The 57,671-nt window shown below is 71.1% G+C and carries 44 protein-coding genes, 2 tRNA genes and 3 pseudogenes (1 of these 49 running past the window's edge); 13 read left to right on the forward strand and 36 right to left on the reverse strand.

Annotated elements, in window-relative coordinates:
* The 5 genes from obgE to RWE79_RS13905 form a co-directional block, all read right to left on the reverse strand.
* Nucleotides 1–1,414: the 5' portion of a GTPase ObgE gene (gene obgE, locus RWE79_RS13885; RefSeq protein WP_475940382.1), read on the reverse strand. The gene continues 29 nt to the left of window position 1, outside the view; only the first 1,414 of its 1,443 coding nucleotides appear in the window; it begins with the start codon at nt 1,412–1,414; the stop codon falls past the left edge of the window.
* A gap of 132 nt (nt 1,415–1,546) precedes the next feature.
* On the reverse strand, nt 1,547–1,804 hold the full coding sequence (gene rpmA / locus RWE79_RS13890) for a 50S ribosomal protein L27 (protein WP_127354698.1): 258 nt from the start codon (nt 1,802–1,804) through the stop codon (nt 1,547–1,549).
* A 14-nt stretch (nt 1,805–1,818) separates the two neighbouring features.
* Entirely contained in the window at nt 1,819–2,139 is a 321-nt protein-coding gene (gene rplU, locus RWE79_RS13895) for a 50S ribosomal protein L21 (protein ID WP_475940383.1), read from the reverse strand.
* 268 nt (nt 2,140–2,407) lie between these two features.
* Nucleotides 2,408–6,406: an Rne/Rng family ribonuclease gene (locus RWE79_RS13900; RefSeq protein ID WP_475940384.1), complete on the reverse strand. Its 3,999-nt coding sequence runs from the start codon at nt 6,404–6,406 to the stop codon at nt 2,408–2,410.
* Nucleotides 6,407–6,550: 144 nt separating this feature from the next.
* Nucleotides 6,551–7,324, reverse strand: coding sequence for a TIGR03936 family radical SAM-associated protein (locus RWE79_RS13905; RefSeq protein WP_475945795.1), 774 nt, complete (start codon nt 7,322–7,324; stop codon nt 6,551–6,553).
* A gap of 289 nt (nt 7,325–7,613) precedes the next feature.
* Here RWE79_RS13905 and RWE79_RS13910 point away from each other — a divergent pair.
* Nucleotides 7,614–8,075: pseudogene (locus RWE79_RS13910) on the forward strand (regulator); the annotation flags it as partial.
* Between the two features lie 92 nt (nt 8,076–8,167).
* Nucleotides 8,168–8,428 (forward strand): annotated as a pseudogene (locus RWE79_RS13915) (tetratricopeptide repeat protein); the annotation flags it as partial.
* Between the two features lie 130 nt (nt 8,429–8,558).
* Here the strand turns inward: RWE79_RS13915 and RWE79_RS13920 are convergent.
* From RWE79_RS13920 to RWE79_RS13985, 14 genes are all read right to left on the reverse strand, one after another.
* Nucleotides 8,559–9,269, reverse strand: coding sequence for a hypothetical protein (locus tag RWE79_RS13920; RefSeq protein WP_475940385.1), 711 nt, complete (start codon nt 9,267–9,269; stop codon nt 8,559–8,561).
* A gap of 9 nt (nt 9,270–9,278) precedes the next feature.
* The gene (locus RWE79_RS13925) at nt 9,279–9,815 is read right to left on the reverse strand and encodes a GNAT family N-acetyltransferase (protein WP_475940386.1); all 537 of its coding nucleotides are present in this window, start codon (nt 9,813–9,815) and stop codon (nt 9,279–9,281) included.
* 199 nt (nt 9,816–10,014) lie between these two features.
* Nucleotides 10,015–10,602, reverse strand: coding sequence for a GNAT family N-acetyltransferase (locus tag RWE79_RS13930; protein ID WP_475945797.1), 588 nt, complete (start codon nt 10,600–10,602; stop codon nt 10,015–10,017).
* A 454-nt stretch (nt 10,603–11,056) separates the two neighbouring features.
* Nucleotides 11,057–12,982 carry a TIGR03960 family B12-binding radical SAM protein gene (locus RWE79_RS13935; protein WP_475940387.1) on the reverse strand — a complete coding sequence of 642 codons (1,926 nt, stop codon included), beginning with the start codon at nt 12,980–12,982 and terminating at the stop codon, nt 11,057–11,059.
* A 65-nt stretch (nt 12,983–13,047) separates the two neighbouring features.
* Nucleotides 13,048–14,589 (reverse strand): CYTH and CHAD domain-containing protein, encoded by a 1,542-nt coding sequence (locus tag RWE79_RS13940; protein ID WP_475940388.1) that lies wholly within the window; start codon nt 14,587–14,589, stop codon nt 13,048–13,050.
* A 61-nt stretch (nt 14,590–14,650) separates the two neighbouring features.
* On the reverse strand, nt 14,651–15,856 hold the full coding sequence (gene rodA / locus RWE79_RS13945; protein ID WP_475940389.1) for a rod shape-determining protein RodA: 1,206 nt from the start codon (nt 15,854–15,856) through the stop codon (nt 14,651–14,653).
* Nucleotides 15,856–18,075: a penicillin-binding protein 2 gene (gene mrdA / locus RWE79_RS13950; RefSeq protein WP_475940390.1), complete on the reverse strand. Its 2,220-nt coding sequence runs from the start codon at nt 18,073–18,075 to the stop codon at nt 15,856–15,858. The genes rodA and mrdA overlap by 1 nt, the downstream gene beginning before the upstream one ends.
* The gene (mreD, locus tag RWE79_RS13955) at nt 18,072–18,710 is read right to left on the reverse strand and encodes a rod shape-determining protein MreD (RefSeq protein ID WP_475940391.1); all 639 of its coding nucleotides are present in this window, start codon (nt 18,708–18,710) and stop codon (nt 18,072–18,074) included. The genes mrdA and mreD overlap by 4 nt, the downstream gene beginning before the upstream one ends.
* A gap of 117 nt (nt 18,711–18,827) precedes the next feature.
* Nucleotides 18,828–19,775 (reverse strand): rod shape-determining protein MreC, encoded by a 948-nt coding sequence (mreC, locus tag RWE79_RS13960; protein WP_475940392.1) that lies wholly within the window; start codon nt 19,773–19,775, stop codon nt 18,828–18,830.
* Between the two features lie 121 nt (nt 19,776–19,896).
* A complete protein-coding gene (locus RWE79_RS13965; RefSeq protein ID WP_475945799.1) occupies nt 19,897–20,916 on the reverse strand; it encodes a rod shape-determining protein in 1,020 nt (339 codons plus the stop codon).
* A 277-nt stretch (nt 20,917–21,193) separates the two neighbouring features.
* Complete coding sequence (ndk, locus tag RWE79_RS13970; protein ID WP_475940393.1) at nt 21,194–21,607, reverse strand: nucleoside-diphosphate kinase; 414 nt, start codon at nt 21,605–21,607, stop codon at nt 21,194–21,196.
* Nucleotides 21,608–21,669: 62 nt separating this feature from the next.
* Nucleotides 21,670–22,005 carry a DUF4233 domain-containing protein gene (locus RWE79_RS13975; protein WP_475940394.1) on the reverse strand — a complete coding sequence of 112 codons (336 nt, stop codon included), beginning with the start codon at nt 22,003–22,005 and terminating at the stop codon, nt 21,670–21,672.
* Nucleotides 22,006–22,018: 13 nt separating this feature from the next.
* Nucleotides 22,019–23,503 (reverse strand): bifunctional tetrahydrofolate synthase/dihydrofolate synthase, encoded by a 1,485-nt coding sequence (folC, locus tag RWE79_RS13980; RefSeq protein ID WP_475945801.1) that lies wholly within the window; start codon nt 23,501–23,503, stop codon nt 22,019–22,021.
* A gap of 139 nt (nt 23,504–23,642) precedes the next feature.
* Entirely contained in the window at nt 23,643–26,264 is a 2,622-nt protein-coding gene (locus RWE79_RS13985; protein WP_475940395.1) for a valine--tRNA ligase, read from the reverse strand.
* A 115-nt stretch (nt 26,265–26,379) separates the two neighbouring features.
* Between RWE79_RS13985 and RWE79_RS13990 the strand changes: the two genes are divergently transcribed.
* Nucleotides 26,380–27,303, forward strand: coding sequence for a hypothetical protein (locus tag RWE79_RS13990; RefSeq protein WP_475940396.1), 924 nt, complete (start codon nt 26,380–26,382; stop codon nt 27,301–27,303).
* A 92-nt stretch (nt 27,304–27,395) separates the two neighbouring features.
* Entirely contained in the window at nt 27,396–28,223 is an 828-nt protein-coding gene (locus RWE79_RS13995) for a hypothetical protein (RefSeq protein ID WP_475940397.1), read from the forward strand.
* A gap of 94 nt (nt 28,224–28,317) precedes the next feature.
* Here the strand turns inward: RWE79_RS13995 and clpX are convergent, their stop codons facing one another.
* The 5 genes from clpX to RWE79_RS14020 form a co-directional block, all read right to left on the reverse strand.
* Nucleotides 28,318–29,604, reverse strand: coding sequence for an ATP-dependent Clp protease ATP-binding subunit ClpX (gene clpX / locus RWE79_RS14000; RefSeq protein ID WP_475940398.1), 1,287 nt, complete (start codon nt 29,602–29,604; stop codon nt 28,318–28,320).
* A 160-nt stretch (nt 29,605–29,764) separates the two neighbouring features.
* The gene (locus RWE79_RS14005; RefSeq protein ID WP_475945803.1) at nt 29,765–30,388 is read right to left on the reverse strand and encodes an ATP-dependent Clp protease proteolytic subunit; all 624 of its coding nucleotides are present in this window, start codon (nt 30,386–30,388) and stop codon (nt 29,765–29,767) included.
* A 95-nt stretch (nt 30,389–30,483) separates the two neighbouring features.
* Nucleotides 30,484–31,098 carry an ATP-dependent Clp protease proteolytic subunit gene (locus RWE79_RS14010; protein ID WP_475940399.1) on the reverse strand — a complete coding sequence of 205 codons (615 nt, stop codon included), beginning with the start codon at nt 31,096–31,098 and terminating at the stop codon, nt 30,484–30,486.
* Nucleotides 31,099–31,347: 249 nt separating this feature from the next.
* Nucleotides 31,348–32,769 (reverse strand): trigger factor, encoded by a 1,422-nt coding sequence (gene tig / locus RWE79_RS14015; protein ID WP_475940400.1) that lies wholly within the window; start codon nt 32,767–32,769, stop codon nt 31,348–31,350.
* Between the two features lie 137 nt (nt 32,770–32,906).
* Nucleotides 32,907–32,983: transfer RNA gene (locus RWE79_RS14020), tRNA-Pro, on the reverse strand.
* Nucleotides 32,984–33,095: 112 nt separating this feature from the next.
* On the opposite strand from RWE79_RS14020, the gene RWE79_RS14025 reads away from it, so the two are divergent.
* Nucleotides 33,096–33,166 (forward strand) — tRNA-Gly (locus tag RWE79_RS14025).
* Nucleotides 33,167–33,262: 96 nt separating this feature from the next.
* Here RWE79_RS14025 and RWE79_RS14030 read toward each other — a convergent pair.
* Entirely contained in the window at nt 33,263–34,171 is a 909-nt protein-coding gene (locus tag RWE79_RS14030) for a glutaminase (protein ID WP_475940401.1), read from the reverse strand.
* A gap of 45 nt (nt 34,172–34,216) precedes the next feature.
* On the opposite strand from RWE79_RS14030, the gene RWE79_RS14035 reads away from it, so the two are divergent.
* Nucleotides 34,217–34,582: an arsenate reductase family protein gene (locus RWE79_RS14035; RefSeq protein ID WP_475940402.1), complete on the forward strand. Its 366-nt coding sequence runs from the start codon at nt 34,217–34,219 to the stop codon at nt 34,580–34,582.
* On the opposite strand, the gene RWE79_RS14040 is transcribed toward RWE79_RS14035, so the two are convergent.
* Nucleotides 34,579–35,031 carry an Lrp/AsnC family transcriptional regulator gene (locus tag RWE79_RS14040; RefSeq protein ID WP_475940403.1) on the reverse strand — a complete coding sequence of 151 codons (453 nt, stop codon included), beginning with the start codon at nt 35,029–35,031 and terminating at the stop codon, nt 34,579–34,581. The genes RWE79_RS14035 and RWE79_RS14040 overlap by 4 nt on opposite strands.
* Before the next feature lie 82 nt (nt 35,032–35,113).
* Between RWE79_RS14040 and RWE79_RS14045 the strand changes: the two genes are divergently transcribed.
* On the forward strand, nt 35,114–36,184 hold the full coding sequence (locus RWE79_RS14045; RefSeq protein ID WP_475940404.1) for an asparaginase: 1,071 nt from the start codon (nt 35,114–35,116) through the stop codon (nt 36,182–36,184).
* Between the two features lie 7 nt (nt 36,185–36,191).
* On the opposite strand, the gene RWE79_RS14050 is transcribed toward RWE79_RS14045, so the two are convergent.
* Nucleotides 36,192–36,386 carry a hypothetical protein gene (locus tag RWE79_RS14050; RefSeq protein ID WP_475940405.1) on the reverse strand — a complete coding sequence of 65 codons (195 nt, stop codon included), beginning with the start codon at nt 36,384–36,386 and terminating at the stop codon, nt 36,192–36,194.
* A gap of 377 nt (nt 36,387–36,763) precedes the next feature.
* Here RWE79_RS14050 and RWE79_RS14055 point away from each other — a divergent pair.
* Nucleotides 36,764–37,863: pseudogene (locus RWE79_RS14055) on the forward strand (acyltransferase family protein); the annotation flags it as partial.
* Nucleotides 37,864–38,086: 223 nt separating this feature from the next.
* On the opposite strand, the gene RWE79_RS14060 reads toward RWE79_RS14055, so the two are convergent.
* The gene (locus RWE79_RS14060; RefSeq protein WP_475940406.1) at nt 38,087–39,229 is read right to left on the reverse strand and encodes a SpoIIE family protein phosphatase; all 1,143 of its coding nucleotides are present in this window, start codon (nt 39,227–39,229) and stop codon (nt 38,087–38,089) included.
* Between the two features lie 106 nt (nt 39,230–39,335).
* Here RWE79_RS14060 and RWE79_RS14065 point away from each other — a divergent pair, with 106 nt between their 5' ends.
* Entirely contained in the window at nt 39,336–40,562 is a 1,227-nt protein-coding gene (locus RWE79_RS14065; protein WP_475940407.1) for a GNAT family N-acetyltransferase, read from the forward strand.
* Nucleotides 40,563–40,636: 74 nt separating this feature from the next.
* Here RWE79_RS14065 and RWE79_RS14070 read toward each other — a convergent pair whose 3' ends face one another.
* Both RWE79_RS14070 and RWE79_RS14075 read right to left on the reverse strand, forming a co-directional pair.
* Nucleotides 40,637–41,449: an Fpg/Nei family DNA glycosylase gene (locus tag RWE79_RS14070; RefSeq protein ID WP_475940408.1), complete on the reverse strand. Its 813-nt coding sequence runs from the start codon at nt 41,447–41,449 to the stop codon at nt 40,637–40,639.
* 80 nt (nt 41,450–41,529) lie between these two features.
* Complete coding sequence (locus RWE79_RS14075; RefSeq protein ID WP_475940409.1) at nt 41,530–42,018, reverse strand: ribose-5-phosphate isomerase; 489 nt, start codon at nt 42,016–42,018, stop codon at nt 41,530–41,532.
* A gap of 118 nt (nt 42,019–42,136) precedes the next feature.
* Between RWE79_RS14075 and RWE79_RS14080 the strand changes: the two genes are divergently transcribed.
* The gene (locus tag RWE79_RS14080; RefSeq protein WP_475940410.1) at nt 42,137–43,585 is read left to right on the forward strand and encodes an amino acid permease; all 1,449 of its coding nucleotides are present in this window, start codon (nt 42,137–42,139) and stop codon (nt 43,583–43,585) included.
* Here RWE79_RS14080 and RWE79_RS14085 read toward each other — a convergent pair.
* Nucleotides 43,549–45,081 carry a serine/threonine-protein kinase gene (locus RWE79_RS14085; RefSeq protein ID WP_475940411.1) on the reverse strand — a complete coding sequence of 511 codons (1,533 nt, stop codon included), beginning with the start codon at nt 45,079–45,081 and terminating at the stop codon, nt 43,549–43,551. The two genes, RWE79_RS14080 and RWE79_RS14085, sit on opposite strands and share 37 nt — an antisense overlap.
* Before the next feature lie 208 nt (nt 45,082–45,289).
* Between RWE79_RS14085 and RWE79_RS14090 the strand changes: the two genes are divergently transcribed.
* Complete coding sequence (locus RWE79_RS14090) at nt 45,290–46,024, forward strand: hypothetical protein (RefSeq protein WP_475940412.1); 735 nt, start codon at nt 45,290–45,292, stop codon at nt 46,022–46,024.
* Nucleotides 46,025–46,075: 51 nt separating this feature from the next.
* On the opposite strand, the gene RWE79_RS14095 is transcribed toward RWE79_RS14090, so the two are convergent.
* The 3 genes from RWE79_RS14095 to RWE79_RS14105 form a co-directional block, all read right to left on the reverse strand.
* Nucleotides 46,076–46,657, reverse strand: coding sequence for a biotin transporter BioY (locus RWE79_RS14095; protein ID WP_475940413.1), 582 nt, complete (start codon nt 46,655–46,657; stop codon nt 46,076–46,078).
* Between the two features lie 141 nt (nt 46,658–46,798).
* Complete coding sequence (locus RWE79_RS14100; RefSeq protein ID WP_475940414.1) at nt 46,799–47,242, reverse strand: GtrA domain-containing protein; 444 nt, start codon at nt 47,240–47,242, stop codon at nt 46,799–46,801.
* 111 nt (nt 47,243–47,353) lie between these two features.
* Entirely contained in the window at nt 47,354–48,001 is a 648-nt protein-coding gene (locus RWE79_RS14105; RefSeq protein ID WP_475940415.1) for a DsbA family oxidoreductase, read from the reverse strand.
* 125 nt (nt 48,002–48,126) lie between these two features.
* On the opposite strand from RWE79_RS14105, the gene pepN reads away from it, so the two are divergent.
* Nucleotides 48,127–50,763, forward strand: a complete 2,637-nt coding sequence (gene pepN, locus RWE79_RS14110) for an aminopeptidase N (RefSeq protein ID WP_475940416.1) — start codon at nt 48,127–48,129, stop codon at nt 50,761–50,763.
* 78 nt (nt 50,764–50,841) lie between these two features.
* On the opposite strand, the gene RWE79_RS14115 is transcribed toward pepN, so the two are convergent.
* Complete coding sequence (locus RWE79_RS14115; RefSeq protein WP_475940417.1) at nt 50,842–54,165, reverse strand: S8 family serine peptidase; 3,324 nt, start codon at nt 54,163–54,165, stop codon at nt 50,842–50,844.
* 436 nt (nt 54,166–54,601) lie between these two features.
* On the opposite strand from RWE79_RS14115, the gene RWE79_RS14120 reads away from it, so the two are divergent.
* Nucleotides 54,602–56,317 (forward strand): TIGR03767 family metallophosphoesterase, encoded by a 1,716-nt coding sequence (locus tag RWE79_RS14120; RefSeq protein WP_475940418.1) that lies wholly within the window; start codon nt 54,602–54,604, stop codon nt 56,315–56,317.
* Between the two features lie 66 nt (nt 56,318–56,383).
* On the opposite strand, the gene RWE79_RS14125 is transcribed toward RWE79_RS14120, so the two are convergent.
* Nucleotides 56,384–57,376, reverse strand: coding sequence for a hypothetical protein (locus RWE79_RS14125; protein WP_475940419.1), 993 nt, complete (start codon nt 57,374–57,376; stop codon nt 56,384–56,386).
* Between the last annotated feature and the right edge of the window lie 295 nt (nt 57,377–57,671).

The following is a 57,671-nucleotide window of genomic DNA, read 5'->3' on the forward strand; positions in this document are numbered from 1 at the left end:
ACTCCTCCGACGGATCGGTCCGCTCGGCGTCACGGTCACGGCGGCGCTGCGCGGCGGGCCGCGGCTCGTCGAACCGGTGGTCCTCGCCGCGGCGGCCGAGCATCTCGGCGCCGGCGGCGAGGGTGGGCTCCCAGTCGAAGACGACGGCGTTCTCGCCGGGGCCGATGGCGACGGGGTCGCCGGCCTTGGCGCCGGCCTTGGCGAGGCGCTCCTCGACACCGAGGCGGTTGAGGCGGTCGGCGAGGTAGCCGACGGCCTCGTCGTTGGAGAAGTCGGTCTGGCGGACCCAGCGTTCGGGCTTCTCGCCGCTGACGCGGAAGACGCCGTCCTCCTCGGTGATGGTGAAGCCGGCGTCGTCGACGGCCTTGGGCCGGATGACGATGCGGGTGGCCTCCTCGACCGGCTTGGCCGCGCGCGCGTCGGCGACGACCTTGGCGAGGGCGAAGGAGAGCTCCTTGAGGCCGTGGTGGGAGACGGCGGAGACCTCGAAGACCTGGTAGCCGCGGCCCTCCAGCTCGGGGCGGATGATGTCGGCGAGGTCCTGGCCGTCGGGGATGTCGACCTTGTTCAGGACGACGATCCGCGGCCGCTTCTCCAACCCGCCGCCGTAGGCGCGCAGTTCGGCCTCGATGACGTCGAGGTCGGTCACCGGGTCGCGGTCGGACTCCAGGGTGGCGGTGTCCAGGACGTGGACGAGCACCTCGCAGCGCTCGACGTGCCGCAGGAACTCCAGGCCGAGGCCCTTGCCCTGGCTGGCGCCCGGGATGAGGCCGGGGACGTCGGCGATGGTGTAGACGGTGCCGCCGGCGGTGACCACGCCCAGGTTGGGGACCAGGGTGGTGAAGGGGTAGTCCGCGATCTTCGGCTTCGCGGCCGACAGCACCGAGATCAGCGAGGACTTGCCGGCGCTGGGGTACCCGACCAGCGCCACGTCGGCGACGGTCTTGAGCTCCAGGACGATGTCGCGGGCCTCACCGGGCACGCCGAGCAGCGCGAAGCCGGGGGCCTTGCGGCGGGCGGAGGACAGCGCCGCGTTGCCCAGGCCGCCGCGGCCGCCCTGGCCGGCGATGAAGGTGGTGCCCTGGCCGACCAGGTCGGCCAGTACGGTGCCGTCGGCGTCCAGTACGACGGTGCCGTCCGGGACAGGCAGGATCAGGTCCGTACCGTCCTTGCCGGAGCGGTTGCCGCCCTCGCCGGGCTTGCCGTTGGTGGCCTTGCGGTGCGGGCTGTGGTGGTAGTCGAGCAGCGTGGTGACCTCCTGGTCGACGACCAGGATCACATCGCCGCCACGGCCGCCGTTGCCGCCGTCCGGGCCGCCGAGCGGCTTGAACTTCTCCCGGTGAACGGAGGCGCAGCCGTGGCCCCCGTTACCCGCGCCGACGTGCAGTTCGACGCGGTCCACGAAGGTGGTCATGGCAGGGGTTCCTCCAGATACATACGGGATTGTTCTCTTGCTAACGCGCCGAGGGCGGACCTGCTTCCCCAAACGGAGAAACAGGGTCCGCCCTCGGTACGTGCGTTACGTCGCAGTGGCTGAGGTAATTGCTTACTCAGCGACCGGAACGATGTTCACGACCCTGCGACCACGGCTGGTGCCGAACTGGACCGCGCCGGCGGCCAGGGCGAACAGCGTGTCGTCCTTGCCACGGCCGACGCTGGCGCCGGGGTGGAAGTGGGTGCCGCGCTGGCGGACGATGATTTCACCGGCGTTGACGACCTGGCCGCCGAAACGCTTCACGCCGAGAAACTGGGCGTTGGAGTCGCGACCGTTCCGGGTGGACGATGCGCCCTTCTTGTGTGCCATCTCTCCTCAGTCCCTTACTTCGCAGCCGTGGGGATACCGGTGATCTTGATCGCCGTGTACTGCTGACGGTGACCCTGACGACGGCGGTAGCCGGTCTTGTTCTTGTACCGAAGGATGTCGATCTTCTGGCCCTTGTGGTGGTCCACGATCTCGGCCTCGACCTTGATCCCGGCCAGGACCCACGGGTCGCTGGTGACCGCTTCGCCGTCGACAACGAGCAAGGTCGAGAGCTCGACCGCGTCGCCCACCTTGCCGGTGGGAATCTTGTCAACCTCGACGACATCGCCGACGGCCACCTTGTGCTGGCGACCGCCGCTGCGCACGATTGCGTACACGCGGAACTCACTCTCTAGCTCGATTCGGTACCCCTGATGCCAGCCGTCCCACAGGGTGCACGGGGGGCCTCTCCCGGCCCGAAGCCGGGAGGGATTTGCTCAGGAGTGGGCGCAGAAACGCCGAAGGTCAAGCTTACGGGTCCCCTCCGGCCCGGGTCAAACCGGGCCGGACCCGGGCCGGTCCGCGACCTGTCCCGGGGGTGCCCCGGCACGCCCGGGGGCCGGTCACCAGGCGGTGACCGGCCCCCGGGGTGCGGAGCGGTGTGACTCAGGCCTCGGCCGAGACCCCCGGCGCGGGGCTCTGCTCGGCGGTGGCCGTCTTCTTGGCCGTCGTCTTCTTGGCGGTGGTCTTCTTGGCCACCGTCTTCTTCGCGGCGGCCTTCTTCGCCGGGGCCTTCTTGGCGGCGGCCTTGCGCGGGGCCCGCTTCTTGGGCTCCGCGACGACCTCGGGCTCGGGCTCGGGCTCCGCGACCGTCTGCGCGTCCGCGACCGCGTCCGCGACCGTCTCGGCGGCGGCCTCGGCCTCGGCGGCCGGGACCACCACGACCCCGGCCTCGGCACCCGTGGGGGCGCCCGCAGGTGCGGTGGCCTTACGGGTGGCACGGCGCCGTACGGGGGCCGGGCTGGGCTCGGGGGCGGGCGCCGCCTCGGGCTCGGGCTCCGCCACGGCGGCGGGCTCGGCGGCCGGCGCGGGGACCACGACGACCTCCGCCTCGGCGGCGGCAGGCGCGCCGGCCGGAGTGGTCACCTTGCGGGTGGCACGGCGGCGCGCACGGGGCGCGGGCGCCGGCTCCGCGACCGGCTCGGCCACGGCGTCGGCGACCGGCTCGGGCACCGCGACGGCCACGGGCTCCGGCTCGGCGATGACGATCTCGGCAGCGGCCTCGGCCGCCGGCTCGGGCGAGCTCACCGGTGCGGTGGCCCGCCGCGAGGCGCGCCGGCGGGTGCGGCCGCGGGACGCGGCCGCCTCGGCCTCGGCCGGGCTGCCGAACCACTCCTCGTCGCCGCCGACGGTGGGCACCAGCTCCGCCTCGGTGACCGCGGCCGGCTCCAGCTCGGGGATCTCGTCGGCCTCGTCGGCGTCCAGGGGCTCCAGGGGCTCCAGTGCCTCCAGAGCCTCGGACTCCGCCTCGGTGCCGCGTCCGCGCCGCTTGCGCTTACCGCCACCGCCGATGACCGTCGCCTGGTCCATGTGGACGATGACGCCGCGCCCGTTGCAGTGCACGCAGGTCTCGGAGAACGACTCCAGCAGCCCCTGGCCGACCCGCTTGCGGGTCATCTGGACCAGGCCCAGCGAGGTGACCTCGGCCACCTGGTGCTTCGTACGGTCCCGGCCCAGGCACTCCAGCAGTCGCCGCATGACGAGATCCCGGTTGGACTCCAGGACCATGTCGATGAAGTCGATGACGACGATGCCGCCCAGGTCGCGCAGCCGCAGCTGGCGCACGATCTCCTCGGCCGCCTCCAGGTTGTTCCTGGTGACGGTCTCCTCCAGGTTTCCACCCTGGCCGGTGAACTTGCCGGTGTTGACGTCGACGACGATCATCGCCTCGGTCTTGTCGATCACCAGCGAACCGCCGCTGGGCAGCCAGACCTTGCGGTCCAGCGCCTTGAGCAGCTGCTCGTCGATCCGGTACGTGGCGAAGACGTCGACCTCCGACGTCCAGCGCTGGAGACGGTCGGTCAGGTCGGGCGCGACGTGCGAGACATATCCGTGGATGGTGTTCCACGCGGTCTCGCCGCTGACGATGACCTTGCCGAAGTCCTCGTTGAAGATGTCGCGGACGACCCGGACGGTCATGTCCGGCTCGCCGTACAGCAGCGCCGGGGCGTTGCCGGTCTTGGCCTTCTTCTGGATGTCCTCCCACTGCGCCTGCAGCCGCTCGACATCACGGGCCAGCTCGTCCTCGCTCGCGCCCTCGGCGGCCGTGCGCACGATGACGCCGGCGTCCTCGGGAACGATCTTCTTGAGGATGGTCTTCAGCCGGGCCCGCTCGGTGTCGGGCAGCTTGCGGCTGATGCCGGTCATCGAGCCCTCGGGCACGTAGACCAGGTAGCGGCCGGGCAGCGAGACCTGGCTGGTGAGCCGGGCGCCCTTGTGGCCGATCGGGTCCTTGGTGACCTGCACCAGGACCGGCTGGCCGGACTTCAGCGCGGACTCGATCCGGCGCGGGCCGTGGCCCATGCCGAGCGCCTCGAAGTTGACCTCACCGGCGTACAGGACCGCGTTGCGGCCCTTGCCGATGTCGACGAAGGCGGCCTCCATGGACGGCAGCACGTTCTGGACCTTGCCCAGGTAGACGTTGCCGACGTAGCTGCTGGCCTGCTCCTTGTTGACGTAGTGCTCGACGAGGACGTTGTCCTCCAGCACGCCGATCTGGGTGCGGTCGCCGTTCTCGCGGACCACCATCACCCGGTCGACGGCCTCACGGCGGGCCAGGAACTCGGCCTCGGTGATGATCGGCACCCGGCGGCGGCCCTGCTCGCGGCCCTCGCGGCGGCGCTGCTTCTTGGCCTCCATGCGGGTGGAGCCCTTGATGGACGTCACCTCGTCGAAGCCGGTGCCCGGCTCGGCCTTGGGGCGCGGCTCGCGCACCTTGACGACCGTACGCTCCGGGTCGTCGACGCCGGTGCCGTCCTCGGCGGGGCCCTCGCCGCTGCGGCGGCGACGGCGACGGCGACGGCGGCTGCTCGCCGAGCCGTGCTCGGCGTCGGCGCCGTCGTCCTCGGACTCGTCGTGCTCCTCGCCGGCGTCCTCGGACGCCTCGGCGTCCTCGTCCTCGGAGGCCTCCAGCTCGTCACCCTCCGGGGCCTCGCCACGGCGGCGGCGACGGCCACCACGGCGACGGCGACGGGACGGGCGGTCATCGTCGTCGTGCTGCTCGTGGTCGTGCTCGTGGTCGCCCTCGGCCTCCGCCGACTCGTCGGCGGCCTCCACCGCGTCGGGCACGGTCTCGGTCACGGCCTCGGTCACCGGGGCCGGGCCCGCCGGGGCCGACGCGCCACGGCGCCTGCGGCGGCGACGCGGGCCACCGGTCTCGAACTCCTCGTCCTCGCGGGCCTCGGGCTCCTCGCGCTCCTCGGCCTCCACCGCGGCGGGGGCGGGCGGGGCCACGACTGCGGCCGGGGCCTCAGGGGCCTGGAACACCGGCGGCTGGAAGACCGCCACCGGCGGCCGTACGACCCGGCGGCGGCCACGGCCGGAAGGCGCCGCAGCCTCCTCCGCCACGGCCGGCTCGGGCTGCGCGGCCTGTGCCGGCTGCGGGGCCTGTGCCGGCTGTGCGGCCCGGGGGGCCTCTTCGCTCGCGGCGACCTCGACGGTCACCGACGCGGCGGGCACGCCGAAGGCCTCGGCGACGGCCTCCACGGCCTTCGCCCGCGCCTCCTCGACCGTGGCGCCGTAGCCACGGATCTCGAACGCGTTCTCCACCTCGACGGCCCAGCCGTCACCGTCACGCACCGCCTTCGCCGGGTACGTCACCGGCTCCACTGCGGCAGCGGCCCGCTTACGGGTGCGCCTCGCGGGAGCCGCGACGGGAGCGGCGGCGGGCGCGGCAGCGGCAGCCGGAGCCGGCTCCTCGGCCGGGGCGGCAGCGGCGGCCGGGGCCGCGGCGGGAGCCGCGGGCTCGTCGTCCTTGGGGGCCAGCGCGCCGGGCTTCAGGCGCCGCGAGCCGGCGTCCTCGGACAGGAAGGACGCGGTCGGGGCGGCCGCCCGCTTCCGGCTGCGCTTGGCCGGGGCGGTCTTCTTGGCCGGCGCGGGCGCGGACTCCGCCCGCGGCTCCTGCAACGCCTTCGCGGGTGCGTCGGCGGCAGCGGCAGCGGCCTCCGGGACCTCGGGCGTGGCGGCGGCGGGAGCGGGCGCCGCGGCCTTGCGGGTGGCACGACGCCGCTTGGGCGCGGCGGGGGCCTCGGCGGCCTGCGCGGCAGGCTCGGCAGGCTCGGCAGGCTCGGCAGGCTCGGCAGGCTCGGCGGAGGGTGCCGGGGCGGCCGCCGCCGCTTCCGGCGCGGCCTCGGCCGGAGCCGCGGCCTTACGGGTGGCACGGCGGCGCTTCGGCGGCTCCACGGACTCCGCGGCCGCCGCTACGGGCTCCGGGGTGGCCGGTATGGCCGGAGCGGCGGCGCCGCTCTCCTCGGGCGCGGCCGCGGTCGCGGCCGGCGGACCGGCCGGCCGTGAGGCCGCGCGGCGACGGCGGCGCGGGGCAGCCGTCGGTTCGCTGTCGGTGGTGCCGTTCTGCGGCGCCTCGTTGGGCTCGTTCAGTTCGAGCATGCGGGCATATCTCCCGTCGTGCTCCCGGGCGCAAGCGCCACACGGGAGCTGTCGTGTAGCTCGTCGGCGCCGCCCTGACGGGCCGACGAAAGTCTCGTCAGTTGAGTGAGCGCGCTGGTCGCGCGCGTCACGTCGACGACAGTCCTACGCGGAATCCTCCGGCACCGTCACTGCGTCGCGATCAGGCGCGAGCGGATCGGTCACCGTGCCGGTCTCCTCGTCGAGCGGCCCCTGCGCCAGCCTGGTCACCGCTACGGGGACCGGCGGCGCGAGGTCGGCCGTCACACGGAGGCCGGACAGGACGTCGTCGGGTCGCACGGCAGGTGTCAAATGCCGAACAACCAGCCGCAGTATCGCACAAGCACCGGCCACTGGCCTATCGGCACCCTGTTCGACTGTGTCCCCGCCGGCCGTGACGACCTGCGGATCCACCACTTCGAGCCGGATCACGGCGCCGCGCGCGTCAAACACGCGGACACCGTTCTTCGTCATCCGCTCGACCTCGACGGCATCGGCGGCGAGGAACGCGGCGGCCGCCTTCTCGGCCTCCGCCGGCTCCACTCCCTCCAGCCTCAGCTCCCATACGGAAGCCTGCAACCGCTCGGCGAGCCCCGAGGTCCGGGCCTCCACCGCGTCGGTCACGTCCAGGCCGGCCGGCAACGACTCGTCCAGCAGCGCCCGGAGCTTCTCCGGATCGCGCGCCTCACTGAGCGCGATCTCCAGGAACTCCGCCTCACTGCCCACGCCGGTGGGTGCGGCGTTGGCGTACGACACCCTCGGGTGCGGCGTGAAGCCGGCCGAGTAGGCCATCGGCACCTCTGCGCGGCGCAGGGCCCGCTCAAAGGCACGCTGGAAGTCGCGGTGGCTGGTGAACCGGAGGCGGCCTCGCTTGGTGTAACGCAACCGAATGCGCTGCACCACAGGCGCGGGCGGTGGGCCTTCGGGCTGTCGCTTGCCCAGTGTCGTTCAGTCCTTTGAATGTGCGTGGGCCCCGCGTGGGGCTGTCGTGTCGGGTTCCAGGTTACTCGTCCGCGCCGTACCCGGGCGCGGCGGCGGCACCGGCGGCTCCGGCGGGCAGTGCCCGCGACGGCGGGCCCGCGGTCGCTCCGCACCGGCGGCCCGCCGGCACCACCCCCGTTCTGACTGTACGTCAGGTGCGAACCACCCACCGGGCTGGCCGACTTGGGCCAGCATGGCGCGGGCCCGGATGCTGGACCGCCACTACTTCCGGCAGGCCGAAGCGGCCGACCGCCAGCTGCGGTGGCTGGCGGGCATACCGGTGCCGGAGAGGTTCGAGGACCGGGCGGAGGCGCTGGCGTGGCCGGACGCGGAACGGGCCGGTCCGGTGGCCGCCGCCCAGTGGTCCGGCGACGACCGGCACGCCGTCGTCGCCGTGGATCTGGCGCTGCGGCCGGCCGAGTACCTGGACTGGCGGCGGCACTACGACGACCTGATCGCCGTGTGCCGCAGCGCGCGGACGGCCGCCCGCCGGTTCGGCGACCGGGTGGGCGAGGCCTGTGCGTGGACCAGCACGGGGGCCGCCCTGCGGGAGGTCGGCCGCGGGGCCGAGGCGATCGAGGCCCACACCCGGGCCCGTGACCTGTTCCGGGCCGTGGGCAGGCGCGGCAGCGAGGCGATGACGTGGAACAACCTCGGCCTGGCGCTGCGGGCCACCGGCGCGTTCGGCGAGGCCGCCGACGCCCATGTCCACGCCCGGGAGCTGTTCGAGCACACCGGCGACGTCAACGGCGAGGCCACCGCGTGGACCACCTGGGCACCGCCCTGCTGGAGGCGGGCCGCGCGGAGGAGATCATCGGCGCCCACACCCGGGCCCGGGACCTGTTCCAGGCCGTGGGCAACCGCGTGCGGGAGGCCAGGACGTGGAACAACCTCGGCATCGCCCTCCAGCACGCGGGCCGCGGAGCGGAGGCGGTCCAGGCACACCACGAGGCACTGGAGCTGTTCGCGCGGTTCGACGGGAGCTACGAGACGGGCCGGGTCCTGTACCGCCTCGCCCACGCCTACCGGATCTGCGGGGACCCGGACGCCGCCCGCGCCGCGCATCTCATGGCAGCCGAAGCCTTCGCCCTCGCGGGGGCCGTCGAGGAGGCCGCCGCATCCCTCGCGGCGGCCGGCGAGCCGCCGGAGCAGGTCAGCGGTCGGCACCCGTCGATCCGAACAGCGCCCGCCGCACATCGGCCCGCACCGCCCGCAGCGTCCTGCGCACCGGCCACCACAGCTCTCGCCGTACGAAGCGGCCCACCGGGCGCAGCAGTTCCCGCCACACCCAGCTCACCGGGGCCCCCACGAACACCCAGCCGAGCCACCGCAGGGCCCGGCCGACCGCCCGCGACACATACCCGGCGACCCGCCACGCGTATCCCAGAACGGCGGCCACCGCGCGGACGACGGGCCCGAGCACGTACCGCCACAGCGCCGTGAGCGGCGCGACGACCAGCACCTGCAGCGCCCAGGCCACGGCCCGGCCCACCGGCACGAGAACGTACCGCCACAGCAGGACCGCCAGCGGCGCCAGCACGGTGCGGCCGAGCCAGAGCAGCGCCGCCCCGACGGCCCGGCCCACCGGGGCCAGCACATACCGCCACAGCAGCGTGAGCGGCACCAGGACCAGCCAGTTCACCAGCCACGCCAGCGGCAGCACCAGCAGATACCGCACCAGCCATTCCAGCGCGGGGGCGAACACCCGGCGCCAGAGCCACCGCACCGGCGGTGTGACCAGGTCCCAGAGCATCCGGACCGGCAGTACGACGATCACGGCCACGATCCGTATGGGCAGCCGCACCGCCGCGACCAGGCAGCCGTCGCTCTCCCCGTACCTCTGGTCGTGCCCCCGTTCGCTCATGGCCGCACGCTACTCGACGGCCGTGGGCACCCAGAAGCGCAGTTTGACGTCCATCCGGTCCGCGAAGACACCGCCGCAGGCCTCGATGACCTTGCGGGAGGCGAGGTTGGTGGTGTCACAGGTGATGAGGGCGGGGTCGAGCCCCAGCGAGTTCGCGTACGGCAGCGCGGCGCGCAGCATCGCCGTGGCGTGGCCCGCGCGACGGTCGGTGGGACGGATGTCGTAGCCGATGTGGCCGATGAACTGACCCCATGGCGGAGTGAGTTGGTGGCGTATGGCGAGCCGGCCGAGGTAGTGGTCGCCGTCGACGTACCAGTAGGTGGTGCACAGGGCGATCGGGTCGGGGGTGAGGGTGCGGGCCCGGGACACGTACTCGGCGAAGACCGCGGGGTCGTGCCAGCGGTGGCCGTACTCGCGGATCGCGACCCCGATGGACGAGATCTCGCCGGGCGCACCGCGTCCCTCGGCACGGAACTCCTCCATCGCGGCGACGTAGGAGGCGTGGACGCGGACATCGGGGGCTATGAGTTCCGGCACGGACACCATTCCAGCACATCGCGCCCGGCCCGGAACCGGGCGGCGTGCGAGGGGAGTCGCGACCGCGGCGGCGTGACCGGCCGGGACGGGCGGGGCGGGCGGGGCGGGCGGGGCGGGCGGGGCGGGCGGGGCGGGCGGGGCGGGCGGGGCGGGCGGGGCGGGCGGGGCGGGCGGGGCGGGCGGGGCGGGCGGGGCGGGCGGGGCGGCACTACCCGCGCTGCCCGGGCTGCCGGCTCTCCGGCGAGGAGCCTGCCTCCATGTCCTTCGTCAACGCCCATCGCTCGTGATCGCGCCAGACCCCGCCGATCCTCACGAACCCGGGCGAGAGTCCCTCGCGCCGGAAGCCGAGTCTTCGCACCAGTTTGATCGAGGCGATGTTCTCCGGCTGGATATCGGCTTCCACGCGGTGCAGATCCAGTGAGTCGAACGCGTGACGAACCGCGAGCGCGAGACCTTCGGACATGAATCCCTGCCCGGCGAACGGCTGGAACACGGCATATCCCAGAACGCCCCGCTGATAGGGTCCGCGCACGATTTCATTGATGTTCAGTATTCCGGCCAGATCACCGCCGTCCTCCAGACAGAGCACCATACAGACGGCGTTGACGTGATCCGATCTCGCGAGATACGCCGAGAAAGCCGCAGGGGTACGCGGCAACACGACCCAGGGGCTGTGGGACTCGAAGCTGGACCGCGCCAACTCAAGGAACCGCTGCTCGTCGGCCGGACCAATCGCCCGCAGACTGACGCGTGACTTCGGTCCCGACCTGCGGTTCAATGGCCGAACCAATCTCATCAGCCCCCGGGACGGCGTCAGTTCCGACCGGTAACCTTTCCGCCCGGGAAAGAGGTTGTCAACAGGGCCGCGGAGAACAGCGCGGGTGTAGGCCGAGTTCCGCAGCACCGAATTCAACCCGGGCACCGGGGATGACGATTTCCCGCGTTTCCCGCGAACGCCTGCCGGACCACCGGGCGCCGCCGCGCTGATTGATCACCGTCAGCGGCAGCAACTTCTGGCCCGTCGGGCCGATCCGCATGTGGGTGTCCATTCAGGCGCCCGTACAGACCCCGGTTCCTCTCAGGTGCTGCCAGCGGGCGGTGCACCTGGCCCACGGCCTGTACTGATGACAGCCCACATGTCCCGGAGAAGGTTGACCTCGGATGTTCCCGACCGACACAACGCGAAGGGCGCCCAGGCCGTGACTGCCTGGGCGCCCTCGGTGCCTGCTCCGCCCACCGGGCGGGCCGCGCTACTTGACCACCGTCAGCGGCAGCAGCTTCTGGCCCGTCGGGCCGATCTGAATGTGGGTGTCCATCTGCGGGCACACGCCGCAGTCGAAGCACGGCGTCCAGCGGCAGTCCTCGACCTCGCTCTCGTCGAGCGCGTCCTGCCAGTCCTCCCAGAGCCAGTCCTTGTCCAGGCCGGAGTCCAGGTGGTCCCAGGGCAGGACCTCCTCGTAGGTGCGCTCGCGGGTGGTGTACCAGGCGAGGTCGACGCCCTGGCCGGGCAGCGCCTTGTGCACGGACCGCATCCAGCGGTCGTACGAGAAGTGCTCGCGCCAGCCGTCGAACCGGCCGCCGTCCTCGTAGACGGCGCGGATGACCGCGCCGACCCGCCGGTCGCCGCGCGAGAGCAGGCCCTCGATGATGCCGGGCTTGCCGTCGTGGTAGCGGTAGCCGATGTTGCGGCTGTACTTGCGGTCGCTGCGGATGGCGTCGCGCAGCTTCTCCAGGCGGGCGTCGGTCTCCTCGACACCGAGCTGCGGGGACCACTGGAAGGGGGTGTGCGGCTTGGGCACGAAGCCGCCGATCGACACCGTGCAGCGGATGTCGTTCTGGCCGGTGACCTCGCGGCCCTTCTGGATGACCTTCTTGGCCATCTCGGCGATCTGGAGGATGTCCTCGTCGGTCTCGGTGGGCAGGCCGGCCATGAAGTAGAGCTTCACCTGACGCCAGCCGTTGCCGTACGCGGTGGCGACGGTCCGGATCAGGTCGTCCTCCGAGACCATCTTGTTGATGACCTTGCGGATACGCTCGCTGCCGCCCTCGGGGGCGAAGGTCAGGCCGGACCTGCGGCCGTTGCGGGTCAGCTCGTTGGCCAGGTCGATGTTGAAGGCGTCGACGCGGGTCGACGGCAGCGACAGACCGATCTTGTCCTCGGTGTAACGGTCGGCCAGGCCCTTGGCGACCTCCGCGATCTCGCTGTGGTCGGCCGAGGACAGCGAGAGCAGGCCGACCTCCTCGAAGCCGGTCGCCTTCAGGCCCTTGTCCACCATCTCGCCGATGCCGGTGATGCTTCGCTCCCGTACGGGGCGCGTGATCATGCCGGCCTGGCAGAAGCGGCAGCCGCGGGTGCAGCCGCGGAAGATCTCCACGGACATCCGCTCGTGGACGGTCTCGGCGAGCGGCACCAGCGGCTGCTTGGGGTACGGCCACTCGTCGAGGTCCATCACGGTGTGCTTGGAGACCCGCCACGGCACGCCGGAGCGGTTGGGCACGACGCGGGCGATCCGGCCGTCCGGCAGGTACTCGACGTCGTAGAACTTCGGGACGTACACCCCGCCGGTGCGGGCCAGCCGGAAGAGCACCTCGTCGCGGCCGCCGGGGCGGCCCTCGGCCTTCCAGGCCCGGACGACCTCGGTGATGTCCAGGACGGCCTGCTCGCCGTCACCGATGACCGCGGCGTCCAGGAAGTCCGCGATCGGCTCCGGGTTGAACGCGGCATGGCCGCCGGCCAGCACGATCGGGTCGTCCAGCGTGCGGTCCTTCGCCTCCAGCGGGATGCCGGCCAGGTCGAGGGCGGTGAGCATGTTGGTGTAGCCGAGCTCGGTGGAGAAGCTCAGGCCGAAGACGTCGAAGGCCTTCACCGGGCGGTGGGCGTCCACCGTGAACTGCGGCACGCCGTGCTCGCGCATCAGCGCTTCCAGGTCCGGCCACACGCTGTAGGTGCGCTCGGCGAGCACGCCCTCGCGCTCGTTCAGCACCTCGTAGAGGATCATGACGCCCTGGTTGGGCAGCCCGACCTCGTAGGCGTCCGGGTACATCAGCGCCCAGCGCACGTCGCAGCTGTCCCACTCCTTGACGGTGGAGTTCAGCTCTCCGCCCACGTACTGAATGGGCTTCTGGACGTGCGGGAGAAGCGCTTCCAGGCGAGGGAAGACCGACTCGACAGGCATCAGAGGAGGTGTCTTTCGTCAGCGGCAGGGATTGACCATCCAGCGTAACGCGTCCACGCGGGCGATCACGCCGCGAGCCTGCCACGGTCCGACTTCCGCCAGACCTCGGGGAGCCGGGCCTCGGCCTCCAGCGCGAGGTCGCGCTCGCGCCGCGCGAGGGCGCCGAGGGCGGCGAGCTCCTGCTCGGCGGCGGCCTCGGCGCGTGCCTGCCCGGCGAGACGGTCGAGGGCCTCATGGGCGATGACGCTGTCCTGGTGCTCGCCCAGGAGTTGCTGGACGTGCTTCATGCGCCTGGTGTGCTTGACGGCGGGCTTGCCCAGCACCGGCCGGGCCGCCTCGCTGCTGTAGCGGGCGCGTTTGGCGGCCTTGCGGGCCTCGTGGAGGGCGAGGTCGCGCTCGTGGCCCGTGTCGAGGCCGAGGGCGTGATCGATGTCGCGGCGCAGCCGGCGGTGGTCACGGCGGACCGCCCTGGTGACGGCCTCGTGGGCGGGAGCGCCCGCGGCCTCCAGCAGCGGCGGGTCGGCGAGGAGCGCGTCGAGGGTGTCGAGGAGCGCGAAGTAGCGGGCGCCGTCCAACTCGCGCAGCAAGGTGGCGCGCGCGTCGGTGTGCGAGGGCCCGGAGCCCCCGCTCAACCGGGCGCGTACGGTCTCGGTGGCCTGCCCGGGGGGAAGCTCGGTGAGGCGCTGTACGAGCCGCTCGGCCAGGACCTCGCGGTCGCGTTCGGCGCCGAGGACCGCGGCGAGCCACTTCAGCTCGTCCCCGACGGGGTCGGTGACGGTACGGTCCAGTTCGCGCCGGAAGGACTTCAGGGCGCTGCGCAGGCGCCGGGTGGAGACGCGCATCTGGTGGACGGAGTCCTCCTCGTCGCGGCGCACGGCGGGGTCGTGGCCGGCGATGGCGCGTACCTGTTCGTGGAGATACGCCAGCACCGCGTCGCCGGCCGTGACCGGGGCGGCCGGCGGTTCGGCGGGCCGCGGCACGGCGGCCAGCCGGCCTCCCAGGGCCCGGGCGAGCTTGGAGGCGGAGGCGGAGCGGTGGATTCCGGCGGCCGCCAGCCGTTCCTCCACCGCGTCGAGCAGGTCGGTCCGGCCGGCGCCCATCAGCTCGACCTCGGTCTCGGTCCAGGTGACGTCCGGGGGCACCTCACGGGAGCCGGCCCGGGGGTGTCCGGCGGTGACACGGTCGTGGGCGATCTCGGCGAGCGGTTCCCCGTCCTCGTCGAGCAGATGGATCCGCCGCCGGGTGGTGCGCAGGCGTACCACCGGCTCCAGGGGACGTCCCCGGGTGTGGACGGCCACCTCGGCCGCCAGCTGCCGGGGGATGTGCCGGTCGTCCTGGCCCAGCGGGGCGTGCACCTCGGTGCGGGTGTCGGCCGCGGCGGTGGGGAGTTTGAGGTGCCAGCCGGCGTCGTCGCCGCCGGTGCGGCGGCGCAGGGTGGTGCGGTGGACGGCGAGCCGCAGGTCGGTGGTGTCGAAGTAGACGGCGTCCAGCTCGGCCGGGCCCAGGTCGCGGATCGCCGCCACCCCCGGCAGACCGCTCAGGTCGGGCTCGGTACTCTCCGTGACGGCTTCGTACTTGCGCTCGGTCTCCGGCATACGGTTCCCCATACAGGGAACGTAATCGGGGCCTTGGCCCACCGCAACGGGCCCGCCGGCCGCGGCCGGGCGTTCACGCAGACATGGGGCGCTGCATGCGCACGGCCTGCAGCAGCCCGACCGCGACCCACACGGCGAACATCGACGATCCGCCGTACGAGACAAAGGGCAGCGGCAGACCCGCGACCGGCATGATGCCCAGCGTCATGCCGATGTTCTCGAACGCCTGGAAGGAGAACCAGGCCACTATCCCGGCGGCGATGACCGTGCCGTACAGGTCGGTGGCGTCGCGGGCGATCCGGCAGGCGCGCCAGAGCACCACGCCCAGCAGGACGAGGATGAGGATGGCGCCGGCGAAGCCCAGCTCCTCCCCGGCCACGGTGAAGACGAAGTCGGTCTGCTGCTCGGGCACGAACTGGCCGGTGGTCTGGCTGCCGTGGAACAGGCCCTTGCCGAGCAGTCCGCCGGAACCGATCGCGATCCGCGCCTGGTTGGTGTTGTAGCCGACGCCGGCGGGGTCGAGCGCGGGGTTGGCGAAGGCGGCGAAGCGGTCGATCTGGTACTGGTCGAGAACGCCCAGCTGCCAGATGAGCACGGCGCCCGCCGTCCCGGTGCCGATCAGCCCCAGGACCCAGCGGTTGGAGGCGCCGGAGGCCAGCAGCACGCCCAGCACGATGACGGCCATGACCATCACGGAGCCCAGGTCGGGCATCAGCATGACGATGGCCATCGGGGCGATGGCGAAGCCCAGGGCCTGGGCGACGGTCCGGTGGTCGGGGTGCAGGCGGTCGCCGGCGTCCACCCGTGCGGCCAGCACCATCGCCATGCTCAGGATGATGGTCAGTTTGGTGAACTCCGACGGCTGGAGCGAGAAGCCGCCGCCGAGCACGATCCAGGCGTGCGCGCCGTTGACCGTGGAGCCCAGCGGCGTCAGCACCAGCAGCACCAAGACGACGGAGATGCCGTAGAGCACCGGCACCGCGCCGCGCAGCCTGCGGTGGCCCAGCACGATGGTGGCGGTCGCCAGGCAGAGGCCGATACCGGTGTTCATCAGGTGCCGCAGCAGGAAGTAGTACTGGTCGCCGTGGGTCAGTTCGGTGCGGTTGCGGGTCGCGGAGTACACCAGGGCGGTGCCGATCAGCGACAGGGCGACGGCGGCGGCCAGCAGCGGCCAGTCCAGCCGGCGCACCACCGAGTCACGGGCCAGCAGCCTGCCGACGGTGCCGCGCTGGGGGGTGAAGCGGCGGGTGCTGTAGCTGTGCGCGGAGGCGCCGGTCATCACCAGTACCTCCGTCCGAGCAGGTACTTCTCACTGCGGTCGGGGCTCAGCGCGGCCAGCGCCACGGTCCCGCCGCCGCCCGAGGGCACCCACGGGATGTCGTAGGACGCCTTCTGGGCCCGGCTGCCCTGTGCCGCCGTCACCGTGCCGTCGCCGTTGATCTTCGGCAGCCTGGTGACGGGGTGCGGCAGCAGCGCCTTCTTGTTGTCGATGGAGCCGTCCTTCTGGACGCCGTACATCGCCTCGTAGATCTTGCGCACGGCCGGGCCCGAACCGCCGGAGCCGGTACCGCCCTGGGAGATCGTCATGATGACCGCGTAGTCCTTGGAGTACGTGGTGAACCAGGAGGTGGTCTGCTTGCCGGCGACCTCGGCGGTACCGGTCTTGGCGTGCAGGGTGATCTTGTCCTGCGGCCAGCCGCCGAAGCGCCAGGCGGCGGTACCGCTGGTGACCACGCCCGCGAGCGCCTGGTTGATGTACTTCAGGGTCTTCTTGCTGTCCGGCGCCCGGCCGGTGACCTTCGGCTTGATCCGGGTGACCGTCCTGCCGTCGGCGCTGATCACGGCCTTGCCGATGCTGGGCTGGTAGAGGGTGCCGCCGTTGGCGATCGCGGAGTACACCCGGGCCATCTGGATCGGGGTGACGAGGGTGTCGCCCTGGCCGATGGCGTAGTTGACCGAGTCACCGGCACGCATCACATAGCCGTCGGTGCAGTTCTCGCGGGCGATCTCGCTGGCGTAGTCGTGCTTGTCGCTCTTGGCGACCTTGCACCAGTAGACCTTGTTGGCCTCGTAGTACGCCCGCTTCCACTGGCGGTCGGGGATCCGGCCCTCGACCTCGCCGGGCAGGTCGATGCCGGTCCGGGAGCCGAGACCGAACGCCTTGGCGGTCTTGTAGAACCAGTCCTTGGTGTGCTTCTTCGGCTTGGTGCCGCCGTCCTTGAGCCACTGGTCGTAGGACAGGCCGTAGAAGACCGTGTCGCAGGAGATCTCCAGGGCGTGGGCCAGGGTGATGGAGCCGGCGCTCTCGCCCTCGAAGTTCTTGAAGAGCCGGCCGCCGATGGTCATCGAGGACGGACAGGCGTAGCGGCCGTCGATGGAGTAGCCGGCGTTGACCGCGGCGGAGGTGGAGATCGGCTTGAAGGTGGAGCCGGGGGCGGACTGACCCTGTATGGCCCGGTTGAGCAACGGGTAGTTGGAGGACTTGCTCGTGAGCCTCTTGTAGTCCTTGGCGGAGATGCCGCCCACCCAGGCGTTGTTGTCGTACGTGGGCGCGCTGGCCATCGCGACGACCTGGCCGGTGTGCACGTCCATCACCACGACGGCACCGGAGTCCGCCTTGTAGTAGCTGCTGGTGACCTTGTCATAGGTCTTGCGGGCGTCCTTGATCGCCTGGGCGAGTTCCTTCTCGGCGACCGCCTGGACCCTGGAGTCGATGCTGGTGACCAGATTGCCGCCGGCCTGCGACTTGGTCTCGCCGGCCTTGCCGATGATCCGGCCGAGGTTGTCCACCTCGTAGCGGGTGACGCCGGCCGTGCCGCGCAGCTCGCTGTCGTACGTCTTCTCCAGGCCGGACCGGCCCACGGAGTCGGAGCGCAGCAGCGTCTTGCCCTTCTTCTCCGCGGTGGCGATCTCGTCGTCGGTGACGGGCGAGAGATAGCCGAGGACCTGGGCGGCCTTGGCGCCGCTGGGCGAGGAGTAGCGGCGTACGGCGGTGGGCTCGGCGGTGATGCCGGGGAAGTCCTCGCGGCGCTCCATGATCTGGAGGGCCTGCTGGGTGGTCGCCTCGTCGGTGATCGGGATCGGCTGGTAGGGCGATCCGTTCCAGCACGGCTTGGGCGTCTTGGAGTCGCAGAGCCGGACCTTGCTGCGGACGTCCTCGGTCTTCATGCCCAGGACGTCGGCGAGCCGGGTGAGGACGGCCTTGCCGTCGTCCTTCTGCTTCAGCAGGTCGGTACGGCTGGCGGAGACCACGAGGCGGGTCTCGTTGTCGGCGAGCGGCACGCCCTTGTCGTCCAGTATCGAGCCGCGCACGGCGGGGGTGACGACCTCCTGGACGTTGTTGCTGTTCGCCTGCTCGGTGTACTCGTCACCGTTGCGGATCTGGAGGTACCACAGGCGTCCGCCGAGGGTGAGGAGCAGCGACAGCACGATCATCTGGAGGATGACCAGCCGGATGGTGATCCGGGGCGTACGGCCCGTCTCGGGGATGTTGCTCACAGCCGGCGACCGCCCTTCGCGACTCCGGTGACCCGGCCGGCCCGGCCCAGCAGACCGGCGCGCTGGCCGCCGATACGGCTGGTGGTTCGCGAACCGCCGAAGCCGCCGAACCCGCCGGAGGCGTCCTCGGCCAGGGGATCGTTGTCGAGTCTGCGGGCCAGCGCCATGATCCAGGGAACGGTGAAGGGCGCGAGGAGCAGGTCGTACAGGGCCGCGGTGAACAGCAGTTGGCCGAGGCCGACGTGCTGGGCGGCGGTGTCGCCGACCAGGGCGCCGACGCAGGCGTAGAGCAGCGTGGAGCCGATCGCGGCGGCCACGACCACGAGCATGGGGCCGGCGGCGGTGCGCAACTGGCCGCTGTCGGGGCGGGCCAGGCCGGCGAGGTAGCCGATGATGCACAGCACCAGGGCGTAGCGGCCGGCCGCGTGGTCGGCGGGCGGGGCGAGGTCGGCGAGCAGACCGGCCCCGAAGCCGACGAGGGCGCCGCCCACGTGCCCGTAGGTGAGGGCGAGGCCGACGACGGTCAGCAGCAGCAGGTCCGGGACGGCGCCGGGTAGTTGGAGCCGGGCCAGGACGCACACCTGGACGACCAGGGCCACGACGACGAGTCCGGCGGACAGGAACACACGCCTCATGCGATCTCCCCTCCCGTGCGTACCGCGGACGCCGGGTGTACGGCTCGGCCGGTCGCGGTGTGGTCGGTGCGGGCGCTGTGGTCGGCGCGGTGCTGCACATGCGGCGAACGCATCGGGTCAGTTCCCCCCTGCCGGGCTGGAGCCCGCGGAACCGGTCGGTTCGGTGCTGGGCGTGACGGTGACCGTGACGGTCGGCGCCGGAGTGGGCTTGGCGGGGAGCACCGAGTCGCGCGGGTCCTTGCGCGGCGCCTGTACGACGACCCCGACGATGTCGAGCTTGCTGAAGCCCACGAACGGCCTGACCTCGATGGTCTTGGTGAGGTTGCCCGAGGACGGGTTGACCTTGGTGACGGTGCCGACCGGGACGCCCGGCACGAACGGCTTGTCGGCCTGCGAGCCGAAGGTGACCAGCCGGTCGCCCTTCCGGACGTCGGCCTTGCCGTTGAGCAGCGAGACCCGCATCGCGCGGCCGCCCTGGCCGGTGGCGAAGCCCAGCTCGGAGGTCTTCTCCAGCCGGGTGCCGACGGTGAAGTCCGGGTCGCAGGCGAGCAGCACGGTCGAGGTGGACGGGCCGACGGTGGTGACCCGGCCGACCAGGCCGTCGCCGTTGAGGACGGTCATGTCGCGCTCGATGCCGTCGCCGCTGCCGGCGTCGATGGTGACGGTCCAGGAAAAGCCCTGCGCGGCCCCTATGGCGATCACCTGGGCGCCCTTGACTCGGTACTGGCCGGACGCCGCCGTCTTCAGCAGCCTGTCGAGCTCCTTGGCCCGGGCCCGGGTGGTGTCCTTGCTGCCCAGTTCCTGCTTGAGCTGGGCGTTCTCCCGCTCCAGCTCGCCGATCTTGTCGCTGTTGGATCCGGAGTGCCGCACCGCCGCTATGGCGTTGCCCACCGGGTTGACGGCCGCGGCGACCCCGTTCTCGACCGGACCGAAGACGGTGGCCGCCGCCGAGCGGGCGCCGTCCAGCGGCGACGACTCGCCGCCTCGGATGTCCACGGTGATCAGCGCGAACGCGATCGCCACCAGCAGCACCAGCAGCAGCCGGCTCTCTCGTGTGTCCCTCACGGGGGCGAGTCCGTGCCTTCCTCGTCGGTTTGCGCGTGTGTGTGCCGGGGGTACAACGATCCGGCGTACGGACCGGCAGTCACCCGTCACCCGTACGAGGGATCTTACGAAGGCATTCGCGTCATCTGCGCGGTGAGGCGTCCAGCACCTGCTGGAGCGCCTCGAACTCCTCGACGCACTTGCCCGCGCCGAGCGCGACGGAGTTCAGCGGGTCCTCGGCGATGTGGATCGGCATGCCGGTCTCGTGGCGCAGCCGCTCGTCCAGACCGCGCAGCAGGGCGCCGCCGCCGGCCAGCACGATGCCGCGGTCCATGATGTCGCCGGACAGCTCGGGCGGGCACTTGTCGAGCGTGGTCTTCACCGCGTCGACGATGGCGTTGACCGGCTCCTCGATGGCCTTGCGGACCTCGGTGGCGGAGATCACCACCGTCTTGGGCAGTCCGGAGACGAGGTCGCGGCCGCGGATCTCGGTGTGCTCGTCCTTCTTCAGGTCGAACGCGGAGCCGATGGTCAGCTTGATGGACTCGGCGGTGCGCTCACCGAGGAGGAGCGAGTACTCCTTCTTGATGTGCTGGATGATCGCGTTGTCCAGCTCGTCGCCGGCCACCCTGATCGACTGGGCGGTGACGATCCCGCCGAGTGAGATCACCGCGACCTCGGTCGTGCCGCCGCCGATGTCGACCACCATGTTGCCGGTGGCCTCGTGCACCGGGAGTCCGGCGCCGATCGCGGCGGCCATCGGCTCCTCGATGATGTGCACCGTGCGGGCACCGGCCTGGGTCGCCGCCTCGATCACGGCGCGGCGCTCGACGCCGGTGATACCGGAGGGAACACAGACCACCACGCGCGGGCGGGCCAGATAGCGGCGCTTGTGGATGGTCACGATGAAGTGGCGCAGCATGCGTTCGGTGATCTCGAAGTCCGCGATCACGCCGTCCTTGAGAGGGCGGACCGCGACAATGTTGCCGGGGGTCCGGCCGATCATCTTCTTCGCCTCGGCGCCGACCGCGAGAATGCCGCCGGTGTTGGTGTTGATGGCGACCACGGATGGCTCGTTGAGAACGATCCCGCGACCCCTGACGTACACCAGCGTGTTGGCGGTCCCGAGGTCGACAGCCATGTCACGGCCGATGAACGACATGTTGTTCGCCATGAGGATACGTCTGGCCTTCCCGAGCTGGAGCGGTGTGGGGTGGGAGGTTGGAGCGGCGGGTTCCATCGTAGTCGCGCCCGCCGGGACACGGGTTTCCGGGTACCGCCGCCATTGTCATCAGAACACACAGCGCACCCCAGTAATGGTGACGCCGTGTCGGCGGAATTGGTTCCCGGTTGACCGCCGCATATGCAGGTGGGCGGCCGAAAAATATTTCCGGCCGCCCGTTGCGCTGATCGAGCGTCAGGAGTGGATCAGAAGTGGATCAGGCCTGGCCGGGGTGGAAGATCTTGATCTCGCGCTCGGCGGACTCCTCGGAGTCCGAGGCGTGGATCAGGTTCTCCCGCACGATCGTGCCGAAGTCGCCGCGGATGGAGCCCGGCGCCGCCGCGATCGGGTCGGTGGGGCCCGCCAGGGCCCGTACGCCCTCGATGACGCGCTCGCCCTCGACGACGGCGACCACGACCGGGCCGGAGAGCATGAAGTCCACCAGCGGCTCGTAGAACGGCTTGCCGACGTGCTCGGCGTAGTGCGACTCCAGGGTGGCCCGGTCCAGGGTGCGCAGCTCCAGCGCGGTGACACTCCAGCCGTCCTTGCGCTCGATACGGCCGATGATCTCGCCGATCAGGCCACGGCGGACGGCGTCCGGCTTGAGGATGACGAGGCTGCGCTGGGACACGGATCTGCTCCTAGATGCTGGGTGCAAGGTACGACGACATTACAAGGCGTGTCGCGGCCCGCTCAGGCGGCCTGTACCGCATGCCTGGCCTTGGCCTCGTCGATCCTGCGGCCGTAGTGGACCGAGGCCCACCACAGGGCGGCGAAGACCGCCCCCAGGAAGAACATCGTCGGCAGGACGAAGCCGCTCGCGACCAGGCCGGCCTGCAGCACCCAGCCGCCCGCCAGACCGCCCGGCCGGGTGAGCACCCCGCACAGCAGCACGCACAGCACCATCGCCACGCCGCTCACCGTCCACACGGTGGCGGCCGTCAGGCCGGGCTGCTTCATCGCGACGAGACCGGCGAAGCCGATCACGAAGAACTCACCGATCAGAGTGCTCGCGCACAGCGTCCGCATTGCTTTCCACCGCTCACTTCCGGCCCAGCAGCAGCCGGGCCTCTCCCACCGTGATCACCGAGCCGGTGACCAGTACGCCGGCCCCGGAGAACTGGCCCTCTTCCTCCGCGAGCGTGATCGCCGCCTCCAGCGCGTCGTCGAGCCGGGGCTCGACCTGCACCCGGTCGTCGCCGAAGACCTCGACCGCGATCGCCGCCAGCTCGTCCACGTCCATGGCGCGGAAGGTCGAGTTCTGCGTCACCACGACCTCGGAGAACACCGGCTCGAACGCCTCCAGCAGCCCGCGGACGTCCTTGTCACCGCTCGCCCCGACGACACCCACCAGATGGGTGAACCCGAAGGACTCCGCGACCGCCGACGCCGACGCCCGCGCGCCCGCCGGGTTGTGCGCCGCGTCCAGCACGACGGTCGGGCTGCGCCGTACGACCTCCAGCCGGCCCGGCGAGGTGACGTTGGCGAAGGCCGAACGGACCGTGTCGATGTCCAGGGTCCGGGCGTGCGAGGTGCCGATGCCGAAGAAGGCCTCGACGGCCGCCAGCGCCACCGCCGCGTTGTGGGCCTGGTGCTCGCCGTGCAGCGGCAGGAACACCTGCTCGTACTCGCCGCCCAGCCCACGCAGTGTCAGCATCTGCCCGCCGACCGCCACCTCGCGGTGCGCGATCCCGAACTCCATGCCCTCGCGGGCCACCGTGGCGTCCACCTCGACGGCCTTGCGCAGCAGCACCTGCGCCGCGTCCACGGGCTGCTGGGCCAGGACGACGGTGGCGTCCTTCTTGATGATCCCGGCCTTCTCCTGGGCGATCTCGGCCGGCGTCCCGCCGAGGCGGTCGGTGTGGTCCAGCGAGATCGGCATCACCACGGCCACCGAGCCGTCCACCACGTTGGTGGCGTCCCAGCTGCCGCCCATGCCGACCTCGACCACGGCCACATCCACCGGCGCGTCGGCGAACGCGGCATAGGCCATGCCCGTCAGCACCTCGAAGAACGACATCCGGTGCTGCTGCGCGGCGTCCACCATCTCGACGTACGGCTTGATGTCGCCGTAGGTCTCGATGAACTTCTCCGCCGCGATCGGCGCGCCGTCCAGGCTGATCCGCTCGGTGACGGACTGCACATGCGGGCTGGTGTACCGCCCGGTGCGCAGGTCGAAGGCGAGCAGCAGCTGCTCGATCATGCGGGCGGTGCTGGTCTTGCCGTTGGTGCCGGTGATGTGGATCGCCGGATACGAACGCTGCGGCTCGCCCAGGATGTCCGTCAGCGCCGTCATCCGGTCGAGTGACGGCTCAAGTTTCGTCTCGCCCCAGCGGTCGGCCAGCTCGGCCTCGACCGCGCGCAGGGCCTTGTCCAGTCCGGGGTCCTTGGGACGGGTCGGCACCCCGTCGTCCTGCGATGCGGTGCCGCCCGCACGGAGGGTGCGGCTGCCCGCCTCGATCACGGCCAGGTCCGCTTCGCGGTCGGGCGTCACGCCGTCGTCGTCGGTGGACAGGGCGTCGAGCAGGGAATCGTCATCCTCGGGGCGCGTACTCACGGTGCCCAGTCTACGGAGCCGCGCGCCGCGCGGTGCGCACGGCCTTCGGCCGCGCCTTGCCCCCGGTCGCCGGACGGGCCGGATTCCCGGCCCGCCCGGCGATTCGAGGTCAGGCCTGCGGCAGCGAGGCCAGCTGGGCGGTGATGCGGGCGATGTCGGCCTCGGCGGCGGCCAGGCGGGCACGGATCTTGCCGACGACCGGCTCGGGCGCCTTCGCCAGGAACGCCTCGTTGCCGAGCTTGGCGTTGGCCTGGGCCTTCTCCTTCTCGGCGGCGGCGAGGTCCTTGGCGAGGCGCTTGCGCTCCGCCGCGACATCGATCGTGCCGGACAGGTCGAGGGCGACCGTCGCGCCGGCCACCGGCAGGGTGGCGGTGGCGGTGAAGGTCTCCCCCTCCGGCTGGAGTCGGAGGATCTGGCGGACCGCCGGCTCGTGCGCGTCCAGACCGGTGCCGGCCAGGTCGAGGCGGGCCGGGACCTTCTGGCCGGGCTGGAGGCCCTGGTCGGCGCGGAAGCGGCGGACCTCGGTGATCAGGGACTGGACGGCGCCGATCTCGGCCTCGGCGGCCGGGTCACGGAAGCCGGAGTCGCCCGGCCAGGCGGCGACGACCACGGTCTCGCGACCGGTGAGCGTCGTCCACAGCGTCTCGGTGACGAACGGCACGACCGGGTGCAGCAGCCGCAGCAGCACGTCGAGCACCTCGCCCAGCACCCGCCCGGAGACCTCCGCCGGGCGGCCGCCGGCGATGAAGGTGGTCTTGGACAGCTCGACGTACCAGTCGAAGACCTCGTCCCACGCGAAGTGGAACAGGGCGTCGCTGAGCTTCGCGAACTGGTAGTCGTCGTAGAGCGCGTCGGCCTCGGCGACGGTGGCGTTGAGCCGGGACAGGATCCAGCGGTCGGCCGCCGACATCTCCTCGGCCGCCGGCAGGGCGCCTTCCACGGTCGCGCCGTTCATCAGCGCGAAGCGGGTCGCGTTCCAGATCTTGTTGGTGAAGTTACGGGAGCCCTGGACCCAGTCCTCGCCGATCGGCACGTCCGTGCCGGGGTTGGCGCCCCGCGCGAGCGTGAAACGCAGCGCGTCCGACCCGTACTTGTCCATCCAGTCCAGCGGGTCGACGACGTTGCCGAAGGACTTGGACATCTTCTTGCCGCGCTCGTCGCGCACCAGGCCGGTGAGGGCGATGGTGTGGAAGGGGGCGACCCCGTCCATCGCGTACAGGCCGAACATCATCATCCGGGCGACCCAGAAGAAGATGATGTCGTGGCCGGTCACCAGCACGTCGGTGGCGTAGAACTTCTCCAGGTCCGGGGTCCGCTCCGGCCAGCCGAGGGTCGAGAACGGCCACAGGCCGGAGGAGAACCAGGTGTCCAGGACGTCGGAGTCCTGCGTCCAGCCCTCGCCCGACGGCGGCTGCTCGTCGGGGCCGACGCAGACGACCTCACCGTCGGGGCCGTACCAGACGGGGATCCGGTGACCCCACCACAGCTGGCGCGAGATGCACCAGTCGTGCATGTTGTCGACCCACTGGAAGTAGCGGCCGGACATCTCCTGCGGGTGGATCCTCGTGCGCCCGTCGCGCACCGCGTCACCGGCGGCCTTCGCCAGCGGCTCGACCTTGACCCACCACTGCAGGGACAGCCGGGGCTCGATGATCGTCCTGCAGCGCGAGCAGTGGCCCACGGCATGGACGTACGGGCGCTTCTCGGCGACGATCCGGCCCTGCGAGCGCAGCGCGCCGACCACGGCGTCCCGGGCCTCCAGCCGGTCCAGGTCCTGGAACGGGCCGTGGACGGTGATGCGCGCGTGCTCGTCCATGATCGTCAGCGACGGCAGGTTGTGCCGCTGGCCGATCTCGAAGTCGTTGGGGTCGTGGGCCGGCGTCACCTTGACCGCGCCGGTGCCGAACTCCGGGTCCACGTGCTCGTCGGCGACGATCGGGATCCGGCGGCCGGTGAGCGGCAACTCGATCTCGGTGCCGACCAGATGGCGGTAGCGCTCGTCGTCGGGGTGGACGGCGACGGCGGTGTCGCCGAGCATCGTCTCGGCCCGGGTGGTGGCCACGACGATGGAGTTCTCGCCCTCGCCGTACCGGATGGAGACCAGTTCGCCGTCGCGGTCCTCGTGCTCGACCTCGATGTCGGAGATGGCCGTCAGACAGCGCGGGCACCAGTTGATGATGCGCTCGGCGCGGTAGATCAGCCCGTCGTCGTACAGCTTCTTGAAGATCGTCTGGACGGAGCGCGACAGCCCCTCGTCCATGGTGAAGCGCTCACGCGACCAGTCCACGCCGTCGCCGAGCCGGCGCATCTGGCCGAGGATCCTGCCGCCGTACTCCTCCTTCCACTGCCACACGCGGTCGACGAAGGCCTCGCGTCCCAGGTCGTGCCGGGACTTGCCCTCCTCGGCGAGCTGCTGCTCCACCTTGTTCTGGGTGGCGATGCCCGCGTGGTCCATGCCGGGCAGCCACAGCGCCTCGAAGCCCTGCATCCGCTTGCGGCGCGTGAGGGCGTCCATCAGCGTGTGCTGGAAGGCGTGGCCCAGGTGGAGGCTGCCCGTGACGTTCGGCGGCGGAATGACGATGGTGTACGGCTTCTTGTCGCTCTTCGCGTCGGCCTCGAAGTAACCGCGCTCCACCCAGCGCTCGTACAGCTGCCCCTCTACCTCGGCCGGCGCGTACTGGGTCGGCAGTTCGGTGGGGGTGGCTGCGGGCTGCTGAGGGTTCTCGGTCACAACGGTCAGTCTACGGGCGCACCGCGCCGCGTTACGAATCCGTTCCCGCCCCGCGGCGGGGGCGGGAACGGGGATCCGGGAGGATGACGCATCACACAGCGAGGGGAATCCGACGATGAGCTTCAACCAGCCTCCGCCACCGCCCGGTTACGGCTACGGCGGCCAGCCCGGTCCGTACGGGCAGCCGCAGCCGTATCCGCCGCAGCAGCAGCCGTATCCGCCGCAGCCCAACCCGTACGCGCAGCCGCAGCCACAGCAGCCACAGCCACAGCCCAATCCGTATGCGCAGCCGCAGCCGCAGTCGCCGCAGCCGCAGCCACAGCAGCCGTACGGCTACGGATACCCGCCGCCGCCCCCGCCACCGGCGGCGAAGGGCCGGGGGCGGACGGTCGGCATCGTGATCGGCGTGGTGGTGGCCGTGGCGGTGATCGGCGGTGGCGTCCTCGCCCTCACGGGCGGCGGGAGCAGCGGCGGCGACAGCGCCGACGACGGAAAGAAGTACAAGCTGACGACACCGGCGACGGTCGCCGGGACCTTCAAGCGCGACGGCGCGGGCCGGAACGACAGCGACCTGGACGCCGACGACAAGAAGGACCTCGACAAGGTCCCCGGTATCACCGACCCGCACCCGGTACAGGCCGACTACGAGGGCGGCAACAAGGCCGCGCTCCAGTTCACCGGCGTGTACGGCACGGTGGCGCAGCCGGAACAGGCCGTCGACGCGCTGTTCCTGGTCATCGCCGAGTCCATCAAGAGCGACGACGACAAGGCCGAGGCCATCGGCAGCCCCGGGACGGTTACCCCGGAGGGCCTGGACGGCGGGGCCGTGATGAAGTGCCAGGTCTTCAAGACCACCGTCGACTCCTCCGGCAGCAGCACCGCGATCAACATCCCGGTCTGCATATGGGGGGACACCAGCACGGTCGGCATGGTGCTGGACCTCGACCCGGTGGCCGCCGTCACCGGCAGCACCTCCACCGACGCGGCGGCGCTGCTGACCGCGAAGGTGCGCGGCGACACCCGCGTCGCGATCGGTTAGCACCGCGACCGGGGCACGGCCCCGACGTAAGGGCGGGTCAAGCGATCCGCGAGGATGTCTGTGAGACAGCTGTATCACGAGGGGAATCTCGCATGAGCTACAACCAGCCGCCGCCGCAGCCCGGTTACGGTGGCCAGCCCGGTCCGTACGGCCAGCCCGGTCACCCCCAGCAGCCCGCGCAGCCCGCACCGGGCTACGGCTACCCGCCCCAGCAGCCGGGCGGCTACCCGCAGCAGGCGCCGTACGGACAGCAGCCGCCCTACGGACAGCAGCCCCCGTACGGCCAGCAGCCCGCCCCCGGCGGCTGGGGTGCCCCTCCCCCGCCCCCGTCGGGCGGCGGCAAGGGCAAGGTCATCGGCATCGTCATCGGCGTGGTGGCCGTCCTGGGCATCGTCGGCGGCGGCATCGCCGTCCTGGTGAACAGCGGCGGCGGCAGCGGCGGCGACTACAAACTGACGACCCCGGCCACCGTGCTCGGCGGCACGTACTCCAAGGACGACAGCAAATCGCTCCCCGCCACCCAGTCCGGCAGCGACGAGTACATCAGCGGCGGGAAGTCCGTCACCTCCGTCTACAAGAGCGATGACGCCCAGCTGTCGTTCGGCGGTGCCTACGGCTCCATAGACGACCCCGAGGCCACCGCCGACAAGATGCTCTCGTCGGCCCTGTCGGACACTAGCGCGACCAAGCAGACGCCGTCCGGCCTGGACAGCGGCATCACCCTGAAGTGCGGCGAGAAGGACTACGGCGTCTTCAAGTCCCCGTTCTGCGTCTGGGCGGACAGCAGCACGACCGGCCTGCTGATGTACACGCCCAGTACGGAGGCGGCGGCCTCCGGCAAGATCCCGGACTCCCCGTCGGTCTCCGACTTCGCCGACACCACCGCGAAGTTCCTCGGCGAGGTGCGCGTCGCGAACTGAGCCGCCCGCCCCGGCCCGTCGCAGCACGAAGGGGGCGCCCGGAGATTTCCGGGCGCCCCCTTTCGCGTGCGCGCTGCGTGCTGCTCGCTGCGCGCTATGCGCTCTTCTGCTCGCCCTTGCCGACGATGCGCGGCTCGCGCGGCACCAGGGTCGGGTTGACGTTGGAGTGGACGACGTCCTCGGTGATGACGACCCGGGCGACGTCCTTGCGCGAGGGCACCTCGTACATCACGGACATCAGCACCTCCTCCATGATGGCCCGCAGCCCGCGCGCGCCGGTCTGGCGGAGGATCGCCTGGTCGGCGATGGCCTCAAGCGCGGCACGCTCGAACTCCAGCTCCACGCCGTCGAGTTCGAAGAGCCGCTCGTACTGCTTGACGAGCGCGTTGCGCGGCTCGATGAGGATCTGCAGCAGCGCCTCGCGGTCCAGGTTGTGGACGCTGGTGATGACCGGGAGGCGGCCGATGAACTCGGGGATCATGCCGAACTTGACCAGATCCTCGGGCATGACCTCCTGGAACTGGTCGGAGGCCTGGATCTCGCGCTTGGAGCGGATGGTGGCTCCGAAGCCGATGCCCTTGGCGCCGGCCCGCGACTCGATGATCTTCTCCAGGCCGGCGAAGGCGCCGCCGACGATGAAGAGGACATTGGTCGTGTCGATCTGGATGAACTCCTGGTGGGGGTGCTTGCGCCCGCCCTGCGGGGGCACCGACGCGGTGGTGCCCTCCAGGATCTTCAGCAGGGCCTGCTGCACGCCCTCGCCGGAGACATCCCGGGTGATCGAAGGATTTTCACTCTTCCGGGCGACCTTGTCGATCTCATCGATGTAGATGATCCCGGTCTCGGCCTTCTTGACGTCGTAGTCGGCCGCCTGGATCAGCTTCAGCAGGATGTTCTCGACGTCCTCGCCGACATACCCCGCCTCGGTCAGGGCGGTGGCGTCCGCGATGGCGAAGGGCACGTTCAGCATCCGGGCCAGGGTCTGGGCCAGCAGGGTCTTGCCGGAGCCGGTGGGGCCCAGCAGCAGGATGTTGGACTTGGCCAGTTCGATGGCGTCGTCGTGACCCCGCCCGCCGCTGTTCTCGCCGGCCTGGACGCGCTTGTAGTGGTTGTAGACCGCGACGGAGAGCGCCTTCTTCGCCGGCTCCTGGCCGACGACGTAGCTCTCCAGGAACTCGTAGATCTCGCGCGGCTTGGGAAGGTCTTCCCAGCGCACTTCGGAGGACTCCGCGAGCTCCTCCTCGATGATCTCGTTGCAGAGGTCGATGCACTCGTCGCAGATGTACACACCGGGCCCTGCGATGAGCTTCTTCACCTGCTTCTGGCTCTTTCCGCAGAATGAGCACTTCAGCAGGTCGCCGCCGTCACCGATGCGTGCCACGAGGTGTTTCCCCTTCGCCTGGGTCCCGTCGGCTACGACGAGTCCTGGTGCTTGCCTATCGACGGTACCTTGCCGGGACCCCGGTACGGGCCCCCCTTGCGGTGACTGGGTGGTGACCTGCACTACCCCAGCCACCGCGGAAGGGGTCCCCGCGCCTGCCTCAGACCGCTGCGGAGGACGTCTTGCGGGTCGAGACGATCTGGTCGATCAGCCCGTAGGTCAGGGCTTCCTCGGCCGTCAGGATCTTGTCGCGCTCGATGTCGTCGCGGATCTGCTCGATCGGCGTGCTGGAGTGCTTGGCCAGCATCTCCTCCAGCTGAGCCCGCATCCGCAGGATCTCGTTCGCGGCGATCTCCAGGTCGGAGACCTGGCCGCGGCCGGTCTCGCTGTACGGCTGGTGGATCAGGATACGGGCGTTCGGCAGCGCCATGCGCTTGCCGGGGGTGCCCGCCGCGAGCAGGATCGCGGCGGCGGAGGCCGCCTGGCCCATGCAGACCGTCTGGATGTCCGGCTTCACGAACTGCATGGTGTCGTAGATGGCCGTCAGCGCGGTGAAGGAGCCGCCGGGGCTGTTGATGTAGACCGAGATGTCACGGTCGGGGTCCATCGACTCCAGGCACAGCAGCTGCGCCATGACGTCGTTGGCGGACGCGTCGTCGATCTGCACGCCGAGGAAGATCACCCGCTCCTCGAAGAGCTTGGCGTACGGGTCGTACTCGCGGACGCCCTGCGAGGTGCGCTCCACGAAACGTGGAACGACATAGCGGGCCTCGGCCGGCGTCATACGGTCGTAGAGACTGCCGCCGGGGATGTGGTTGGGGTTCACGTTCACCGTCCTGGAAATGGGCTGTGGGCTGGGTGGCGGGTATGGGGCCGGTCTCAGGCCCCGGTGCCGCCGCCGCCCGGCACGTTGGCGGCGTGCGTGATGACGTCGTCGATCAGGCCGTACTGCTTGGCCGCCTCGGTGGAGAACCAGCGGTCGCGGTCCGAGTCGCGGGTGATCGCCTCGACGGACTGGCCGGAGTGCTGTGCGATCAGCTCGGCCATCCGCTTCTTCGTACGCAGCAGCTGCTCCGCGTGGATCTTGATGTCCGAGGCCGAACCGGCGAGGCCGGCCGACGGCTGGTGCATCAGGATGTCGGTGTTCGGCAGCGCGAAGCGCTTGCCGGGAGCGCCGGCGGTCAGCAGGAACTGGCCCATCGAAGCGGCGAGGCCCATGGCGATGGTGACTACCTGGTTCGGGATGAACTGCATGGTGTCGTAGATCGCCATGCCGGCCGTCACGGAACCGCCGGGGCTGTTGATGTAGAGGTAGATGTCCTTGTCCGGGTCGGCGGCAAGGAGGAGGAGCTGTGCGGTGATCTTGTTGGCGATATCGTCGTCGACCGCCTGGCCGAGAAAGATGATCCGCTCGTTGAGCAGTCGGTTGTAGACCTGGTCGCCGAGGCCACCGAAGGTCGGCTCGCCGGCGGCGGAAGGCATCGGAAGCGTCACGTATCCACCTGCTCGTTGTCGGACGGCCCTCAGCCGTCACAGGGACTTCTCGCGGTCCGAGTGCCATGGGGTACTTCTGCGTGTCGGCACTCTTCCCTACTACTTACGGACCCTAACGCGCAGGTCGGGCCCAGCAATCCCCTACGCGGAACTGTTCGCTGTCAGCGCAGGGTGTGCGGCGAACGCGACGGGCCCGGACGCACTTGCGGCGTCCGGGCCCGTCGTCACGTACTGGTGCGGGCGGCCAGATCAGGCCTTGTCCTCGGAGGACTCGGCGGACTCGGCGGACTCGTCCGCTGCGGCCTCGGCGTCGCCCTCGGAGAGCTCGGCGGCCTCGACCGTCTCGGCGGTCTCGTCCTCCTCGTCCTCCAGGTCGACGACCTCGCCGTTGGTGTCGACGACCTTGGCGGCCTCGACGACCACGGCCAGAGCCTTGCCGCGGGCGACCTCACCGACGAGCAGCGGCACCTGGCCGCCCTCGACGACGGCCTGGGCGAACTGGTCGGGGCTCATGCCGGAGGAGGCGGCGCGGCGCATGAGGTGCTCGGTGAGCTCCTCCTGGTTGACCGACAGCTTCTCCTTCGACACCAGCTCGTCGAGGACGAACTGGGTCCTGATGCCCTTCTTCGCCTGCTCCTCGACCTCGGCGTCGTACTCCTCGCGGGTCTTGCCCTCACGCTCCAGGTAGCTCTCCCAGGTCAGGCCGAGGGCCTCGAACTGGTGGTGCTCCAGGTTGTGCGTGCGGGTCTCGATCTCGTCCTTGAGGAGCTTCTCCGGCAGCGGAACCTCCACGAGCTCCAGGAGGGCGTCGAGCACCTTCTCCTGGGCCTGGGTGGCCTGGTCGTACTGCTTGATCCGCTTCAGGCGCTTGACGCTGTCCGCGCGCAGCTCCTCCAGCGTGTCGAACTCGCTGGCCAGCTGAGCGAAGTCGTCGTCCAGCTCGGGCAGTTCGCGGGCCTGCACGGCGGTGACGTCCACCTTGACCGAGGCCTCACGGCCGGCCGCGGAGCCGCCCTTGAGCTCGGAGGCGAAGGTGGCGGTGCCACCGGCCTCCAGGCCGGTCACGGCCTCGTCGATGCCGTCGAGGAGCTGGCCCGAGCCGATGGTGTAGCTGACGCCCTTGGCGATGCCGTCCTCCAGCACCTCACCGTCGACCGAGGCCTCCAGGTCAATGACGACGACGTCGCCCTCGGCGGCGGCGCGCTCGACCGGCGTGGTCGAGGCGAAACGCTCACGCAGCTGCTCCAGCGACGTGTCGACGTCCTCGTCCGACACCTCGATGGCGTCGACGGTGACCTCGACACCGGAGTAGTCCGGGATCTCGATCGTCGGGCGGATGTCCACCTCGGCGGTGAACTTGAGCTCGTCACCGTCGTTGAACTCGGTGATGTCGACATCAGGCTGACCGAGGACATTCAGCTCGCCCTCGTTGACCGCCTCCGTGTAGAACTTCGGCAGCGCGTCGTTGATGGCCTCTTCGAGGACCGCGCCACGGCCGAACCGCTGGTCGATGACGCGCGCAGGGATCTTGCCCTTGCGGAAGCCCGGCACCGTGACCTGCTGGTTGATCTTCTTGTACGCCGCGTCGAGGCTGGGCTTGAGCTCCTCGAAGGGCACCTCGACAGTGAGTCGAACCCGGGTCGGGTTCAGAGTCTCGACGGCGCTCTTCACGGTTGGGTCTCCTTGGGGGCTTTACGTTGATGGGGGCTGCCCGTCGATGGTCGATGGATCCGAACCGGGCGGCCGACGACCCATCCTACCGGTACCACAAACAAGCGGATCCGGTCCGTTGCCAGGACCGGGACTGATGGTCGGGGTGGCCGGATTCGAACCGACGACCTTCCGCTCCCAAAGCGGACGCGCTACCAAGCTGCGCCACACCCCGTCAGTGCGACACGTAGAGTACATGGCCCCGCACGCGCCGGCTGCCATATATCCGCGGCGCGGGGAACCTGGTCCATCAGCTACGATCTGATGTGCCAGAATGACAGGCCGTTGCGGGCGTAGCTCAATGGTAGAGCCCTAGTCTTCCAAACTAGCTACGCGGGTTCGATTCCCGTCGCCCGCTCTGCATGACGAAGGCCCAGGTCAGGGAGTCAATCCCACGACCTGGGCCTTTGTCGTTCCCGGGGCGCGGCGCGGCGCCGGGCGGGCGGGTCACGGGCTAGAACACGGACCATCCCGTCGCCGTCGTGAAGGCGTCCAGGGCCGCGACGGCGGCCACCGAGTTGCCGGCCTGGTCGAGGCCGGGGCTCCAGGCGCAGAGGGCGCCCTTGCCGGGGAGGATGGCGAGGATGGCGCCGCCGACGCCGGATTTGCCGGGCAGCCCCACCCGGTAGGCGAATTCGCCGGCCGCGTCGTAGGTGCCGCAGGTGAGGAGGATGGCGTTGACGCGCTTGGCGTTGCTGGGGGTGAGGAGGCGCGAGGCGTCGGCGCGGAGGCCGTGGCGGGCGAGGAAGGTCCCGGCGAGGGCGAGGTCACGGCAGCTCGCGGTGAGGGCGCAGTGGTCGTAGTAGTGGTGCAGGACGGTGTCGACGGGGTTGTGGAGGTTGCCGTAGCTGGCGATGAAGTGGGCCAGGGCGGCGTTGCGGTGGCCGTGGAGCGCTTCGGACGCGGCGACGGTGGGGTCGGCGCCGAGGCCGGGGTTGCCGGATTCGGCGCGGAGGAAGTCGCGGACGGCGCCGGAGGCGTCACCGGTGAGGGTCTGGAGGCGGTCGGTGACGACGATGGCCCCGGCGTTGATGAAGGGGTTGCGGGGGATGCCGTGTTCGGCCTCCAACTGGAGGAGCGAGTTGAAGGGGTTGCCCGACGGCTCGCGGCCGACGCGCTTCCAGACGTCGTCGGTGCGGGCGAGTACGAGGCAGAGCGTGAAGAGCTTGGAGATGCTCTGGACGGAGAAGGGCTGCTCCCAGTCGCCCACCCCGTGAACGCCGCCGTCCACGGTGGCCAGGGCCATGCCGAAGGCGGAGGGATCGGTCCCGGCGAGGGCCGGTATGTAGTCGGCGACCCGCCCCGCGCCGATGACCGGGCGGGCCGCTTCCATTGCCTCGTGCAGCGCTGCTTCGAAGTCCACGAGGGCCATTGTCACTCCTGGACGCACGGCTTTTAGGGTGCGGCTATGGAGATCTGGGTCAATCCCGCCTGCTCGAAGTGCCGGAGCGCCGTGAAGCTGCTGGACGAGGAGGGCGCCGAGTACACCGTGCGGCGCTATCTGGAGGATCCGCCGAGTGCCGAGGAGCTGCGGGTGGTGCTGGGGCGGCTGGGGCTGGAGCCGTGGGACATCGTGCGGACGCAGGAGCCGCAGGCGAAGGCGCTGGGGGTGGCGGACTGGGCGCGGGAGCCGGCCGGGCGTGACGGCTGGATCGAGGCGTTGGCCGCTCACCCCGGGCTGATCCAGCGGCCGATCATCACCGCGGATGACGGATCGGCCGTCGTCGGGCGCACCGACGAGGCCGTACGCGACGCGCTGCGGCGGGACGGTTAGCCGACCGGGACGCCTTCCGGGGACTTGATGCGCTTCATGATCATCTGCGAGTTGACGTCGCTGACGCCGGGGAGCGCGATGAGGTGGTCGGTCCAGAACCGCTCGTACGCGTCACTGTCGGCGACGGCGATGCGCAGCAGGGAGCCGGGCGCGCCGTAGAGGCGGTAGGCCTCGACGATGTCGGGGATGGCGCGGACCTGGGACTCGAAGGCGGCGACGGCGTCGCGGTCCCGGTGGACCTCGACGGAGGCGAAGACCTCGAAGCCGCGGCCGAGGGCGGTGGGGTCGACGACGGCCCGGTACGAGCGGATGACGCCGTCGTCCTCCAGTTGACGCACCCGGCGCAGGCAGGGTGAGGGGGTGAGGCCGACCCGGGCGGCGAGTTCCTGGTTGGTGAGCCGGCCGTCAGCCTGAAGTTCACGCAAGATACTTCTGTCAATGGCGTCCATTGCAGCAGTATTAACCAGCACCACCGGGTCTACGCGCTTAGATTGGCAGCACATGGCGCTCGATTCCACATATCCTTGCTGTATGAGCGAGGAGGGACACGTGAAGCGCGTCGTCGTGATAGGGACCGGCGGGACGATAGCCAGCCGCTGGCAGGGCACCGGCTACGCTGCGGAGGCCGCCGGCGGCGAGGTGATGGCGGCGACGGCGATCCCGGAGGGCGTCGAGGTGAGCGTGCGGGATCTGTTCACGGTGAACAGCTCGCGGCTGACCACGGCCCACCAGCTGGAGCTGCTGCGCACGGTCCACGAGGTGCTGGCGGACCCGGCGGTGGACGGCGTGGTGGTGACGCACGGCACGGACACCATGGAGGAGTCGGCGTTCCTGCTGGACCTGCACCATGACGACCGCCGGCCCGTGGTGTTCACCGGGGCGCAGCTCCCGCTGGACTCGGTGGACGGCGACGGGGCGGGCAATCTGTACGACGCGCTGCTGACGGCGGCGACGGGCCGGGACATCGGCGTGGTGATCACCTTCGGCGGCCTCGTGCACGCGGCGCGGGGCACCCTCAAGGCGCACACGCTGGACGCCCAGGCCTTCGCGGACCCGTCCGGGAAGCCGCTGGGGCTGGACGCCCAGGCCTTCGCGGACCCGTCCGGGAAGCCGCTGGGGCGGGTGAAGTTCGGGGAGATCGCCTGGGGGCCGCGACGCGGGCGCACGGCGGCCCTGGAGCTGCCGGAGGCGGCGGCGCGCATCCCCCGGGTGGACGTGGTGATGCACCACGTGGACGCGGACCCGGTGCTGTTCGAGGCCGCGTTGGGCGCGGGCGCGCGGGGCATCGTGCTGATCGGCACGGGCGCGGGCAACGCCACGCCGGAGTTCGCCGAGGCGGTACGGCGGGCGGTGGACTCGGGAGTGCTGGTCGCGCTGAGCACGCGGGTGGCGGCCGGACCGGTGGCCCCGATGTACACCGGCGGCGGAGCCGTCGACCTCGCGGAGGCGGGCGCGGTACTGGCCGGCACGCTGCGCGCGGGGCAGGCCCGGATCGCGGTGCTGTCGGCGCTGCTGGCGGCGGAGAGCCCGGAGGGACGCGCCGCCGCCCTGCGACGCATAGTCGGCGCCGCCGACGCGTGCCCGGCGGTCGCGGCGGCCTGACGCCGCCTCAGAGGTTGATCTGGTTGATGGTGTCGGCCAGCGAGTCCAGGAACTTCTGGATCGAGGGCGCCATTCCGGTGGAGGCGAGGAAGAAGCCGAACAGGATGGCCACGATGGCCGGCCCGACCTTGAGCGTCTTACCTCTTATCAGGACGATCATGATGATCGCCAACAACAGCACTACGGACAGCGAGATGGCCACAGCCGATCACATCCTCGGTCAGCATCCTCGGTCAGAACGCCTCAGCGTCGTCCATCGTCCCACCAAGCACTGACACGGCCACCCCCAGGGGCGGTTCCGTAATTGCGTGGCGCGTTTGGAATTGAGTATTTCCCAACCTATTGCCGAGCACACGTAGTTACTTCACATAGCCTCGGCCGGCGGACTGATATGCCCCCTTCAACCGTTATATGAGTGGACATTTGTCGCCCAAACGGACATGAGTGTAGGCCGGTCATGCCCGGGTAGCAGCGTTGTTATCCCTCTTCTCAGGAAGAATTTACGAACGCCGCGCTCGCTAGGTATGGTGCCTCAGATGTTCCAGCCCCCACGCACGAACACCCTCACCTCTTACCGGTACGAAGCCGCGGCCCTCCCCGCGGCGGCGGTACCGCGACAGCAGCCCGCAGCCGTCACCGGCGAGGACAGAGAGCCCCGCGACGGCCAGGGCAAGGGCAAGCAGCGCGACGCGTTCTTCGACAACGCGAAGTACCTGGCGATCGTTCTCGTGGCGATGGGCCACGCGTGGGAACCGCTGACCGACCACAACCGGGCCGCCGAGGCTCTGTACATGGTCGTCTACACCTTCCACATGCCGGCGTTCATCATCATCTCCGGCTACTTCTCCCGGAGTTTCGACAGCCGCCCCGACCGGCTGAAGCGGCTGGTCACCGGTGTCGCCGTGCCGTATGTCGTGTTCGAGGTGGCGTACAGCCTCTTCAAGCGCTGGGCGGACAACGATCCGGGGCAGCCGATCAGCCTGCTCGACCCGTGGTATCTGACCTGGTTCCTGGCCGCGTTGTTCGTGTGGCGGCTCACCGCCCCGATCTGGCGGATCGTGCGCCGGCCGGTGCCGCTCTCCCTGGCGATAGCGATGCTGGCCGTGACCTCGCCGAGCATCGGGGACGACCTGGACCTGCAACGGGTCCTGCAGTTCCTGCCGTTCTTCGTCGCCGGGCTGTGCATGAAGCCCGAGCACTTCCACATCATGCGGCGCCGCGAGGCGCGGATCCTGACGCTGCCGGTCTTCGCGGGGGCGATCGCGGCGGCGTACTGGGCCGCTCCGCTGATCAGCTCGGCGTGGTTCTACCACCGCGACAGCGCGCAGGAACTCAAGGCCCCGTGGTGGGTCGGCATGGTGAGCGTGCCGCTGCTGTTCGGCTGCTCGATGCTGCTCGCCGTCTGCTTCTTCGCCTGGGTGCCGCGCCGCCGTACGTGGTTCACGGCGCTGGGCGCGGGGACCCTGTACGGCTATCTGCTGCACGGCTTCCTGGCCAAGGGCTCGCGCTTCTGGGGCTGGTACGACACCTACGACTGGCTGCGCACGCCGTGGGGCCTGATGGTGGCCACGGCGACGGCCGGCGTGGTGATCACGCTGCTGTGCACGCCGCCGGTGCGGCGGGTGTTCCGGTTCGTGATGGAGCCGCGGATGGAGTGGGCGTTCCGCCGGGACACGTCGGGCGGCCGGCCGCGCGGCGCGAACACCGGTCCCGGCACCGGCCCCGGACCGGTGAACACCCTTACCGAGGACGCCTTCCCGCAGCGCGCCCCGCGCAAGGACGTCCTGAGCAAGACCGTCCTGCCCAAGGACTTCCCGCGCAAGGCCGTCCTGCGCAAGGACTTCCCGCGCAAGGCCGGCCTGGGTCAGGACGGTCCGCGTCAGGACGCCGTGCGCAAGGACCTCAGTCCCGGCACACGATGAGCAGCGCGCGGTCGTCGTTGACGTTCTTGGCGACGGCCTCGATCAGCTGCCAGGCGGCGCCCCGGAAGCCGTGCGCCACATAGCGGTCGGCCTCGCCGATGAGCCGGTCGATTCCCTCGGCGAGGTCACGTCCCGCCGCCTCGACCAGACCGTCGGTGAAGAGCAGCAGCACGTCGCCGGAGCGCAGGGTGCCCTTCACGCCGTTGAACTCGGCGCCGTCGTAGACCCCGAGCAGCGGGCCCTCGGCGGCCTTCTCCTCCCAGCGGCCGGTGCCGGCGCTGAGCTGCACGCCGGGCAGATGGCCGGCGGACAGCAGCTCGTAGTCGCCGGACTCCAGGTCGAGGACGAGGTGGACGGAGGTGGCGAAGCCCTCGTCCCAGTTCTGCCGGAGCAGATAGCCGTTGGCGGCGGTGAGGAAGGCGTGCGGCTGGAGTGAGCCCAGCAGGCCGCCGAAGGCACCGGAGAGCAGCAGCGCGCGGGAACCGGCGTCCATGCCCTTGCCGGAGACATCGGTCAGTACGGCTTCGAGGATCCGGCCCCCGGAGCTGCGGGTGGCGACCACGAAGTCACCGGAGAAGGACTGCCCGCCGGCCGGGCGCAGCGCCATCTCGGCGTGCCAGCCCGGGGGCAGTTCGGGCAGCCGGCTCTGTACCCGGATGCGTTCGCGCAGGTCGAACAGCATGGTGCCGCCGCCGCGCCACGGTACGCCGACCCGGCTGCGGAACTGGGCGATGACCAGTCCGGCGAAGGCGACCGCGCTGACCACCAGCACGACGCCGGGGGTGACCGGGCCGAGCCCGTTGCGGTAAGGGGCGAAGTTGGCCGATTCCACCACCAGGGCGGTCGCCGAGGCCCCGTACAGCAGGAGCAGGCTGGAGGGGCGCAGCAGCAGGCCGCCGAGGATGATGGGCAGGACGAGGGCGGTTGGCGGGCACCACAGGGGGCCGGCCACGGTGCCCCAGGCGATGGCGGGCACGCTGAGCACCAGGACGGTCAGGATCAGCCAGTCCGAGCCCTCGCCGCGGAAGTAGTCGACCCCGGTTTTGCGCACGCCGACGCGGGCCCGGTGCAGCGTCTTGCGCCACCGGGCCACCGGGCTCTTCCCCGCAGCGCGTTGTGCCATGTCCGGCGACCTTATCCAGCGATTCCCCGGCGCGTCGATTCGCGTCCGGTACCTGACCGGTCGAAATACGTTCGCATGGCCGGATGCGGACTGCTAAGGAGGAGGAATGACGTTTGCATTGCGGGTACTTGAGGCCGGCCAGTGGCACGACTGGTTCGACCGGACGGACCGGGCCTTCGGCGGTGCCGTGCAGCCCGAGGAGCGGGCGTACGACGAGTCCGTGGCCGAGGACGGGCGGTCGCTGGCCGCCTGGGACGGCGACGAGATCGTCGGCGGCACCGGGGCCTACTCCTTCCGGATGTCGGTGCCGGGCGGCGCGCTGGTCCCGGCGGCCGGGGTGACCTGTGTGAGCGTGCAGCCCACCCACCGGCGGCGCGGGGTGCTCACCGCGATGATGCGGCGGCAGCTGGAGGACGTACGGGACCGGGGCGAGCCGGTCGCGGTGCTGACCGCGTCCGAGCCGGCGATCTACGGCCGGTTCGGGTACGGGGTGGCGACCGGGCAGCTGCGGGTCGAGATCGACACCACCCGGGTCCGGCTGGCGTTGCCGGCGGGGGCCGAGGACGTGAGGCTGCGCTTCGTCGGGCTGGAGGAGGGACTGGCGGCCTGCGAGGCGGTGTACGCGCGGGTGGTGCCGGGCCGCCCGGGGATGCTCGCGCGGCAGCCGGGCTGGGAGCGGCAGGGGCTGCTGGACCCGGCGGCGGGCCGGGACGGCGCGAGCGCGCGGCAGTGCGTGCTGGCCGAGGTGGACGGGGAGGTCCGGGGCTATGCGCGGTACGCGGTGAAGCCGGTCTGGACGGCGAAAGGGCCGGAAGGCGTGGTGGTGCTGCGGGAGGCCGAGGCGCTCGACCCGGTGACGTACGCGGCGCTGTGGCGGTTCCTGTTCGGCATCGACCTGACGTCGAAGGTGCACTCCTGGAACCGGCCGGTCGATGATCCGCTGCTGCACCTGGTGTCCGATGTACGGCGGTGCTCGGTCTCCACGGGGGAGGGGCTGTTCGTGCGGCCGGTGGAGGTGGGCGCGGCTCTGGCGGCGCGGACGTACGCGGCGCCGGTGGATGTGGTGCTGGACGTCGCCGACCCCTTCTGTCCCTGGAACGAGGGCCGGTGGCGGCTGACCGGGGACGCGAAGGGCGCGGTCTGCGAGCGCACCCGGGACGCGGCGGATCTGGCGCTGACCGTGCGGGAGGTGGGGGCGGCGTATCTGGGGGGCGTGTCGTTGTCGGCGCTCTCCCGGGCGGGCCGGGTGCGGGAGCTGCGCCCGGGCGCGCTCGGTGAGACGGCGGTCGCCTTCCGGAGCGAGGTCGCGCCCTGGCTGCCGCACGGGTTCTGACGGCCGCCCCGGCACTGTGGCAGGGCCGCTTCAGGGCTGCGGCGGCACGTCTTCAGGACTGCGGCGGCACGTCTTCAGGACTGCGGCTGGCAGGCGGGGCACCAGAAGAGGTTGCGGGCCGCCAGGTCCGCCGTGCGAACCGGTGTGCCGCACAGATGGCAGGGCATGGCGGCCCGGCGGTAGACGTAGACCTCGCCGCCGTGGTCGTCGACGCGGGGCGGGCGGCCCATGGCCTCGGGCAGGTGCTCGGGGCGGACGGTGTCGATCCGGTTGTTGCGGACCCCCTCGCGCATGAGGGCGACGAGGTCGGCCCAGACCGCGTCCCATTCGGCCCGGGTGAGGTCGCGCCCCGCCCGGTACGGGTCGATGCCGTGCCGGAAGAGGACCTCGGCGCGGTAGACGTTGCCCACGCCGGCGATGACCTTCTGGTCCATGAGCAGCGCGGCCACCGTGGTGCGGCTGCGGCTGATCCGGGCCCAGGCCCGGCCCGGGTCGTCCCCGGCACGCAGCGGGTCCGGGCCGAGGCGGTCGTGTATCGCCCGCTTCTCGGGGTCGGTGATCAGGGCGCAGGTGGTGGGGCCGCGCAGGTCGGCGTAGTGGTCGTCGTTGACGATCCGCAGCCGGACGGTGTCGGTGGCCGGCGGCACGGGCGCGGTGCCGAAGCCGAGCTTGCCGAACAGACCCAGGTGGACATGGACCCAGCCGGAGGCCTCGAAGCCGAGGAACAGGTGCTTGCCATGGGCGTCCACGCCGTCCAGGACCCGTCCGTCGAGCAGTGCCGCGCTGTCGGTGAACCGGCCCTGCGGGCTGCTGACACGTACCGGCCATCCGCCGAAGCGGACCAGATGGTCCTCGGCGAGACGGTGGATCGTATGCCCTTCGGGCACAGCGGTTCTCCTCGGCGGTACGCGTGGGTACGGGAGCGCCGCCGGGCGGCCGGGCCCGGCGGCGCGGGACAGCGGGCGGCTCAGCCCTGCTGGGGGTGGTGGGCCGGGACGGCGGGGAGTTCGCCGGTGGCCTCGTAGGCGCTGAGCATGTCGATGCGGCGGGTGTGGCGCGCCTCGCCCGAGTAGGGGGTGCCCAGGAAGATCTCGACGAACTTGGTGGCCTCGTCGAGGGTGTGCATGCGGCCGCCGATGCTGACGACGTTGGCGTTGTTGTGCTGGCGGCCGAGGGAGGCGGTCTCCTCGCTCCAGGCCAGCGCCGCCCGTACACCCCTGACCTTGTTGGCGGCGATGGCCTCGCCGTTGCCCGAGCCGCCGATGACGATGCCGAGGCTGTCGGGGTCGGCGGCGGTGCGCTCCGCGGCACGGAGGCAGAAGGGGGGGTAGTCGTCCTGGGCGTCGTAGATGTGCGGGCCGCAGTCGACGGCCTCGTGGCCGGCGGACTTGAGCCACTCGACGAGGTGGTTCTTGAGTTCGTAGCCGGCATGGTCGGAGCCGAGGTACACGCGCATAGGCAGGAGTGTGGCACGAGGGTGGGGTGACGCGAAATTTGAGCGTCATCTGAGGTCAATACAACGAAATGAACTCAAAGGTTCCCTATCCGTGCGCCATGCACTTTGATTCCGGCCCATGACCACTACTCCCCCCACTAAGACGAAGGACGCGCCCATCAGCGCCCCCGCCCCCGGCGGCGGCGGGGGTCTGCACGCGGGTCTCAAGAACCGCCATCTGTCCATGATCGCCATCGGCGGGGTGATCGGCGCCGGTCTCTTCGTCGGCTCCAGCACCGGTATCGCCACCGCGGGGCCCGGCATCCTGCTGTCGTACGCGCTGGTCGGCACGCTGGTGGTGCTGGTGATGCGGATGCTCGGCGAGATGTCCGCCGCGAACCCGACCTCCGGTTCGTTCTCCGCGCACGCCGACCGGGCGCTGGGACGCTGGGCCGGCTTCTCGATCGGCTGGCTGTACTGGTTCTTCTGGGTCGTGGTGCTGGCCGTCGAGGCGACCGCGGGCGCCAAGATCCTCGAAAGCTGGATCCCGGCGGTGCCGCAGTGGGGCTGGGCGCTGATCGTGATGGCGGTGCTGACCGCGACCAACCTGGTGTCCGTGGGCTCGTACGGGGAGTTCGAGTTCTGGTTCGCCGGCATCAAGGTGGTGGCGATCGGCGCGTTCATCGTGGTCGGTGCCCTGGCGGTCGCCGGGGTGCTGCCGGGCGCGGACACCAGCGGCGCCGGGCTGGGCAATCTCACCGGGCACGGCGGCTTCCTGCCGCACGGGCCGGGGGCGGTCCTGACCGGGGTGCTGCTGGTGGTGTTCTCCTTCATGGGCAGCGAGATCGCCACCCTGGCGGCCGGTGAGTCCGAGGACCCGCAGCGGGCGGTCACCAAGTCCACCAACAGCATCATCTGGCGGATCGCGGTCTTCTACCTGGGCTCGATCCTCGTCGTGGTGTCCCTGGTGCCGTGGGACTCCGCGTCCATCATCAAGGACGGCTCGTACGTCGCCGCGCTGAACTCGCTCGGGATCGCGCACGCCGGCCAGGTGATGAACTTCATCGTGCTGACCTCGGTGCTGTCCTGTCTGAACTCCGGCCTCTACACCGCGTCCCGGATGGCCTTCTCGCTCGGCGAGCGCGGCGACGCGCCCCGCGCCTTCGCCCGGACGACCTCGCGGGGCGTGCCGATGGCGGCGATCCTGGGCTCGGTGGTCTTCGGGTTCGTCACGGTCTTCTTCAACTACGAGTACCCGGACTCGGTCTTCCTCTTCCTGGTCAACTCCTCCGGTGCGATCGCGCTGTTCGTGTGGCTGGCGATCTGCTTCTCGCAGCTGCGCATGCGGAAGATCATCGAGCGGGAGAGCCCGGAGAAGCTGGTCGTCCGGATGTGGCTGTACCCGTATCTGACCTGGGCGACGATCGCGATGATCGTCTTCGTGCTCGGCTACATGCTGACGGACACCGAGCACGACGGCCGCGAGACGGTGGTGCTCTCGGTGCTGGTCGCGGCCGGTGTCCTGCTGATCGCGGCGGTACGGCACTTCCTTCAGCGCGGCAGGAAGGACTCCGTCACCGCCTCGTAACTCCGCAGCGCGGCGGCCCGGTTCGCGGCGGCGTACCAGATGTTGAGCTGGTACGTCTTGCCCCCGGAGGTGAAGCCGAGCTGCCGCGCCCGCCAGCGGACGCCGTCCTTGGTGAAGGCGTACTCCCAGATGACGGCGGGGCCGCCGCGGAAGGTGGTGCGCCCCAGGCGGATATTGCGGTAGCCGGGCACGTCGTGCGAACCGGCTTCGAACGTCCGCCACTGGGCGAGGAGATCGCCGCCTCCGGTGAGGGCGTAGGAGGCGGCGGTCTCCGCGTCACCGTCCGGGGAGTGGTAGTGGATGTTGGACGGGCTCTTGGCGGTACGGGTCCAGCCGGGCGGGGGGAGCCAGCTGAAGCCGGTCTCGTCGCGGGTGCCGGGGGCGAGCGGGGTGCCGGTCGCGGTGGCGGTGCTGGTCGCGGGCCTGGTCGCGGGCCCGGTGGCGGTGGCGGTGGCTGACACGGGCGGCCGGCCGGTGCCGGCGACGACGGTCTCGTGGCGCACGCTGCCGGGGGCGGCCAGTACGACGACGGTGGCGGTGACGGCGGCCACGGCCACGGTCGCGGCGGCGCCGAGCAGCAGGCGGCGGCGATGGCCGCGCCGGGGGCGGAAACCGGGCGGGACGGCGTCCTCGGGCTCGGGCCCTGATCCCTGCCCGGGTTCCTGCCCGGGCTCGGGCAGCGGCTGCGGCTGCGGCAGGAGCCGGAGGGCCTCATCCAGTTCGTCGAGGGTGAGCCGGCGCCTCGGGTCCTTGGCGAGCAGCCCGGCGAGGGTGCCGCGCAATGTGCCCGCGCCCGGCGGCAGCAGGGGCTCCTCGTGGAGCACGGCGTGCAGCGTGGCCAGGGTGGTGGGGCGGGCGAAGGGGGAGTGCCCGGCGAGGGCCGCGCACAGCGTCGCGCCCAGCGACCACAGGTCGGAGGGCGGCCCCTGGGGGCGGCCCTCGACGCGCTCGGGCGCCATGTAGTCCGGCGAACCGACCAGCATGCCGACCATGGTGAGCGCGGCGGCGTCCTGGATCGCGGCGATACCGAAGTCGGTGAGCACGACCCGGCCGCCGCAACCGGGCCCGGCGGCCGCTTCGACCAGTACGTTGCCGGGCTTGATGTCACGGTGCAGCACCCCGGCGGAGTGCACCTCGCGCAGCGCGGCGGCCAGGGCGAGGGCGATCCTGGTGGCCTCGGTGACGGTCACCGGGCCGGAGCCGGTGAGGATCTGCTCCAGCGAGCGGCCGCCGACCAGTTCCATGACGATCCACAGCCGGCCGTCCTGCTGCGCCACGTCGTAGACCCGCACCACGTTGGGGTGGTCGATCCGGGCCGTGGCACGCGCCTCCCGCAGGGCCCGCTCGTGCCGGACCCGGGCGTCCTCCTCCCCCAGGCCGTCCAGTCGCATCTCCTTGACCGCGACCTGCCGGTGCAGCATCTCGTCGACCGCACGCCACACCCGGCCCATGCCACCCTGGCCTATCGACTCCCCCAGCCGATAACGACCGGCCACCAAACAATCCCCAGCCTCACCGCTCGTGTATTCCATCCCCGGTTCCCATACCCCTCGCCATTACCAACGCGACCAGGACAGAAGTATGAACTTGTCACCATGACAGCATAGTTGTGGGGAATCCCGGGGTAACTCTTCTGAGGGTCATCATCAAGGGGGAGGGCGTTACATGCTGAACAATGCCGGGCGAATTCGAATTTCAGTTTTGGTGACCGCGGCCGGAGCCGTGCTGTCGCTGCTGCTCACCGGCACCGCCGGAGTCGTGAACGCGGCCGAACCGGCGCCCGGCAGCAGCCGGGGCGGCACCCCGGGACCGAGCGCCCCGGCGGGCGTGAAGGTCGGCACCGAACTGCCGTCGAGGATCTCGGTGGACAACAGCACCGGGGCCACCACCCTGACCGCGAGGATCACCAACAACGGGAAGAAGGCGACCCCCGCCGTCGTGCTCTCGGTCGTCGGCTTCGGGGCGTTGAAGGTGACCGCCGTCAGGGGCTGCTCCGCCGTACCGGCCGCCGGCCGCCCGGAGGGCTCCAACAGCGCGTACCGGTGCCGGACCGGCGTCCTGGCGGCGGGCCGGAGCCGGACGTACCGGGTGTCGGCCACCTACGACCTGCGGGGCAAGGGCAGGATCTGCCTGCCCGTCACCCTCGGGACGGGCGGGACACTGCTCTGGCAGCAGGGGCCGGTGCCCTTCGGTACGAACCGGCCGACGCCCAACGCCCCCGACACCCCACTGCTGCTGGGCACCGACAATGTGCCGGCCGGCCAGGACGCCTCGGTATCGCCCGCCCCCTCGGCCTCGTCCAGCCCCTCCGGCACCCTCCCCCGGACCGGCGGTCCCGGCGCCGCTGCCCCGGCGGTCCTGGCCGGCGGCGCGCTGCTGCTCGCAGCCGGGGCGGCGGGCCTGTGGCTGACCGCGCGAAGGCCGCGCCGCCACGCCTAGGAACAGGGCCGGCCGGCGCTTACGGCCTGGTGCGCGACCGGCGCCGGGTCGTTACCCGCGGCGGCCGGCCAGCTTCCACGCGGTGGGCAGGGCGCCCATCGCCAGGGCGGCCTTGAGCGCGTCACCGATCAGGTACGGGGTCAGGCCCAGGGCCACGGCCCGGCCCGCCGACAGGTGCGCCGCCACGGCGAGGTACGGCACGCCGACCGCGTAGACGACGGCACTGCCGGCCACCATGACGCCCGCCGTCCGCCACACCCCGCGGTCGGCGCCGCGTCGCGCGAGGGCGCCGACGAGGGCCGAGGCCAGGACCATGCCGAGGATGTAGCCGAAGCTCGCCGTCGAGGCGCCCGACGAACCGCCGGCGAACCAGGGCACTCCGGCCACGCCGGCCACCGCGTACAGGGCCAGCGCCAGGAAGCCGCGCCGGGCGCCCAGGGCGGTGCCGACCAGCAGGGCCGCGAAGGTCTGCCCGGTGACCGGCACCGGCGATCCGGGTACGGGGACGGAGAGTTGCGCGGCCAGTCCGGTCAGGACGGCGCCGCCCGCCACGAGGGCCACGTCGCGCACGCGGGAGGCGGGCAGCAGATCGGCCAGGACGGTGTTCGGCCGGACGGCGGCGGCGGTGCTCATGGGTACTCCCCGAGTGGTTCTGTGGGTTCGGCGGACGGCTTGGTCCTCCGCGACGCTATCCCAGCGTCTCCGGGCCGATCATCATCAGCTCTCCACAAAGGGGCGATCACCGGCTGGTGAGTTCCGAACAGTTTCAGCAGGTCACGTGACGCTCATCACCACGGGCACTGTGGGAATCTTCCAATCCCGCGCGAAGACCACCAGCCGCAGCACCACGAACCGCCCGAGCCCGGCCAGTGCCGACGCGCCCAGGTACACCGCCTGCTCCACCCACCGGCCGGCGTCCGGCCGCACGGTGTGCAGCACCAGCACCGCCCCCGTGGTGAAGGCGAAGGCGCCGGCCAGCGTCAGTCCTGACTTCAGGTGGACCCGCCAGCTCGCCCGCTCGCCGCCGCCGAAGGTGAACCGGCTGTGCAGTTCCGTGGCCAGCACCGTCGACACCACCGTCACCAACGCGTTGGCCGCCGCGAAGGGAATACGTCCGGTCAGCAGCAGCATCGCCGCGCTGGAGAGCAGTCCGACCCCGCCGCCGCACACGACGAAGCGGATGAACGATGTGAGCGGCCCCGCCTGCTTGGTGTCCATGCCCCGACAGTGCCGGGGGCCGCTGACAGCCCGCCTACCGCGCGCCTACAGCGCACCGACGCGGGCCGGTCAGCGGGCGGTCAGCGACCGGTCAGCGCCGCCGGCGGCCGCTCAGTCGAAGATCGGGCCGATCGTGCGGGTCCGCTTGATCTCGTAGAAGCCGGGGATGGAGGCGACCAGCAGGGTGCCGTCCCACAGCTTCGCCGCCGCCTCGCCCTTGGGGGCGGGGGTGACCACCGGGCCGAAGAAGGCGATCTGCTCGCCGTCGGGGCCGGGCACGGCGATGACGGGGGTGCCGACGTCCTGGCCGACCTTGTCGATGCCCTCCTGGTGGGAGGCGCGCAGCTCGGCGTCGTAGACGTCGGAGTGGGCGAAGTCGGCGAGGTCGGCGGGGAGGCCGACCTCCTCAAGGGCGGCCACGATGGTGTCGTGGTCCTTGTCCAGGCCCTGGTTGTGGAAGCGGGTGCCCAGCGCGGTGTAGAGCGCGCCGAGGACCTCGCTGCCGTGCTTCTGCTCGGCGGCGATGCAGACGCGGACCGGGCCCCACGCGGTCTTCATGAGCTCGCGGTACTGCTCGGGCATCTCGTCGAGGCGGTCCTCGTTCAGGACGGCCAGGCTCATGACGTGCCAGCGCACCTCGACCGGACGGACCTTCTCGACCTCCAGCATCCAGCGGGAGGTCATCCAGGCCCAGGGACACAGCGGGTCGAACCAGAAATCTGCGGGGGTCTTCTGCGTCTCGGGTGCAATCTCGGGCACGTCTACTCCTCGTCGGGGAACCGGTTTCCTCCAATGGACGGCAACACGGACCCGGGCCGCCCGCATTCCCGTGCGAAGATTCCAGCGTCCACAAGACACGCTGTACGACACCCCGAGGAGCGCCCGTGCCCGGCGAGAACCTGACCCGAGACGAGGCCCGTGAGCGGGCCGGCCTGCTGTCGGTGGACGGTTACGACGTGGCACTGGACCTGCGCTCGGCGGTGCGGCCCGGGGAGAGCACCTTCGGGTCGGTGACGACGATCCGCTTCCGGGCCGCCGAGGCCGGGGCGTCCGCCTTCGCCGACCTGGTCGCGCCGTCCGTGCGCTCGGTGGTCCTCAACGGACGGGAACTGGACCCGGCGGCGGTCTTCGACGGGACCCGGATCACCCTGGACGGGCTGCTCGGCCCGGACGAGGTCAACGAACTGGTCGTCGACGCGAGGTGCTCGTACAGCCGGACCGGCGAGGGGATGCACCGCTTCACCGACCCCGAGGACGGTGAGGTCTACCTGTACACGATGTACGAGCCGGCCGACGCCCGCCGGGTCTTCGCCAACTTCGAGCAGCCGGACCTCAAAGCTCCCTTCCGGTTCACCGTGACGGCCCCGGGCCACTGGACGGTGTGGAGCAACGGCGCCGAGGAGTCCCGTACCGCGACCCCCGCGGACGGCCCCGCCGGGGGACAGGTCTGGCGGTTCGCGCCGACGGCACCCCTGTCGACGTACATCACCTGCGTCGTCGCCGGCCCGTACCACTACGTCACCGACACCTACCGGCGCGGGGAACTGGAAATCCCGCTCGGCGCGATGTGCCGCAGGGGTCTGGCCAAGTATTTCGACACCGATGACATCTTCACCGTCACCAAGCAGGGTCTGGACTTCTTCCACGACAACTTCGACTTCCCCTATCCCTTCGGGAAGTACGACCAGGCCTTCGTCCCGGAATACAACATCGGCGCGATGGAGAATCCCGGACTGGTGACCTTCCGGGAGGAATTCGTCTTCCGCGGAAAGGTGACGCAGGCGTCGTACGAGGGCCGGGCCAATGTCATCCTGCACGAGATGGCGCACATGTGGTTCGGCGACCTGGTGACCATGCGGTGGTGGGACGACCTGTGGCTCAAGGAGTCCTTCGCGGACTTCATGGGGACCTTCTCCCTCGTCGAGGCCACCCGCTTCACCGACGGCTGGATCACCTTCGCCAACCGCCGCAAGGCCTGGGCCTACCGGGCCGACCAGCTGCCCTCCACCCACCCGGTCACCGCCGACATCCGTGACCTCCAGGACGCCAAGCTCAACTTCGACGGCATCACCTACGCCAAGGGCGCCTCGGTGCTCAAGCAGCTCGTCGCCTACGCCGGACGGGACGCCTTCATGGAGGGCGCCCGGCGCTACTTCAAGCGGCACGCGTACGGCAACACCGTCCTGGGCGACCTGCTGTCGGTCCTGGCCGAGACCTCGGGCCGGGACATGGCCGAGTGGTCGCGGTCCTGGCTCCAGACGGCGGGCGTCAACTCGCTGACGCCGGAGGTGACGTACGGCGCGGACGGCCGGATCGCCGAGCTGGCCGTACGCCAGGAAGCCACCGAGGCCTACCCCGAACTGCGGCCGCACCGGGTGGCCGTGGGCCTGTACGGGCTCGACGGCTCGGGCGCGCTGGAGCGTTACGCGCGGGCCGAGGCCGATGTCGCCGGGGCCCGTACGGTGATCGGGGAGCTGGCCGGCGCGCGGCGGCCCGACCTGGTGCTGGTCAACGACGACGACCTGACCTACTGCAAGGCCCGCTTCGACGCCGGGTCGCTGGAGACGGTCCTGGGGCACCTCGGCGAGCTCACCGACCCGCTGGCCCGCGCCCTGTGCTGGTCGGCCATGTGGAACATGACGCGCGACGCCGTGCTGCCCGCCCGTGACTACCTCGCCCTGGTGCTGCGTTTCGCCGGTGCCGAGACCGACATCGGCGTCCTGCAGTCGCTGCACCAGCAGGCGTACTCCGCCCTGCACCACTACACCGACCCCGGGCAGCGGACGAGCGGCCGCGCCGAGCTGGCCGAGGGGGCCCTGCGCGAACTGCGCGCCGCCGAGCCGGGCAGCGGACACCAGCTGGCCTGGGCGCGGTTCTTCGCCCAGGTCGCCGGCGGGCAGGACGAACTGCGGCTGCTGCGCGCGCTGTCGGACGGCACGGAGCGCATCGACGGGCTGGAGCTCGACCAGGAGCTGCGCTGGAGCTTCCTGGAGGCGCTCACCTCGGCCGGGGCCGCCGACGAGGCCGCCATCGCCGCCGAACTCACCCGCGACGACACCGCCTCGGGCAGGCGGCACCAGGTCCGCTGCCTGGCCTCCCGGCCCTCCGCGGCCGTCAAGGCCGCGACCTGGGCCTCGGTCGTCGAGTCGGACCTGCTGTCCAACGCCCTGGTGGAGGCCAGCATCGCCGGTTTCGACCAGCCCGGTCAGCGGGAGCTGCTGGCACCGTACGTGGACCAGTACTTCGCGGCGATCGAGCGGGTGTGGGCCCAGCGCAGCATCGAGATCGGCATGGCAGTCGTACGCGGCCTCTTCCCGATACTGCAGGACGGCCCCGGCACCGGCACCCTGGAGGCCGCCGACACCTGGCTCGCCGGGCACCCGGACGCGGCCCCGGCGCTGCGGCGCCTGGTCGCCGAGTCCCGCGACGACCTGGCGCGGGCGCTGCGCGCGCAGGCCCGGGACGCGGTGGCCAGGGACGCGGTGGCCCGGGACGCGCAGGCCAGGGACGCGCAGGCCTGAGCGGCCGCACAGCGCGAAGGGCCCGGGGCGATCACTCGCCCCGGGCCCTCACGCTGTCGTCGGATCACCCTCCGAAGGTCATCCTCCGACGACCTTGCTGATCAGGACGCTGCCGGTGCCCGCCCGGGTGCCCCTGGCGTCCAGCAGGCCGACCTCGCCGAAGAACTGGCGTCCTTCGGGCGCGGCGGCGGCTACCAGGACATCGGCGGTCAGGGCGGCCGAGGCGCCGTTGGCCAGGTCGACCTTCTTGGAGCTGTCGACCTTCACCGAGCCGAGGGACGTGGAGAAGAAGACGTCCCGGTAGTCGTACGCGGTGGAGCCGGACGGCACCGAGTAGCCGTCCACCGTGATGGTGTAGGTGCCGGCCGCCGGGTCGGCGAGGCTGACCGCCTCCTCCGAGTCGCCGTCGGCCGAGGAGCCGACCACCGCGCCGTCGAAGGACACGGACAGGTCGAGGTCGGCAGCGGTGTCGGAGGTGCTGCCGATCGCCACGTCCAGCCGGGTGGCTCCCGACGGGACCACGACCTCGGTGGTGACGCTCTCACCGTCGGCGATGGTCTTGCGCGAGCTCGCGGCGGAGCCGAGGGCGCCACCTTCGAGCGAACCGCCGCTGATCGGCGCGAAGTTGTTCGTGACCGTCCAGTTGACCGGGGCGGCCGTGCCGACCGTGGCCTCGTCCACGGTCAGGGTCTCCGGGTCGAAGGTCACCCCGAGCGCGGTCGCGGTGAGCGCGTACGGGTTGTTGAGCAGCGGTGACGTACGGCGGGCCTCGACCTCGATCTCCCACACGCCCGGCAGCGGGTCGGCGTAGGAACGCAGGTCGGGACGGCAGCCGTTGTCGGTGGTGTAGTTCGGGTAGCAGTACGTCGTCGTGGTCGTGTCGACCGGGACGCCGTACGGGTTGATCGCGATGAACCGGGTCTGGCTGCCGGGCGCGAGCTTGCCCAGGGCCACCTCAAGGGTCTTGGCGCCCTCGGGGACGGTGACGAAGTACGACGTGGTGCTGTCGCGCTGCACCGAGCTGGTGGCCTTGACCGCGTACGACGGTTCGGCCTGCGCCTTGGACACGACCACCGTGGCCAGGATCTGGGTGTCGGTGCCCGGGGTCTTCGGGTCGTCGACCTTCAGGCTCGCGCTGAACAGCCCGGAGGACGGCGCCTTCGCCGAGACCTTGACGGTGACCGGCGTGTTCAGGGGCAGCGAGACGGTGCTCGGGCCCTCGACGCGGAAGGTGCCGCCGCGGTTGTCCGCGAACTCCAGGTGGTGCTTGACCGGACCGGCCGGGCCGGTGGTCCGGGTGACGGTGATCTCGTACGAACGCCGCTGGCCCGCCTTGAGGCCGCCTTCGCGGTCGTAGAGGCCGGTGCCGAAGCCCGGGGTCGCCAGGTACTGGTCGAGCGCGGTGTCGACCGGGGCCTTGACGGTGTACTCGTGGGCGGTGGCGCCCTTCTTGATGAGCTTCCAGGCGTCGACGATGTCGATCAGGCCGGAGCCCTCCTCGTACGTCTGGGCGCCCGCGATGTGCTTGGCCGTGCTGGTCAGCGCGGTGCGCAGCTTCGCCGGCGTCAGGTCGACGCCGTAGGTCTGCTTGGCGGCGGACAGCAGCAGCGCGGCGGCGCCGGTGGCCTGCGGGGAGGCCATCGAGGTGCCCTGGAGCATGCCGTAGCCGGCCGGGAGGCTGTAGCCGGCCTCGGCGACCGGGGCGCCGGGCTCCCAGGTCGGGATGGTGTTGATGGAGGCGCCGGGGGCGGTGATGACCGGCGCGAAGCCGCCGTCCTCACGCGGGCCGCGCGAGGAGAAGGGGAAGAGGTTGTACTCGCGCTGCACCACGGAGCCGTAGTTGGCCGCCCAGGTCTCCTTGGAGACCGCCGCGCCGACGCTGATGACCTTGTCGGCCAGGCCCGGGTCGCCGATGGTGTTGGCACCGGGACCGCTGTTGCCGGCCGAGATGACCAGCTGGACGCCGTAGGTGTCGATCAGCTGTGTGTAGAGCTGGGAGCGGGCGTTGTTGCCGTCGTTGAGCGCGGGCAGGCCGCCGATGGACATGTTGACGATGTCCACACCGCGGTTGACGACCAGGTCGATCATGCCCTCGGTCAGCGCGACGTTGGTGCAGCCGCCGGACCAGGTGCAGGCGCGGGACGACACGATCTTCGCGCCGGGGGCGGCGCCGTTCATCTTTCCGCCGAACAGCCCGTTGGCGGAGGTGATGCCGGCGACGTGGGTGCCGTGCTCGGACTCGATGACGCCGATGTTGACGAAGTCGGCGGTCTTGCCGATGTAGTCGCCGCCGTAGGGGTCGAGCTTGACGTCCTTCTTGATCTGGATCACGAAGGGGATGCGCTCGGAGATCTGCGTGTCCGGGTTGTCGGTACCGAAGTAGCCGATCTGGAAGCCGTCCTTGTACGGCTTCATGGCCTCGTCGTCGGTGAAGTCACCGTTGTCGTTGAGGTCCACGCGCACGGTGCCGGCGGCCGGGTCGTAGAGCAGGCCCCAGATGTCGGTGGTGTCGCCGTCGCGGTTGAGGTCGCCGGCCATGTCGCCGCCGGTGGTGTAACTCTCCCGGAAGCGGCTGAAGTAGAACGAACCCGCGGGCGCGGTCCAGGTCCGGCCGGAGGAGGTGAAGCCCGGGCCCGAGACCCCGGTCAGCATCGGCCGCCAGGTGTTGTCGCTGTCGCTGATCGGGTCGGTCGAGGTGACCCAGTCCACGATCTTGCGCTCGCCGGTGCTGGTCTTCTGCAGCGCCGGGTGGCCGAGGTCGACACCGGAGTCCAGGATGCCGATGGTGACGCCGCGGCCGTCGGCCTTGGGGTTGGACTTCACGAAGTCCACCGCGCCGGTCTCGAAGGACGGCTGGTAGGGGTTCTTGGCCGGGGTGGAGGCGCTGGGGCCCGAGTACGTCGTCTGTGCGGTGGCCCCGGACGCGGCCTTCTCGGTGGTGTCGGCGGACGGCGCCGGGTCGTCGATCTGGATCTCCTGCTTGAGATCGATCGCCCTGACCGTGGACAGCTTGGCCGCCGCGCCGATCGCCGCGTCCGCCCTGCCGGTGGGCACGGTGGCGCGTACGTAGCCGAGCTTGTCGTAGGTCTGCCCCACCGACGCGCCCTTGACCGCGTCGAGCTGACCGGCGACCTGCTCGGTCCTGCCGGGGGCGGTCGCGATCATCAGGGTGACGTTCTTGTCCCCGTCGGCCTTGGCCTTGGCGAGGAGGTCGGCGTCGGCCGAACCGAGCTTGTCGTCGGCGGCCTTGGCCGGTGCGGAGCCGGTGCCGCCGCTGTCGACGCCGCCTCCGGCGGCGGTGGCGAGGGTCGCGGGACCCGCGGCGGAGAGCGCGGCCACGAGGCTCGCGGCCAGCGCGATCCGGGCCGCGCGTCTCTTCACGCGTATGTGCTGAAGGGTCATGGGCCATCCTTGTTCAAGATTTGGGCGCCGGTTGACAGTCACATTGCTGTACACAGCCTGTGGTTGGGGAGTGCTTCGACTGTCGTAAGCCGGACATGGCACAGATGCGCCAAACCCGGTCATCGCGTTCCACTCCTGATCACCCCTGCCCCACCTGCGGTTTCACCGCCGGGCCGAGCGCGACCGAGGGTTGTCCCGCACCCGGGTCCGGCCGAAATCCGAGGGCAACCCCTCTGGCCGCTCCTGGTCGCCGCCGGCGTTGGTGAACAGCCGGTGAGCGCCGGGCCGCCGGCGGACGAGGCCGCGGTGAGCAGCGGACGTGCCGGTGATCGATGTCCCGAGATCGGTGTCCGGTGTTCCGTTTCCGTTGCACGCCAGGTCATTCCCGATGTCAACGATCCAGGGGAACGCTTATCCGCCCTCGGGGGAGCTTCGTATGTCTGGTATGCCCGGTATCGACCGCCGCAACTTCCTACTAGCGTCCGGCGCCACCGCCTTCAGCGCCGGCCTCGGCATCGCCTTGGTGCCGGGTTCCGGTGACGCGACGGCATCACCGGCGGTCGCCCAGTCGGCGACCGGGAGCCTGCCCGTCGCACCCGCGAACCCCTCCCCGGCCGGTACGACGCTGCAGTCGGTCGCCACGCCGCGCGGCAGCGGCGGCTACCGGCGGCTCGGCGACGGCCCCGGCTGGGCCCGGGTCACCCGGTCCGAACTGGCGGCGGGCCGCAGCGGCCGTGCCGCCCGGCGTACTTCGCTCGCGTGCTTCGTCCAGTTCACGGACCTGCACATCACGGACGTACAGAATCCGCAGCGCTACGAGTTCCTGCGGGCCGACAACTCCGCGGCGTGGCGCCCCCAGGAGGCGCTGACCTCGGCCGGTGTGGTGTCCCTGGTGGAGCGGGTCAACTCGCTGCGCAAGGGCCCCGCGACCGGCGCCCCCATCAGCTTCGTGATGACCACCGGCGACAACACCGACAACAACTCGCGGATCGAGCTGGAGTGGTTCCTGACCGCCATGAGCGGCGGCCGTTTCACGCCCGACTCCGGTGACCCGGGCGGCTACGAGGGCGTCCAGGACTCGGGGCTGAAGCAGTACTGGCAGCCGGACGCCGCGCTGCGCGACGCCGACAAGCAGCTCGGCTTCCCCCACCTGCCCGGTTTCCTCGCCGCCGCGACCCGCGAGGTGACCAGCCCGGGTCTGTCGGTCCCGTGGTACTCGACCATCGGCAACCACGACCAGCTCTACGGCGGCGCCTACGCGGCGGCGTCCGGCAGTTCCTTCTTCCACGACCTGGCCACCGGTTCGCGCAAGCTCTTCTCACTGCCCGCCGCCGAGGCCTCCGCCGTCGAGAAGGCGCTGCGCGACGGCCCGGACCCGCACGGCACCCGCTTCCAGGAGGCCTGGCGCCGGTACCGGTCCACCGCGCGCACCGTCACCCCCGACGAGCGCCGCGCGCCCTTCACCGCGCACCAGTACATCGCCGCCCACCTCGACCCGGCGTACGCCGGCGCGGGGCCGGCCGGACACGGCTACACACAGGACAACCTGAGCGCCGACCGCCTCTACTACACGTTCCGGATCTCGCAGGACGTGGTCGGCATCAGCCTCGACACCACCGACCGCGGCGGCGACTACCGGGGCTCCCTGGGCACCGCACAGCTGAAGTGGCTGGAACGCACGCTCGCCGCCAACGCCGACGCGACGGTGCTGGTCTTCAGCCACCACCCCAGCTGGGCCATGACCAATCTGCTGCGCGACCCCGCCCACCCGGACGAGAAGCGGCACGGCGGGGACGAGCTGATCGCCACGCTGAAGAAGCACCGCAATGTCGCCGCCTGGATCAACGGGCACAGCCACAAGAACAAGATCGTGCCGCACGGCACCTTCTGGGAGGTCTCCACGGCCTCCCACGTCGACTACCCGCAGCTCGCCCGGATCGTCGAACTCACCGACAACCACGACGGGACCATCTCCCTGATCAGCACGCTCGTGGAGTCCGCCGCCCCGCACAGGACCGACTTCGACGATCTGTCCCAGACCGGTCTGGCCGCGCTCTACCGCGAACTGTCCTTCAACGCGCCGGGGGCGCGGACCACCCTCGCGGGCGCGCCGGGCGACCGGAATGTCGAACTGCTGCTGAAGAAGGCCTGAGTTCGGGGGTTCGGAAGTTCGGAAGTTCGGAAGTTCGGAAGTTCGGAAGTTCGGAAGTTCGGGGGTTCAGGCGGGGAGCACGACCACGTACGAGGCCGGGGTGCGGTCGGCGGAGGCCATCAGCGCCGTGCGCACCACGGCGGCCTGCTGTTCGAGGGACTCCCGCAGCTTCCTCGGGGTGATGTGGACGACGGTGATCCCGAGCCGCTCCAGCGCCTCGCGCTTGCGGGAGTACTCCGACCACAGCGCGTCGTCCTCCTGGCGCGGGGCGCGGGCGTCGATCTCCACCGCGACGGCGTGCTCCGGCCAGTAGGCGTCCACGCCGCCGAGGTGCGGACCGCCGGGCAGCCGCAGGTCGACGTTCCACATCGGGTCGGGCAGTCCCAAGCAGCGCACCATGTCGTAGAGCCGGCCCTCGGCGATGGCCCGGCCCTCGGCGACCAGGATGTCCACCGCCTCCACGACGTGCGGGCGGGACAGCAACCGCGCCTGGCTCAGCTCGCGTACGACGGCGCCGGCCTCGCAGTGCCCGCCGCGCACCGCCTCGGTGAGAAGCCGGCGTACGACCTCGGCGTCGTCCAGTTCCGCGACGGCGTCCGCGAGCGCCCGGGGAACCGGTGCGCAGGGCACTCCGGCCACCTGCTGCGGCCGGGGCAGGACATGGGCCCGGTGGATCATCACCTCGCCGCAGGCGCGCAGCCGCCGCTGCCGGGCGACCAGCAGGTCGATCCGGTCCAGGCCGATCAGCGGCGGCACCGAGGAGAAGCGGTGCAGGGCCAGGGCGGCGAGGCCGGTGACCATGACCTCGCCGCTGGGGACGTCGCACCCGTCGGCGTAGAGCAGTGCGGCCTCCAGCCGTTCCTCGCTGGTGGGAGGGCCCGAGTGGAGCAGGAAGACCTGCGGCAGCAGCTGCTGCCAGGGGCCGCCGGGGCGGCAGCGCTCGGCGAGGTCGCCGGCGGTGACGCCGTGCTCACGCAGTTGACTCATCGTCAGAACACTCCGCCGGGTGCGGAAGAGGTGGTCGAGGGGACGGGGGCTGAGGGGGAGGTTGTGGTTCATGCCGGGTCAATTCCTCACCCGGACGGGTCACTAACCGCTGTTACAGTCCCGTCGACAAACCGGGACATCCCCGTACTAAAGTTCATGCGTTCGGTTGCCGACGGGGGAATTTCACCTATCCGGGTGACAGTCGCCCGTACGGCCCCGTCCTCCCTTGCGGGGCGCGGGCGAACGGTGTCCGCAGGACCGGGGTGACTGGGGTCATCCCTTGAGGTGAGCGGCCCGCGAGGTTGTCCACAACCAGGGATATCCCTCGGGCGGCGACACCGTCCCACGTGCGAGGATGAGGGCAAAG

The organism is Streptomyces sp. RLA131, from assembly GCF_056270125.1.

What these genes read in the sequence shown, in the direction of transcription:
- rpmA (WP_127354698.1), bottom strand. Translation starts at nt 1,804, where the DNA reads ATGGCACACAAGAAGGGCGCATCGTCCACCCGGAACGGTCGCGACTCC.
- RWE79_RS13900 (WP_475940384.1), bottom strand. Translation starts at nt 6,406, where the DNA reads ATGCTCGAACTGAACGAGCCCAACGAGGCGCCGCAGAACGGCACCACC.
- RWE79_RS13920 (WP_475940385.1), bottom strand. Translation starts at nt 9,269, where the DNA reads ATGAGCGAACGGGGGCACGACCAGAGGTACGGGGAGAGCGACGGCTGC.
- RWE79_RS13925 (WP_475940386.1), bottom strand. Translation starts at nt 9,815, where the DNA reads ATGGTGTCCGTGCCGGAACTCATAGCCCCCGATGTCCGCGTCCACGCC.
- RWE79_RS13930 (WP_475945797.1), bottom strand. Translation starts at nt 10,602, where the DNA reads ATGAGATTGGTTCGGCCATTGAACCGCAGGTCGGGACCGAAGTCACGC.
- RWE79_RS13935 (WP_475940387.1), bottom strand. Translation starts at nt 12,982, where the DNA reads ATGCCTGTCGAGTCGGTCTTCCCTCGCCTGGAAGCGCTTCTCCCGCAC.
- RWE79_RS13940 (WP_475940388.1), bottom strand. Translation starts at nt 14,589, where the DNA reads ATGGGGAACCGTATGCCGGAGACCGAGCGCAAGTACGAAGCCGTCACG.
- rodA (WP_475940389.1), bottom strand. Translation starts at nt 15,856, where the DNA reads ATGACCGGCGCCTCCGCGCACAGCTACAGCACCCGCCGCTTCACCCCC.
- mreD (WP_475940391.1), bottom strand. Translation starts at nt 18,710, where the DNA reads ATGAGGCGTGTGTTCCTGTCCGCCGGACTCGTCGTCGTGGCCCTGGTC.
- RWE79_RS13965 (WP_475945799.1), bottom strand. Translation starts at nt 20,916, where the DNA reads ATGTCGTTCATCGGCCGTGACATGGCTGTCGACCTCGGGACCGCCAAC.
- RWE79_RS13975 (WP_475940394.1), bottom strand. Translation starts at nt 22,005, where the DNA reads ATGCGGACGCTGTGCGCGAGCACTCTGATCGGTGAGTTCTTCGTGATC.
- RWE79_RS13990 (WP_475940396.1), top strand. Translation starts at nt 26,380, where the DNA reads ATGAGCTTCAACCAGCCTCCGCCACCGCCCGGTTACGGCTACGGCGGC.
- RWE79_RS13995 (WP_475940397.1), top strand. Translation starts at nt 27,396, where the DNA reads ATGAGCTACAACCAGCCGCCGCCGCAGCCCGGTTACGGTGGCCAGCCC.
- RWE79_RS14005 (WP_475945803.1), bottom strand. Translation starts at nt 30,388, where the DNA reads ATGACGCCGGCCGAGGCCCGCTATGTCGTTCCACGTTTCGTGGAGCGC.
- RWE79_RS14035 (WP_475940402.1), top strand. Translation starts at nt 34,217, where the DNA reads ATGGAGATCTGGGTCAATCCCGCCTGCTCGAAGTGCCGGAGCGCCGTG.
- RWE79_RS14040 (WP_475940403.1), bottom strand. Translation starts at nt 35,031, where the DNA reads ATGGACGCCATTGACAGAAGTATCTTGCGTGAACTTCAGGCTGACGGC.
- RWE79_RS14045 (WP_475940404.1), top strand. Translation starts at nt 35,114, where the DNA reads ATGAGCGAGGAGGGACACGTGAAGCGCGTCGTCGTGATAGGGACCGGC.
- RWE79_RS14060 (WP_475940406.1), bottom strand. Translation starts at nt 39,229, where the DNA reads ATGGCACAACGCGCTGCGGGGAAGAGCCCGGTGGCCCGGTGGCGCAAG.
- RWE79_RS14065 (WP_475940407.1), top strand. Translation starts at nt 39,336, where the DNA reads ATGACGTTTGCATTGCGGGTACTTGAGGCCGGCCAGTGGCACGACTGG.
- RWE79_RS14075 (WP_475940409.1), bottom strand. Translation starts at nt 42,018, where the DNA reads ATGCGCGTGTACCTCGGCTCCGACCATGCCGGCTACGAACTCAAGAAC.
- RWE79_RS14080 (WP_475940410.1), top strand. Translation starts at nt 42,137, where the DNA reads ATGACCACTACTCCCCCCACTAAGACGAAGGACGCGCCCATCAGCGCC.
- RWE79_RS14095 (WP_475940413.1), bottom strand. Translation starts at nt 46,657, where the DNA reads ATGAGCACCGCCGCCGCCGTCCGGCCGAACACCGTCCTGGCCGATCTG.
- RWE79_RS14100 (WP_475940414.1), bottom strand. Translation starts at nt 47,242, where the DNA reads ATGGACACCAAGCAGGCGGGGCCGCTCACATCGTTCATCCGCTTCGTC.
- RWE79_RS14115 (WP_475940417.1), bottom strand. Translation starts at nt 54,165, where the DNA reads ATGACCCTTCAGCACATACGCGTGAAGAGACGCGCGGCCCGGATCGCG.
- RWE79_RS14120 (WP_475940418.1), top strand. Translation starts at nt 54,602, where the DNA reads ATGTCTGGTATGCCCGGTATCGACCGCCGCAACTTCCTACTAGCGTCC.
- RWE79_RS14125 (WP_475940419.1), bottom strand. Translation starts at nt 57,376, where the DNA reads ATGAACCACAACCTCCCCCTCAGCCCCCGTCCCCTCGACCACCTCTTC.